The following is a 57,671-nucleotide window of genomic DNA, read 5'->3' as shown; positions in this document are numbered from 1 at the left end:
TTAACACTTGTAATCGTTAAAAGAACGCAGATTAATTGAGTAATTTTTTTCATGACAAGGAGGTATTATGTTAATTTAATTTATTTGAAATAGATTTACATAGTACTCGAAACTGTAATTTCGAATGCTGTAATTTTTTAATCGAAGATCATGCCGTTTTTAAAAAAACATTAAAAAATCTTTGATTAACAAAGAATGGCAAGAGTTGTTTTTAAATTTACTTGTTTTATATATTTTATTTTATAAAATAAAAGAGAAATTGCAAAAATCTTAATAGGTTAACAGCTCTCTAGAAAAGTTGATAGAGATGTAAATAGTTATGACGCTGAATTTGATATACAGTTGCAATACCATAAATTAAGCGGTTTTTTAAAATCTTAAATTGTACTAATTTAGTAAAATAAGGTACTCTTAAAGTGCTGTTTTCTGATGTTGTAGCACGATATTTTATTTTCTTTTTAACTATAGAAACATCCTCCTGTTTTTTATAATTGAATGCTTTGGATGAAAATACAGATTTTTCAGAAGACAAAGAGTTTTGTTGATCTTCGAAAATAAGTGGCTCAACACTATATTTACTAAATCCTGATGCACTAATAAAAGCGAGCAGGAATAATAAGATAACAGCTATGAACTTTAATTTTTTCATTTACACAATTGAGGATTATATTATCCGAAAAGAAGGAGTTACGTTTGTTATAACCCAAATATAATGATTTTAAAAAAGTAATCCATTCTTACTAGTAAATAAAAGATTGAAAAATGATGTTTAATAAAAAAAATCCCATTTGGAAGATGGGATTTAGAATTTAATTTTGGGATACTTATTACAATTTTTAAAGTTTGTTATAAAAGAAAAGGTTTATTCTATTCCTCCTCCTAAAGCCTTGTAAAGCATAATTTGTGCATTTACATTTTTTAATTGTATGTCTACGAAATCCAGTTGAGCCTGAAGTTTATTTTTTTGGGCACTAATTATTTCAAGATAATTGGCATAACCGCTTAGATATAAGTTATTAGAAACATCGACTGCTATTTCAAGATGTTCGATCTCTTTCGACTTATATTGTAAGATATCCTCAAAGGCTTCTGTTCTATTCAACAATGCACTGAGCTCATTGTAGGCAGTGGTGATCGTATTTTGATACTGCAGAAAATATATTTCCTGTCTTCTGTTAGCCGTAAAAAACTCATTTTTGATTTGTCCCTTATTAAAAACCGGCGCTGTTAGTCCGCCAAGCAATTGCCAGGCGAGTGATCCGCTATCAAAAAAAGTAGAAAAAGAAAAAGAATTAAGTCCGCCATAAGCCCCTAAATTGAGGCTTGGAAAAAAAGCGGCCCTTGCTGCCTTTGCATCCGCCTTTGATGCGTGCAATTCAAAATAAGCCTGAGCAACATCAGGTCTTTTATGAATAACAGAATCGACGCTTATTTTTTGGTTTAAAACTTCAAGATGTCCCGATATAAAATTAGTATTTCTCTCAATAGTACCTCCATACTCTCCAAGCAGGTTTAGAATTGCTTTTTCTGTCTGGTCAATTTTAAGGTTAAGCTGTGCTGCTTCTGCAAGAATGTTATTATTTTGAGCATTGAATTGCTGTACCGCCAGTTCCGTTGCTTTTCCTACTGATCTTTGTGCAGAAATAATATCGAGTGCACGATGTTGGGTATCGAGGTTTTCTTTGTAAATAACAGCCTGTTTATCCAGAGCGATTAGTTCATAATATAACTCCGCAATATCGCTGAGGAGCTTGGTCTGTAATAAACGAACGCCTTCTTTTGATGCAAAATATCTTTGAAGTGCCGCTTTTTTTCGGTTTTTCAGTTTTCCCCATATATCAGCTTCCCACGAAACTTTTGCACCCAAAAATAAATTGGGTGTTACATCAGTCGCAATTCTTTGTTTGTCGCTAATATTTTGCGAAAAATTGGTGTCAAAATTTCCAACACCGTCCATAGTGTATTTGCCATAATGCGTTCCTGAAATATCGGCTTGTAAATCAAGAGATGGCAAGAGTGCAAGCTTAGCGGCTTTTAGATGAGAGTTGGCAATCAGTATTCGCTGTTCCATAATTAAATAATCAGGATTCTGAGCCATGGCTTTATCTAATAGCTGTTGCAGCTTAGGGTCTTTAAAATAAGTTTCTACTTTTAGCGGAATGAAACTTTTAAGGCCTTCAGTTGTTTTTTTGCTTTTTAAATCAAAATTCTCAGGGAGTGCTTTCGGGGTTAAATTTTCATTAATTTTAGGAGCAGAGCAGGCCGTAAGCAGTGCAATGCTTCCGTAAATTATATATCGATTTATGATGTCTTTCATTTTAAATTTATTTTTTCAAAGATTTTTCAAGTTTTGCAAACAGGATATAAAGTCCGGGTATTATAATAAGTCCGAATACAGTCCCTATTAACATTCCTCCTGCAGCTGCAGTACCTATTGACCGGTTTCCGACAGCACCTGCTCCAGAAGCTATACACAATGGTATCAGTCCCGAAATAAAAGCAAAAGATGTCATTAGAATAGGCCTGAAGCGTAGCTTTGCGCCTTCAATGGCAGCTTGCGAAATATCACTTCCCAGTTTATTTTGAGCCATGGCAAACTCCACAATTAATATGGCATTTTTGGCTAGCAGTCCTATAAGCATGACCAGTGCGACCTGTGCATAAATGTTATTGTCCAGTCCAACCATTAACAGGGCGAGATAAGAACCAAAGACACCTACAGGCAGACTTAAAAGTACAGGGAAGGGAAGAAGTAAACTTTCATATTGCGCCGCAAGAAGTAAGTAAACAAACAAAATACATAATGCAAAGATGTATATCGTTTGGTTTCCCGAGAGAATTTCTTCACGAGTCATACCCGACCACTCAATTTCGAATCTGCCGGGCAGTTTTTCGGCAGCAATTTTTTCTACTGCGGCAATGGCTTCTCCAGAGCTGTAGCCTTCGGCAGGTTCACCATTTATCATGGCAGACATGTACATGTTATATCGGGTTAAAACTTCCGGACCGTACACTCGTTCAAGTCTAATAAAGGTAGAGAAAGGCACCATTTCTCCGGCATCATTTTTTAAATACATATCCAAAATACTCTCCGGATTTCTTCTAAATTGTGGACTCGCCTGTACCATTACTTTATACATTTGAGAAAAACGGATAAAATTTGTGGCATAAAAAGAACCTAACATGGTCTGTAATGTTGACATTGCATTATCGACAGAAATTCCTTTTTTAGCCGCAAGATCATAATCAATATGAATTAGATATTGAGGAAAAGTGGCGTCAAAACTAGTAAAAGAGTTTAGTATTTCGGGTGAAGCATTTAATTCCTTTATAAAGTTTTTGGTAACCTGATCGGTGTTGTTTATACTTCCTCCTGATTTGTCCAATAATCTCAGTTCAAATCCACTTGTATTACCAAAACCAGGAACAGTAGGCGGGGCAAAAATTTCGATCTGAGCATCAGAAATGTTCTTTGTTTTTTCGCTAAGCTGTGCTATGAATTCGGTTACCGATATATTGCGCTGCTTCCAGTCTTTCAGGTTAATCATTCCCATACCGTAAGAAGCTCCTGCTATTTCTGTCACAACACTGTATCCTGCAAGAGTAGTCACATTATCAACTCCATTAATTCCTTTTGCGAGGCGCGTAACTTCATCGAGTACTTTTTCTGTTCGTTCCACTGTTGCGCCCTGTGGCGTCGTAACGCTAACATAGATCATTCCCTGATCTTCAGAAGGTATGAATCCGGACGGAAGGAATTTGCTTGATCCCCAGGCAAAAAAGCAAAATAAAACAAGCAAACCTATCGTTACAGTAGTTCGGTCAGCAAATTTTGCCAGTATTCTGATGTATCCCGAAGTTACCTTGTCAAACCAGGCATTAAATCGACTAAAGAAACGATCCAAAAATGTTCTTTTTTCACGATCAGGATTATGTGGTTTTAATAATATGGCACATAATGCCGGGGTTAGGGTAAGGGCATTAATTCCTGAAATAACAATACTAATCGCCATAGTTAATGAAAACTGCCTGTAGAAAACCCCGACAGGACCGCTAAGGAAAGCTACGGGAATGAATACGGCACTCATTACAATTGTAATCGCAATAACGGCACCTGTAATTTCTTTCATCGCACTAATAGTTGCCGGTAAAGGAGCCATATGTTCTTCCGAGATTTTGACATGGACGGCCTCGACAACGACAATAGCATTATCGACTACAATTCCGATCGAAAGTACAAGTGCAAAAAGGGTAAGCAAATTAATGGAAAAGCCCATCATAGACATAAAAGTAAAGGAACCTATCAACGCTACAGGAACGGCAAGCACAGGTATTAAGGTTGATCGCCAGTCCTGAAGAAATATAAACACAACAAAAGCAACGAGAATAAAGGCTTCAATTAACGTTCTTAAAACTTCATCGATTGAGGCATCTAAAAAACGAGATACATCATAAGCAATATTGAACTCCATCCCCGGAGGAAAAGAACTCTTTTTCAATTCGGCCATCTTTTCTTTTACGCTGGCAATTACTTCAGATGCATTAGAGCCCGGACGCTGTTTTAGCATGATGGATGCTGATGGTTTTCCGTCTGTTTTTGAAACCATTCCGTAGCTCATCGAACCAAATTCAATTTTAGAAATATCTTTTAATCGTAAAATGGTTCCATCAGCATTGGCCCTAAGTGGAATTTCTTCATACTGTCCGGGTTCGAAGAATTTACCTCCATATTTAATTACATATTGAAGCTGATTGTCAAGCTGCCCCGATCCTTCGCCTACTTTACCGGGCGCTGCAGATATGTTTTGTTTTTGAAGTGAAGCAATAACTTCATTTGCAGAGATATTGTACGAAAGCATTTTTTGAGGATCTAGCCAGACTCTCATCGAATATTCCTTCTGTCCCATAATTTCAGCCCTTCCAACCCCGTCAATTCTTTTTAATTCCTGTAGAATATTAATGTCGGTAAAGTTGAAAATAAACTGCTCATCCTGCGATTTGTCAGTGCTGGTAATATTTAAATACATCAGCATACTGTTTACTTCTTTTTCGGTTGTAACTCCGGCGCGTATCACTTCTTCAGGAAGCTCATCAAGGATTGTAGTAACACGATTCTGTACATTTACTGCTGCCAGATCGGGATCAGTTCCCACTTCAAAAAATACCTGAATAAGCGTTAAACCGTCATTTGAAGTTACAGTTGACATATAAGTCATGCCCGGAACACCATTTATAGCACGCTCTAATGGCAACGCAACAGCATTTGCAGAAACTTCGGCATTTGCTCCTGTGTATTTTGCCGTTACGGTTACCGATGGCGGCACAATATCCGGAAATTGTGTTATAGGAAGCTGGAACAGTGCAAGTAAGCCCAACAGGACAATTATGACTGAAATGATTAAGGACAATATTTTCCTCTTGATAAATAATTCTATCATTGGTATGTTTTTTTCTAATTAATAATTTGATTGCAATCTTTACATTTTCATCTCCTTGATGTTGATTTTATCGCCATCACGCAATGATTGGGTACCTTCCTGTACAATAAGATCGTTGTTTTTTAATCCCTTGTTTAGAATATAAACATCGTCAAGAGTGCTTCCAATTGTAATATTGGTCATTTTTATTAATCCTTCTTTATTTACCAGAAATACAAATTGTTTATCCTGTATCGAAAAAACGGCTTTTTGTGGAATCAAAACCACATCTTCTTTAGGTTCAGAAATAATTAATTTGCCTGAAGTTCCGTGTTTTATAAAACCATTTGGATTATGAAACTTCGCTTTGTATTGAATAGAACCGGTTTGTCTGTTTATTTCTCCATCGGCAGTTTTAAGTTCGCCTTTTTGGTTGTAAACTATTCCATTTGGCAATATCAGTTTTATGTCTCCGCCCTGTTTGTTAAGTGTTTTATCAGTCATCATTTGAAAATAGATATTTTCCGGTATCGAGAAGTAGGCATAGACATCATCTAATTGTGAAACCGTGGTCAACAGCGATCCATTTTCTACAAGACTGCCTTCTTTATAGGGAATACGATCTACTGTTCCGTCAAATGGAGCCCTGATATTTGTAAAATTAATTTGTTGGTTTATCGCTTTTTTTTCGGCAACAGCATGGGCAACTTTAGCAGAAGCAGCTTCGTATTTGGCCTTCGATAGTTCAAGTTCCTTATCTGCTATTACTTTTTTGTCAAAAAGCGTTTGAGCCTGTTCCAATTCAACCGCAGCAATTCTTTGGTCTGCCATTGCACTTTTGTATACTGCCTGGGCTTTTAATAATTGTATTTGTAATTCAGCATCACTTATTTTAAATAGAAGCTGACCTTTTTTTACTTTTTGTCCTTCACTAACATAAACTTTATCAAGTAATCCCGGTATGCGAACATGTATTTCAACATTATTTTTTGCATGAACGTCAGCGACAAATCGATTTGTGACTATTGTATCTTTTAACTTTACCTGATAAACAGGCACTGTTTTAATAGTATTAGACTTCTTCCTTTCCTTATTTCCGCAAGAAACCAGAAACATAAAAGATAAAATTGTTGAGAAAATTTTAATGGTAGTATTCATAATTAGGTGAATATATAATTAGGGTGCCTCCTTATATTATTTACAAGGAGTGCAGTATATGTTTAGATGTATGTTTTTGAATAATATTAAGTGCTGGTGAGGCACTATCAATAAATATTTGCACGACAGTACAATGCCTTTATAAGAATTATAAAGACGTGTGCAGCATTTCGCAGCATTAAAAAAAGAAAAAAAATAATCTAGAAAAGCTGATAGAGATGTAAGTGTGTATGACGTTCGACTTGATAGAGGGTGGCTATGCCATAAATCAAACGGGTTTTGCAAATTATAAAATTTACAAGTTTAGAGTAGTAAGGTGTTTTAAGGGTACAACTTTGGGAAGTAGTAGCACGAAAACGTACTTTCTTTTTTATTTTATAATGAACATCCAGATCTTTAGACAACGATGCATCATAAAAGCTTGCTTTTGCAATTTTAAAAACAGCAAATGAATCACTTTCTTGAGTTTGATCAATTTTATGTGCAGACGGATATTTATAGGTTCCTGTGCTCGATATATAAGAAAACAGAAATAATAAAATACCAATTATGAACTTAAATTGTTTCATTTGATTCAAGATAATGGATTATATTTTTGATACAGAATCGTCTTTATTTTGCTAAAGCCCAAATATAGCACTTAGGTAGACAAGTACCAAGGTTTATTTCATGAAAGCTATCTATTGCTGCATTGCTGGTCAGAAAATTCACAAAAATAATTTTAATTGAAGTAGGAGTAACGAAGTATTTATATTGAGTTCAGAGCATTGGTTTCAGCGTCCTGCAAATCGATATGGCATGCCATGATTATTCGAATACCATAGACTTCAACCTGTTTCTGTAGGATTCCAAAACATCAGATTTGGTAATAAAACCGTAATATTTTCCATTTTTCAACACAGGCAGGAATGCTCTATTGCTTTTTTCAAATTTATTCATCACAGTTTCCATACTGTCAAATAAATGGACCGTGTGAACGGGCTGCGCCATTATATCTTTTACCAGTGTATTTTTAATTCTGGAATTGTCAAAAATTATTTCTCTGATGTCATTAAAGTAAACTATGCCATCAAGCTCATTATCATTATTTACTACGCCAAAAATAACCTGGTCGGAATGGGCCAGAAAATCAGAGACCTTCTCAAGGTCCTGATTAGCCTCCAGGGTGAGATAATCCTTTTTTACCAAATCTTCAATATTGAGCGTACACAATATATTTGTATCTTTGTTGCTGGTGAAGACATTCCCTTTTCTGGCCAGGTTCTTTACATCCAGCGAGTGTTTTTCAAAACGTTTTGAAATTGCAAAACTCACAGAAGCTACTATCATAAGGGGAATCATAAGATCATAGCCTCCCGTTATTTCAGCGATAAGGAAAATAGCGGTAAGGGGGGCATGAAACAGGCCGCTGAGGATTCCTGCCATCCCCACAAGGGTAAAATTGCTGACAGGCAGATCGGTTAATCCGGTGAGATTCAGAAATTTTGAAAAGAAATAGCCCGCATAGGAGCCCAGAAAAAGCGATGGGGCAAAGTTACCGCCATTCCCGCCGCTTCCCAGGGTAATTCCCGAAGCAAAAGCCTTAAGAAACATAGAGAAACCAACAAAGGCCAAAAGTATCCAGCTGTTACTATTGTAATCAGCAAACAGGGTGTTTTCCAAAAGCCGGCCGGGATCCTTATCGGCAAGTGTTTTTATGCTCTCGTAACCTTCCCCGAAAAGGGTTGGAAAAATAAAAATCATAAGTCCCAGGATTGAGGCTCCAATTAAGGCTTTCCTGTAAGCCCCTAATTTTAAATGGGCAAAATAATGTTCTGTCTTTAAAAAGTTTCGGGCATAAAAAACGGCTGTGAAACCTGTAAAAAGCCCCATTAAGACATAAAAAGGAATGTTGTTGTAATCAAAGGTTTGTTTTCCCTTGAATATCAGCAGTATATTTTCATTCAGTACTATTGCCGAGACCAGTGCCCCGGTTGCAGCTGCCATCATAATAGGGGTAAAGGCTGAGATTGTCACATCCACCAGCAGTACTTCAATGGCAAAAAGCACACCGGCGATCGGGGCATTAAAAGCGGCTGCTATTCCGGCGGCAACCCCGCACCCGATGAGCAAGGTACGCTCCTGGTACGTAAGACTGAACTGCTGGGCAAAATTCGAACCAAAGGCTGCCCCGGTAATCACAATAGGGCTTTCCAGTCCGGCTGACCCACCAAGCCCCACAGTAAGGGAACTGGTAATGATCTGGGCGTACATCTGTTTTTTAGGAATGATACTTGCTTTTCGCGCGACAATATACAGTATTTGAGAGGTTCCTTTCTCCAGGGTGCCGCCCAGTACTCTTTTCACTACAAAAACGGTCAATAGAATTCCAATTATGGGAAGGATACTGTTGATGAAGCTTAGTTGTAGTATGCTATTCATGGAGGTTGCAAAGTAGTATACCCAATGGGCAAAGGCCTTTAAAAAAATTACGGCAAAGGCCGAAACAATGCCGATCAGTACACTTGAAAGAAAAATAAATTGTTTTCGTGTCAGCTTTTCCTGTCCGTTGATTAGAAGTTGTTTTGCTTTAAGGAGAAATATTTTGAGCATTTTTGGAAATAATAATAGGTAGAAATGCAAAGTTACTTCTAAAGAGGCCTTATCAAAAAATAAAATGTTAATGTAATTATAATTTTAATTTTTGATAGTTGGTTTTGTATTGCTTACTGTTTCGGCTATCAGAACGAGGAGTTCTACTTTAAAACGCTTTTAATCTTTTTCATCTACCTGATTACCCTTTCCTAGGAAATAAAAGACCGCACGTGCGGTCTTTGTTTTTCTTACTCTTTATCAGCTTATCATGACGCTGCAGGCCTCGGCACACTCACGGCACGCCTTTGCACATTCCCTGCAGTGCTCCATTCCCATTGCGGCATGCTTTTCGCACTCCTGAGCACAGGCGCTACAGATCTCGGCGCACTCAGCGCATAAATGAGAGGCGTGTTCGCCCCCGATACTCATTAGGTTTGCAGCACCAAAGCACACCACAGAACATTGCCTGTCGAGCTGTATGCACTTGGCCAGCATTTTGATATCGTCTTCATTCAGACATTCCGTTGCGCAGTTGTTGCATGCTATTGCACAGGCCAAACAGGCCTCGATGCAATTTCTAAATTTCTGATCCATAATTTTTGTTTTAAGGTTTGTACAATTTATTAGGCATACTTAATGTAGAGGATGTGAATTTAATTATAAAGTTATCAGGGCTTTATGATGAAATACAACTAAGTAATTTTAAGTGAAAATCCCAGTTATAGAAGTAAAAAATAGGGCTAATACTTTATCCTTATTTATAAAATTTACTGCAGATTTTACATCCTTAAACTGTGCAAGCGTCTGAAAAACCCTTATGTATGAATATAATTCGCATGAATACTAAAAACATCATCTTGTCCTAACGTAATTGGCATTTTTTGTTTTTGTATCCAATAGAAACTTTTAGAAAGCACATTGCACTACAGTTATATTTTGCGATTTGTAAATTGAAAATCGAAAAAAAGCACTCTTAAAAAATACTATTTTCAAAATTGACAGACTAAATAAAGAATATTGTATAAATGAGCATATTTTTATTTAAAAAGGATTTTATCGAAAAATAAATTTGTATTTTGGTTAAAAAAGTAAATATTTTTTACAAAAACACCTATTGTTTAACTTATTTGATAATTTATGTATGGCGAAATTAGCACCAAGTTTAAATGATAACGGCTGGGACGAAATGTTTTCAAAAGAAGGTGTTATTCCTACAACCAGGTTTTTAAAACACTTCAAAGTTTAAGTCATAAAAAATTAACCAGCAAACAGCAGCAGGCTTCTGATTTCTTTATGAATCAAGGTATTACTTTTACTGTTTATAGCGATGACGCAAACGGAATTGAACGTATTTTTCCCTTCGATATTATTCCGAGAATCATCACACAAAAAGACTGGCAGGAAGTAGAGTCTGGAATAAAGCAGCGTTTAATGGCTTTAAATTTATTTCTTGAAGATATTTACAGGGATAACTATGTTTAAATCATTCTATAAATTGGCGGGCTAACTTTTAAATTACTTAAATTGTTATATTTGATTCTGACAGATGCGACAGAACCCCCTTTTACTTGTATAAACAAATCAAAGCGTTTGCAATGTAGCTTTTTAGATACTTACTACTTAATAAAACGTATTAAGAACCTTTTTTTTATTAGCCCGCGTTACAAACGCTACAATTATCTTTTAAATATTATGTAGGCACTCGTTGGATACGAGCACCAGAGGGAATAAAAAAATCACTAACCGAATACTCCGTTGATCTGCGATAACACCCAACTGAAACCTCCGCCTGCCAAATTCACATAACAGGTTTGTCCACTGAATGCAATAATAGTTCTACCCGCAGGAGCAGTCACCTGAAAATTTTGTGTATCAACTACATTGGGATTAATTGTGGCGGGATAACTTGTGCCGTTGATGGTGATTTGAACTACCACATTTTGTCCGTACCAGTAGCCTGTTACGTAACTGAAAGCGGTGAGGCCATTTGTGAGATTGATCGGATTATTCCCATTGCCGCCATCACCACCGTGTTGTAATAGTTGTACCACATACGAGCCGTCGCTGCTGGCATTGGTACATTGGATGGCATCCACAACATCTCCGCTACGGATAACGATACTTTGGATAATAGTAGGAGTAGTTTGTGCATTCAAGATGGCTCCATCGTCGAACACAACCACGTCTGGTTGGCCGGTCAGGTATGGCCGCATCAATAGTTGCTGACTTTGCTCGAAAGGCCAGTTGGAAGAATCAAGCCGCCAACTCATCATAGTTTGGTAGGGGTATTGCTTACTCTGGTACTGAATCCCAGCAGCGTATTGCTGAGAAGCATAAAGCGCAGTGACACCACTCTCTAAATAAGCACCGAATCCCAATAGATCGGCATTGATACCGTGTGCAATAAATACGCTAGGATCGCTAACCCAGTAACTTTGCAAATTGAACACATCCACATTGGCATTCACAGCATCCGCATTCAGGTTGTTGACATTACCGGACTGGTTGGAACTCGCCGAAATGGCCAGATAATAGGTATCCCCGAAAGCCTTACCCAATGCGTTGAGCCAGTGGCCACATTGCTTATGAGAGAGTTGGCTCGTGGGCTGTTCCCAATCAATGTCGAAACCATTCAGGTCATTGTTAGCCAGAAAGTTGGCAACATTGGTCGCAAAAGTGGTCAGCAGGGCGGGGTTGTTGATGATCGTTTGGAGATCGTTGGTGATTTCTTGGCTATAGGCCAGTAACGCAAATATGGTGATGTCCGGGTTTTGTGCACGGGCATCTAAAACCTGTTGTGCAAGATATGTGTTACTGGTTTGCAGGGTGGGACTGCTAGGGTTACTCATATCCACTCCAAACCAGCCGATGCTCAGGTAATCAAGGGTGCTGTATATCCCGTTGAGCTTAATAGAACTAAAATTGCTGTTGGGTGAGCTGTAGGTCGCGTTTGCTGGATGTAGCTCATTAGTCAGCCACGCACCGATGGCGCCGGTAAAGTTTTTTTTGCTTTTCATGTGATTAGAATTTTAGAGTTTTCTACTTAGTTTTTAATTTCTTTATTAAAAATACCAACTAATAGGTTTTATAATGCAAAAAATGTAATGAGTACGATTTTCTAATGTATGAGTAAGCATAATCTTGGAATAAGATGCAGTTAATTACTTTAAACGATTTAGAAGAAGAATTAAAGGTTAAGAATCAAAACACAAAATTAGATTATAAAATAAACACAAATTTGTCTTATGGATTTTTAAAAAACCGAATTTTAGAATTGCTTTTTAAAGAAGCTCCTTTAGAAGAAGTATTCCACTTCTGTCGCATCTAAAGCTAAGTTTTATCTTTGCCTTTTTAAATTCTTAAACTCATGAATACTAAAGGCCATTGCTATCCGAAATCTATTATACTGCAGGCCGTATATTTTAAGCTTAGGTTTACTTTAAGTTATCGGGATGTTGAAGAAATAATGAAGATTAGAGGAGTGTTTGTGGATCATGCTACGATCCAAAGGTGGGTTTATAAATTTACGCCTTTCATTGAGTCAGAGATGAAGAAGATAAAAGGTAAAGTAGGTACAGGTTGGAGATTGGATGAAACCTATATCAAAGTAAAAGGCATTTGGTGTTATTTATATCGAGCGGCAGATAAATTGGGCAATACAGTAGACTTTTCATTGACCAGAAAAAGACAGAGAATGAGTGCTTGGTCATTTCTAATTAAAGCAATTAATAATAACTAGAAGCCAAGAGTAATAAACATTGATAAAAGCGGTTCTAATACCGCAGCGATCAAAGTATATAATAAACCCTCATTCTCAAAGATTAAAATCCGGTAGTGTAAATATCTCAACAATATTGTAGAACAGGATCGTCGTTTTGTCAAGTGGCGCATACAAAACGGATTAGGTTTTAAAAGTTTTGAATTGGCCAGACGCACATTGTGCGGAATTGAAGTTGTGCATATGCTGAGAAAGAATCAAATGGTTAGGACCGGGGATAACTATGTTTAAATCATTTTGCAAATTGGCAGTTTAACTTTTAAATCATTTAAAAACTTATATTTATGCTGACAGATGCGAGAGAACCAAATATGGTAATTTAAATTTTAAGTCTTTAATTTGAATTAAAGTATAATTATAAGTTATAGATTATAATTCAATGAAGATAGTATAATTGATGCATTAAGCTAATATTGCAGTTTTCATAATGATAATAATCTATTTGTGAAATATAAGAAAGGGCGCTGTGCCAAAAAAATGATGAACCCCGGATTTACAACTAATGAGATTAATTAAACATAGAATTAATCTTTAAATTATCAGTTAAAAATGTTTTTCTATTTATAGAATTTTGACAAGAATTATTTCTTGAGTCTCACTTAATCTTTATTAAAGGGCAGGATTCTTTTAGATTTTTTTATTGGGGAATTAGAATCATAAAAACTGTAATTCCTGCTCTTAGTAAAGCAATTGTGTGCGTTTAAAAGTAAGAAAGAGAATTAAAGAGCAAGACTGCTATTATGACAAAAAAGATGTTTGTTTACGACAGCCAGCATGGCTTTTCAAGATTTATTAATAAAGAATTTGGGAAAGATTTTCAATTTGAAATATTAAAAAAAATTACTGACGACACTGTTTTGTTGAACATGAAAGAGCATTATTTATTGATATTTTTTGTTGTTTATTCTGAGAAAGACTTATTTGATTTTCTAAAGATATATAATCAGGATGTTCCAATAGCTGTCTGCAGTTTTAAGAAAGAAATCTTAGATAAATTTAATTTTAATAATGATTTTATGCTTCTGGATATCTCAGCTTTAAAATCAGAATGGATTAATAAAGTAAGAATGGTTTTGAATAATTGTAGTTAAAATTATAGAAATGCAGATTATGGTTTACTATTAACTTATGGAAAATGCAGATGTAATGTTTTGATTATAACAGGCGGTGTTTCTTTTTTTTATAGTAGCTTTTTTAAGCTAGCGATATAAGATTGTGTTGGAATAGATCTGTTTCCAATAGTTCTGCACACTTTTTCATAAAATTTGGTTGTTCGATTGAATGTTGAATTATCAACCAAGTAGCTTCGTGTGCTTCTTCACCAACTTTGTCTATTGTCGGATAACCAATTGCGTTAATTATGCTGTCCAGGATTTTAGCATTTTCATTGTGCAGCTGTTTCATTTCTAAATCATAACCTTGGCTAAGTTTTCGGTTTTGAACAAGATTGTCTCTCAACGCTAAGTCTGCATTTTTGAGTTCAATTATTTTTTCAGCAATGCTTTTATAGTCCATTTTTTGATGTCGATTTGTTCTTATACAGTTGCCAAAATAGCCACTAACTAGTTTGTACCAGCCATAAAATGGCACCTTTCCTGTTTTACTTAACAGGCTTTGTGCCATGGGTAAGATTCTTTAGCGAATATAACAATAATATAGTAAATCTCTTAGTGGTGCAGCAACAGCTGTGAATCAGTTGTTTTACTTGTCCAGGTTATGTCTTTGGGGTCGCTCTCGGGGTCCTTATAAGGGTTCTGCGGGTCATAGGGGCTGGGTGTTTTTGGCTGCGCGTTTTGGGTCTTTGGTTTGGTTTTGGGAATTACGGTGGTCCTTGTGGTAATTTTTGGTTGTATCTTTTTGGGTTTGATATTGTTTTTTTGGAGCTTTTTCCCGCTATCCGTTTCAATCTTTTGTGCCGAACACCGGCACAAAAGGATTTTCACGGCACACGAGCGAAGTGAAATGGCGAAGCAATCGGGGCTAGGGCTGCTGAGGAGCCGGCTCTTTAGACTAATAAAAATAAGTGAGATTATAAAAAAATGGCGCCAATTGTCATCAATTGGCGCCATTTGGCTTGTTTGTGACCCATAAAGGACAAATTACGCAACATTTTATGGAGGATTTGAAGAGATTGGCTTACTGGAAGTAGAGTCTGTATTTGTATGTCTTCAGTGTTTTGGTTTGGATCTCCCGTTGGGGATTGATGTAAATTTGTATAAAATTTTTAATTTAGCCTGATTACACGTTAATTTTTTTAAATCTGTTCGATTCTGCCACAAAACGAATAATGTAGACAATTGAGATAATAATTCATCTGATTGCCAAATTTTTGGAGCAAAAAGTATCAAGTACATCAAATGTCTGATATGGTATGTTCTAATTTTTAAGTATTAATTTCTTTTTCTCAGTTTTCTTTTTTGTTAGTTTTTTCTTTTGAAAAAAATCGCTTAAAGCTTTTTCTTCAGCTAATGTTAGAGAACTTAGTCCACCAATACTGTCTATATCTAAATCTAATTTTTTAGTTTTCATATTATTTATTTTGAAAATATTTATTGATTAATTTCAAAGCTGATTTTGTTTCAATTATCATAATTCTACCACCGAAATGGAATGCTCCAAGTGTTTTTTCATAATGATCAACTAATTGCGATTTTGAAAGAAAAGAAACATTTCCATCGTGACCGCGCTGAAAAGATAATTTACAAGCATAAGCAACTAGATTACCAGCTACACCAGCATAAACCTTTGTTTGTCCTTTATTGAATGGAGCACTTTCAACAAGATGCATATAGACATGATCTGACTTAACTTCTAAGCTTATAAGACCTTGAATTATTTTTGAATTTCCAAAAATTGTAAGTTTATAAACATCTCTAATTGGATTTTTAAATTCTTCATTCCAATTAAAAAGCCAGCCATTTTTCTTTGTTAAAGACTTTAAATCAGAATTTTGGAGAATAGAAATTTCAGTCTGAAAACGATCTCCGGTAATCACGTTTTCTATTGAGTTTGTTAATTTGTCAATTATAAAATCGAGTCCTAATTCTGCTTCTTTATCCATAGTGCTAATTTAATGAATATAATCTAATTTTGAAAACATTTGAATATGGAAAATAAATTCTGCCGACCCTGTCGACAGAATTGTTGGACTGTAATAGTTTCGAACCTAAACTTGTTAGATCTTGATTTTGCTGGAATTCTTATTTGTAAAAACTACATGTGCCACGATTTTGCCACAAAACCCAAAGTATCGCTTTCTGTCTTTAGTAATGATATACAAATTTGTATCTTATGTGTACTTCAAGAGCATTTTACGCTACCTATTAGTACAAAACTAATTTCTGCAAGTGTAATTAGCATTATTGAATTTTATGACCTTTAAGTCCATTTAAATGGACTTTTTTATGTCTTTTTTGCACCATTTAGTATGTTTTTTTTGTAGGTATGTACTGTTTTAATTTCCCGTAGGGTGACCTCCACGGGACAAATTACAACATCTTTTTTGGATGATTTGAATAAATCGGCTTACTATATGTAGTTTCTATCTTTCATTGGCTTTATAAATTTGGTTTGGATGTGGGATTGACGAGATATTTAAAAAACTGAATTTTGTAATTTATCTGGGTTGTTGGGAATACCTCAAGGAATAAGCTCACCATCATTATTTGAATGTCGTTCTTGCCACTAAAGTTGTCGGCTATTCCATTTTACCAGTTTTTGGCTACTTAAATTATGGTTTTGGCTAAATTTTCTTTCCTGTATCTGCGCAAATTTGCAACATAATAATACTAAAATAATCATTATGTCATCGCAAAGTAAAATTGCCTTAGTAACAGGAGGGAGCCGCGGTCTTGGAAAAGATATGGCGATCAATCTTGCAAAAAACGGATTGGATATAGTTTTAACCTATAACACTCAAAAAGAAATAGCAGAAAATGTTGTAAAACAAATTCATGATATCGGACAAAAGGCGGTTGCTATAAAACTAGACGTCTCAGATTGTTCCAGTTTTGATATGTTTAGCAAAAATCTTGGAGACCAAATAACCAATTACTTCCAATCAGATGGAATTGATTTTTTGATCAATAATGCAGGGTTTATTCACTACGCAAATTTTGGTGCTATCAATGAAGCTCAATTTACAGAAATGGAAAAAGTACATCTTAGAGGTCCATTTTTCCTCACACAAAAATTATTGCCATTACTAAGAGCTTACGGAGGAATTGTAAATGTTTCTTCAGGACTAACCCGTTTTGCCACGCCGGGATTTGCAGCTTATGCAGCACTAAAAGGAGCAATGGAGACATTGACAAAATATCAGGCAAAAGAACTTGGTGCAAGAAACATAAGAGTAAATATTATTGCTCCGGGTGCTATCGAAACAGATATTATGGGCGGTGCGGTACGTGATAATGTAGAAATGAACCAATACCTGGCTTCGCAAACTGCTCTTGGAAGAGTTGGACTACCCGAGGACATTGGCGGAGTGGTAGCCTTTTTATGCAGTGATGCCGGCGGGTGGATTAATGCTCAGCGAATAGAAATTTCAGGAGGTTCAAATCTATAATTAGATTTAAAAATATAAGCTGAATGTTACATACAAATGGAAGAATATAAAATGAAAGAATATAAAATGGAAAAAGAAGATAAAGGAGTTGTCAAAGCTCTGTCAAAACAGGAAATAGAGATCATTGAAAGGTTTTATGCAGCATGGAAACTTAAAAAGCCAGAAGTATTAGACGAAGTCTGCATGCCCGACTGGAAAGATATTCCACTCGCGCCACAACAAGAAGATAATCCAAAAGGACTGCAGGCAATTATGAAATTTTTGTTTGAATTATGTCCTGATATTGAAATCGTAATTCATGAGATATTTGGCAGCCACGAGCGTGCAGCTGTAAGAGCTTCAATGCAATTTACGCATGTAAATGAAATTATGGGAATTGCTCCAACGAATAGGAAAGTTACAATAGCGCTGCATGAATTCCATTATTTGAAAAATGGCAAACTTACCCATACGTGGCATTTAGAAGACTGGTTTGGCCTTTTGATGCAGAGCAAGGAAAAATAAAAAATCGAATAGCATATTTGTATAATAATTCTTTGAATATACTTTTAAAAGATTCATCTGAATTGAGCGTGTCAAAAAAATGTAAATTTGTATCAATGGAAGTAATTAGAATAAAAAGCATCACAGATTATCATCGGTTTAGAGGACTTCCAAAGCCGGAGCATCCTTTAATAAGCCTGGTCGATTATGCACAGGTAAAATTTCCTGATGATGAAAAAATGACAAATATCGTGATGGATTTTTATTCTATTGCTTTAAAACGGGATATAGGAGCTAAGCTTTATTATGGTCAGCAGGTTTACGATTTTGACGAAGGACTAATGTCTTTTGTAGCACCTGGACAGGTTTTACGACTGGAACCGGATCCTGATTCATTACATAAAGGATCGGGGTATTTATTACAAATTCACCCAGACTTTTTATGGAATTCACCATTAGCAAAAAATATTAAGAGCTACACTTTTTTTGATTATTCAATTAATGAAGCACTATTTCTTTCTGAAAAGGAGGAAAATATCATTGTAAATATTTTTGAAAATATAAGAGAAGAATACCACATCAACATTGATAAATTTACACAAGATTTAATAATTGCGCAAATAGAATTGCTGTTAAAATATTGCGACAGATATTACAATCGCCAATTTCTTACAAGAAAAATCAGCAGTCATCAAATACTATCAAAAGTTGAAGAATTTTTGAATAATTATTTTGATGATAAAAACCGTGAAGAAAGAAATCTTCTTTCTGTTCAGTCTGTTGCTGATAATATGAATGTTTCTTCAGATTATTTAAGCAATTTGCTGAAGCTTCATACTGGTCAGAATACGCAGCAGCATATTCACAATAAACTCATAGAAAAAGCGAAAGAAAAGCTTTCTACTACTAGTTTGTCAATTAGTGAAATTGCGTATGAGCTGGGATTCGAACACCTTCAGAGCTTTAGTAAATTGTTCAAAAACAAAACAAACGAAACACCCTTAAAGTTTAGAGCTAAGTTTAATTAATCGTTTTATTTAAGTTTTTAAAGTCTCTTTTTGCAGAGAGAAAATAAATGTAAAAAATCTAAAGTTACCTTGCCTGATAGCGTAATTGAAAAAAGGCGCCAATTGAAGACTATTGGCGCCTTTTGGCTGTGTAGTGACCTAGACTGGACAAATTTCAACATCATAATAAAGAGGATCGCTATGACTATGTTTTTTTGAAACTTAAAAGCAATAGATTCCCATACGGAATTCTATTGCTTTTAAGTTTAATTTATTACGGAGAATTATTCAATCCATTGCAAGGGATTGCTCTGTAAAATGCATCGGGTGGAACTGATCGAAAGTTGTTGATTTCATGAATCTTCAGCACACCGTTTAATTCTCCGCTGCCATTAATTGCAATGTTGCTGCATACAATTTCTCCTGACAAAATTATTGAAGTTCCAATTGTATATTTAATAACAGAAAATTTATCTGCGATATATAGTTTCAAAGCCCAGGTCCATTTCGCATTCACTATTAAGTACCGCGCCTAGAAATTTAGGATATTCTCGACCGTTTTCATCATTATCATACATGAAAAAGTCACCATAATTTTCCTTTTTTAATGCCGAAAATTTCTTTATTTTATATTCCTTACCCTCAAATGAAGCCGGATCTGATTCAAGATTATTCCAATCCTGTTCAGAAAAACTAAACGGAATGTTTTTTCTGGTTTTAACGATATACATCGTGTCGCCATTGATGCGCATTAATTTAACTAATGCGCCTTCGGACATACCGCTTTCTGCCCAGGTTGCTTTATAAATATCTCCCGGTTTTGGATGCATTAGCAATTCTTTGTATTGATTTGCTTTTGCGCTGGTTCTTTTTTTATTTATCAAAGTAATTCCCCATAATATTAAAATCAGAAATGGCATAACAAACCAAATTGACCACGGATATACCAATTGCCACAAGGTTCTTTTATGGTTGTGGCGGATATCACTAATAGCCTTAGCTACGTTGGCGGAATATTTTTTTTTGGCAAATATCGAACTATCGGGACTTTTAAGAACATGTGCACAATTAGTACAAACAACACCGGTTCGCCTTCCCATACCAAAAAGAGGTATTCCCATAGCGATATATCTCATGTATAGGGTTAAATCTATTGTGTTTTTATGACCGCAAACAGGACAGACTTCGTCAATGATTGGTTTTGTTTGTAAGGGCTTGGTTATAATTTGATATATAAAAATTAGCATGTAAGTTTTGAGTTTAATTTTGAAATTAGGTCGTCTACAGGAAAAATTTAATTCTTTAAGTCCTATAAATGTATGTTTTAGAGTGAAATATTAGTCTTTTAATTTATTTTTATTGATTAATTCATCCAAAAGTGCTGTAAAAGTATCGCCGCTAAAAACAGAATTGTATGATTTTTTGAATACTGTTTCCTGATCGCTATTGATAAGCTGTATTTGATTTGTCAAATCAGTAATAGAAAAATGGTGAATTTCTTTAAAATAAATAACCTGCGAATCAAAAACCAATTTATCGTGAAATAAGAAGATGGTTTTGGTTTTTATATTTAAATACGAATTGGTGTTTATGGCCATAAATTGTTTCATTGCCAAATCTTTAAAATCGACATAAGTAAAAGTCACGCTTTCACCTTCTTCGAGTTTTTTCAAAAGTAGGGGCACATTAACAGAGCGGTGTGTTGATCGTATAAAGGCAATTACTTTATAAATATCTGAATATCTTGCCGAAATGGGATGCCATGGAGACGTACTGTTTTTTCGAACCGCAAGATTGTTGATGTCAAATATACGTTTGCCTGAAGTGAACAAATAAACATCCTGAATATCCTTAAAATATAAAATTTCCTTACTGCCCTTATTATCTATAACAATAGCATTTTGGTATAAATAAAAAACGGATCCCTTTGATTGATAAACTGCAATACTAAATATAATTAGGCCGAGCGCCATAATAAAAACAATGCAGTAATATAAAATTCTAACATTCCCTGAAAAGTTTAGCGTTCCTTCATTTACTGGTATAATTGCTTTAAAATAAATAAAAAGATTTATTGCCGTAAATGAAACAAGTATTGCATATGAAAAATAAAGAAATGCTTTTGATACTGCGCTTTTTCGTATAAACGTACCTAACTCCGGACTTGATTTCATAATCTATAATTTTGATATTGATAAGAACCACTATTCAAATCTTTGAAAGTGTTCTTAGCGAGTAATGGTTTTAATTTTAATCAAAAGTAGTACTGGAAGCAGGGAAAATTATAGATTATATATATAAATAATATCTACAGCTGGATATGCGATATCTATTTAATATCTACAAAGCTGGATTACCGCGGTAACATGGCAATTTCAAAAAATAATAATTTAATAGAAATTACCCTAGCTTAACTAAATAATTTAAATATTTTTCCTACATTTGATATGGAATTGGATTTACATTTAATTAATAACAATGGAAAAGGGGATGAGGCTAAAAGTTAGAAAAGAACTGGATGGCAGGCAGCAGTCAAATATCATAAAATTAAAAGGAAATTTAATTTCCAAGGGCTACACAGAAATCATACACATTTCAGATCTTGATGATGAATTTCATATTAGTTCATTTGATGTTGAGCCGGGAAAATACAAAGAAGTGAAGGAATTTATTACATCATTTATTGTCAAAGAAAATTTGGGAGAAAGCATATCGATATATAAATAAAAACAACTTTCAGTGGACTTAAAATTTAACCTGCAAAAACATGACAAGAAAAGCGCCCATTTTATTAAAAAAGGCGCTTTTTGATTTCTACACCAACTTTTGATGAGAGGCGAATAACAAAAAAAAATGTTATGTCAACTCCTGTGCTTAGGTACCGTGAATCCCCAATTTTTCACTGTTTATCCGCTCGAAAGTACTTAATTTAAACAGAATTATTTTGATTTTGCTTTTCGGTTTTTTACTTCATCTGGGAATAAATTTATCATGATCTTCTGATTGAAAGTCTATCCTTGGTCAGCCGTTTGTTATGATGCTGTAAATCTTTTGGTGATAAACAGTTTTCAACCAAGAAACGACATGCAATTTTGTTTTTTGCTTTATTGACAAAGCTGATTCATCCCTATATTATTTGCAGTTATTGTAATTTGTGGACTTCCATACCGTCATTTAAAGCAAAAAACATTGTCGTTATTTTACTCCGCATAAGGTTTTTTTTTTGTTATACTGATTCTTCAACGCTCTGTAAGGGCATTGATTGACGTCTAAAACTTTTTAAAGCCTTACATTGAGCGAAAGAATTTTTATAATTTATTAATTTCACCGAATTCTTCTATTGTTATAAAGTTCAAAGTAGAATGAATTCTTTTTTTATTATACCAGTTTTCTATATATTCGAATATTTGCGCTTTCATCTGTTTTTGATTTAAGAGCCTGTTTTTATGTATTAATTCTCTTTTTAATGTACCAAAAAAGCTCTCAGCAACTGCATTGTCCCAATAATTGCCTTTACGGCTCATACTTCTTTTAATAATTTTATAAGAATCTAATAATTTTGTAAAGCTTTTATTGGCATATTGAACCCCTCGATCAGAATGGAATATTAATTCATTCTTAATGGGTCTATTATTAATTGCCATTTCCCAAGCCGGCACAGTTGTCAGTTTTGTAGACATACTGTTGCTAAGGTTCCAGCCGATTATTTTTCGGTCGAACAAATCTAAAATAACTGTAAGATATAAAAAACCTTTTGTAGTTTTTATATATGTGATATCCGATACCCAAGCTCTACATGGTTGCTTTACGTTAAATTTCCTATTTAAAATATTAGGGGCGATATAATGATTGTGATTTGAGTTTGTTGTTACCTTGAATTTTTTAGTTGTTTTTTTCTTTAAACCTAATTGGTTCATATATCTTGATACTGTGGTCCTTGTCAGTTTATAGCCTCGATTTTTAAGTTCTATAGTAATTCTTGAACTTCCATGTCGCTGTTTTGCTTCAATAAATAATGAATGCACTTCTTTCTTTAGTAAAATTATTCGCAATTGTGTCTCTGAAATAAATTGATTTTTCCATCGATAGTAACCCACTTCTCCAACTCCTAAAATTCGACACATTTTTTTAGTTGAATATAATTTTTCATTATTTTTAATAAAATTAAAAATCTGTAATCTCCCTTTTAAAAAATATTTACTTCCCTTTTTTAAAATTTCATATTGCAGCTCTGATTGTTTAGCTTTTCTTTCAAGTTCTTGAATTTTTTGCTGTGCAGGATTTAATCTTAAATATCCGTTTCCTTTCCCACAAAAACTTCCAAATTTTTCATATTGCTGTCGCCATTTATATAGTAAGGAACTAGATATTTTAAGCTCTTGCTCTACTTGTACTAATGAACCTCTTTTGTAACTTAACTGAACAGCTTTTTCTTTAAAAATCGGATCATAAGTTTTAAGTTTTTTTGTCATTTTGCAGTCAGTAATGATATTATTGTTTTCTAAATAAAATTGTATTATCTAGTTTAGATTTCTGGCTACGATTTATATTTCACCTTTAAAAATTTCAATTCGGTAGCAAGAATCATTATAAATATCCTGCATAAAAAAATTGTCCATTTAGAGTTTATATCAAATAAAAAGAGCAAATATCTCTATTTGCTCTTAAATAATACATCCTTTAAAAACAACAAAAACTGTAGCATGATGTTAGAACTTTAAAGAATATTATGTTATTTTACATAGGCTTGTAAGATTGGATTATTGATATTTTAAATTACTTAATGTAAATAACACATTATCAAAGATATATAAAAAAAATAAAGATAAAAATTAAAACACTTCTATTTTCTGTTCTTAATATTTGATCCTTTGTATTATCCTTGATAAATTTGAACCCTTTCCTATATCCATTAGGTATGTAAATAGTTTGAAACGAAGTTAGGATATTTTTAATTCGGATTTCTATCGGCATTAAATTCAAATCCCCGCAAGTATTACCGGGTTTTTAAACTCAATAGTTTAGCTGCGCGTTTAGCCAGCCGATTGCCAATAAAATTTTGTATTCAAGTTTTGGACCAAGTGCCGAGTTACCATTTGGCAGGTATAAAAAGTGATAACAATATTGTCTATTAGCAACCCGATGTAACGAGTCTGGCTTTTCGTTCTCATTTCTAGACAAGAGCTCGTGTTATCTCTTTAACTTGCATAGTACCTGCCATTTTTGCTACATTATTTTTACCCATGCCAAATGGCATTGTTAGCCCGCATCGTTAATGGCTTTCGATGGGATTTGTCCTTGGGTGTCTTAAGTTTTTGTAGACAACCACATCGGGAACTGTTTCTTCCAATTATCGCAAAAGAACATTAAGACAGACAATAATCCCGTTTATATTGTAAGTCGCTATTTTCATGTACTTCAATATTGATTAAGATTTCATAATTATTTACAATACACTCTTGCTTCACTTAATCAGGTATTTATTGAATAATTTTACTGTAGTTTTTTAACCGAATGGATTTTTATTGTAATAAGCCTAAAAATAGTATTTAATTTTTTTTTACTTTGCTGGACAAACCTAATTCTTTCATATGTTTATGTACTGTGGTAGATGAGATTTGATATCCTAAATTTTGTAATTCTACTGCAATTCGCGGGCATCCATAACGTTGTTTACATGCATAGAATATGGTGGTTATTTCTTTTTGTATTAAGATCTTTCTTTTTTTTGTTTCTGTGATAAAGCCGTTCTTCCATTTCCGATAAGTACCTCTGTTTATATCTAAAACCTCGCACATCAATCGAATAGAATATTTTTTTTCATTATCTGCCATGAAATAAAATGTCGTAAGCCTTCCTTGCTTATAATGTTTTTCAGCATTTTTTAAAATTTCAAATTTTAAATCTGATTTGTTGGTTTTTTTTTCAAGTTCTTGAATTTTTTGTCTTTCAAGATTTACTTTTAAGTAGTCATTTCCTGAAGAATCTCCTTTATTAAATTTTTCATATTCCCGACGCCATGTGCTTAATGCAGCGGTATACAAATTAAGTTCTTTTTCTAGTTTTGCTAAACTAATGTTTTTCTCGTAACTCAGCAAGACTGCTTTTTCTTTGAATGCAAAATCATATTTTTTTCTATTTCTTGTCATGTAGAGCATTTAAGTTTTATTATTTACTTTTCCAACTGCTGGTCAAAGACGTCAATTTATAGTTATTAAAACCCGTTTTTAATTTTTTTAATTAATCAAATATCGAGCTAAATTTGGTCGCGCACTCATAAATTAGTGATTTCATTAAATTGCTCTATTGTTAGATAATTCAATGCAGAATGGATTCTTTTTTTGTTATACCAATTTTCAATAAATTCATATATTTCGGCTTTCATAAGTTTTTGAGTAATTAGTTTACTTTTACGATATATTAATTCTCTTTTTAATGAATTGAAAAAACTTTCTGAAACGGCATTGTCCAAGCTATTCCCCTTACGACTCATACTTCTTATACATTGATAAGAATTCAGTTCACTTGTAAAAGCTTTATTAGCATATTGAACTCCTCTATCAGAGTGAAAAATCATTCCTTTTAAAATTGTACGGTTACTTTTAGCCATTTCCCAAGCAGCTAAAGTAGTTTTCAATGTGGTAAGCTCTGTACCTAAACTCCACCCGATTATTTTTCTGTCATATAAGTCCATAATTATTGTAAGATATAAAAAGCCTTTTTTTGTTTGAATATATGTAATGTCAGATACCCAGACTTTGGAGGAGCTATTTACTGTAAACTTCCTATTTAGAACATTAGGGGAAATATAATGAGTATGTTTGGAATCTGTTGTTATTTTAAATTTTCTTTTTGCAATCTTGCGCAATCCCAATTGGTTCATATAAAAGGATACCTGCTTTTGGGATATTTTATAACCTTGATCGTTAAGTTTTTGAGTGATTTTACCTCTTCCATAATATTTTTTAGAACGTAAAAATATTAATGATATATTCTTTTTTAATATAGCTATTTGTCGTTGTTTTTCTGAAATACCGTTGTTTTTCCATCTATTATATGTGCCACTCTTTATATTTAATACTCGACACATCTCTGATATTGAGTACTTTTTTTCGTTGTTCTTTATGAAGTTGTAAACTTCTATTCTTCCTTGATATAGATAGGGATATGCTTTTTTTAAAATCTCAAATCTAAGTTCTGATTTTTTGTAGTTTTTTTCAAGTTCAAAAGAAAATCTGTTCTCTGGATGTACTCTTAAATTGCCTGATCCCTGAAAACTTGCTTCTCCAAATTTCTGATAGTCCTTACGCCACTTTGTTAATAGGCAAGGTGCTATTCCCAATTCATTGGCAAATTCCTTAAGATTTTTTTTTTCATAACTTAACTTTACCACATTTTCCTTAAAAATTCGATTGTAAATATTGCGCTCTTTTGCCATAAGCTGTATTCTTTAGGTATTGTTAACTATTTGCGAACTGATTAATGAATTGACTGATTATAAATTATGAAACCTATATAAATCTCAGTTAAACAAGGACTTTACTTTAAAAAACAGCTATAACTAATGGCTATATTATAAAAATAAATTATTTATAAAGAAATACAAGAGCATGCACTATCCATCTGTTTTGTTTACTGCGCGTTTTATAGATAAATATAGACAGTATGGCTTACGTAAAACATTAACGCGATTTGTACCGGTATTACTTTTCTGAAGTTGTGACATTAATGTTGGGCAACAACGCTAATAGTTGCGGTCTGGTTATTTTGGTTCATGTTTCTTCGATTCTGCGGCAATACCTAAGACATCGCGAAATTATGACCCTCTTCTTGAAGACCCCGTCGGAAGAGGTACTGGTTAAAAATCAGGAAAATAAATAAAAGAGCACCGCGCCGCTTATTTCTTTTTTACAAACTTGAAAAGTTTGTTTTTTCAGATATTTTCGGCAGCCTGTTCAAGGGGAAGGGTAACTATAAATTCGGCACCATTTTCTATTTCTCCTTTAGCCATAATAGTTCCATTGTGCCTTTGAATTATCTTCTGGCATAGTGCCAGGCCAATCCCGTTTCCCTCATACTCATCCTTGGAATGAAGCCTTTCAAAAACAGCAAATATTTTTTCTGCATAAAGAGGATCAAGCCCGATGCCATTATCTTTGAAGGAAATTTCTACAGACTCAGTCGAATTGATATTTTTTATACAGCTGGTAATAATAATTCTCGGAGGCTGTCCCGCTTTTGTGAATTTCAGGGCATTTTGGGTAAGGTTATAAAAAAGCTGGTGAATAAGAATGGCAGCGCCCTGGACTTCAGGAAGATCACTTATGATTAGAATCGCGTCTTTTTCTTTTATTATAAGCTCCAGGTCTGTTTTGATGTTCTCCAGTAAATCATTTAGGGAAATCTTTTCAACCGGCTGGATGCTTTTGTCCATAGTGGAGTAGGCAAGCAGCCCTTCAATAATGGATTGCATACGGGTTGCAGAATCCCCTATTTTGTTTAAATGCATAACCGAGCGATCCGGCAGCTGGTGGGCAATCTCATTTTTTAAGAAGTCATCAAAAATTCGAATTTTCCGTACCGGTTCCTGAAGATCGTGGCTCACCACATTGGCAAAATGCAGCAAGTCAGCATTAGATCGTCGGAGTTCCAGGGTGCTTTCTTCGATCTTTCTTTTCAGTTCTACTTCAAATTCTTTTTGCTTCTGTATATCCTGCACGACACCTAAGATTGTTATTGGATTTCCCTTTTCATCCTTTATGATCTTTCCAAAAAACTTAATCCACTTCTCTGATTTGTTTTCTTGTAAAATTCGGGTCTCATAGCAGACTACTCCGTTTGCAAGGGCATCCTTGCGGGCTTTTTCCAGCAGGTGGCGATCATCGGGATGCACTTTTTCCATTAGTGCCTTTAGAGTAATTTCAGAATCAATGCACAAAAGCTTCTTAAAGTTATCAGAGGTTTTGATCCCGTTTGTTGTAACGTCGATTTCATAGGTTCCCATGCCGCAGGCATCAATGGCCATGCCCAGCATTTCACCGGAGTTTACTATCTGGTTTTTTGCCTCGTGCAATTTGGTTACTTCCGTGCAGGTATGTACCACGCCATAGACAACTCCCTTTTCATTGCGAAGGGGGCTGAAATTATAATTAAAAAAAAAAGGTGTCCAGGCCCCGTTTTTAAGGATATTAAGTTTTTGGTCATTGGCCTGAAAAGGTATTCCGGTTTTCATTACCGTTCGAATTTGCCCGCTAATGGAATCTTTTTTAAAATCAGCCGCAATATCAGCGAACTTTCTGCCGATGACCCGTTCTGCTTGATTCCATAAGCGGAGCATGGCGTTATTAGCGAAAGAAATTAGTAAATCATCGGTACAATAAACTGCAGTAGGTACTGGAGTATTCAGTAAAATATCCTGAAGAAAGGTTAAATTATGCTGCACATGTCCGGTTTTAGTGTTTAGGCCAAGGTACTGCAATGGGCGAAATTTTCTGTTATACAATTAAGAGTATTGATTATACAACTTCAATGCAATTAATCCCGGCCTGGAAATTTTATTTAGGCATATTGTAGTACTTTTGGAAATTGTAAAACTGTTTACTATGACAAGTCCTAAAAATTCAGCCCAGACTCCTAATAATGGTCTTGAGGAAAATGAGCCGGTAAAAATTATACTGGCCGAGGATGATAAGGATGATCAGGAACTATTTATGGAAGCCCTTGATGCAACCAATGTCCCTTCTGAGGTAACAACTGTAGAGAACGGGCAGCAATTGCTGGATAACCTCAAAGACCCTGACGAGCCAAATCCTGATATTGTTTTTATAGATATCAATATGCCCGTTAAGGGAGGAAAGGAAGCACTGGAGGAAATAAAGAGTGATAAGGAGCTTAAGGATATTCCGGCGGTCATGCTCTCCACGTCCAATCACCCAAAAGATATTGAAGAGACCTTTAACAAAGGGGCCAACCTATACATACAAAAGCCAAGCTCTTTTGCCGGCTTTATTCTTGTTCTGAAAAAAGTATTCGTGCTCCACGGTACTAAAGCGCTGCTGAATCCCCTTAAAAATATATTTTTTGTTTCGGAAAAGAATATTTCCAACAAGGATTAAATAAACCCTCTTAGTATCTTGGTATGGCGCATTTTATTAATGTGAAATAAAAATCTCAATTTCAGTCACTTCTCGTTTTAAAGGGCTATCTTTGGGCAATTAAATACATTAAAATGCAAGAAGGTACAGTAAAATTTTTCAATGAAGAAAAAGGGTTCGGATTTATAACTCCAAGTAATGGAGGAGCCGAAGTTTTTGTTCATGTCTCAGGTCTAACGGAAAACATCGCTCAAAACGATGCAGTACGATATGACATCCAGGAAGGCCGCAAAGGTCCAAACGCAGTAAACGTAGTTGTAGCATAATTATACTTCACAGTTAACTTTATAAAGGCATCTGCTCAGGCAGGTGCCTTTTTTGTTTTATGTAATGTAAGTTTGCTTTTAAGTTAAATGATATAGAGTAATCAGCATCGTCAATTTTATTTACTATTTTTTTCAGGAGCTTTTTCCCGCTATCCGTTCCAATCTTTTGTGCCGTATCCTGGCACCAAAGGATTTACAGTGCTATCGGGGCTAAGGGCTCTGAGAACCCTGTTTTGTATTCGAAAGGTATGTTTCCGCCCAATTAACGACTGCCTTTTAAGCCTTTTTGAGATTCCGGGCAATAGTAGTATCTTAGCCATACACAAGAAATCCCCATCAATGGAACCCCAGCCGTATATCAGACTCTCAGCGCTTAATGACATGATCCATGACACGATCAGGGCACGTTTTGAAGGGCAGCGTTTCTGGGTACTGGCCGATGTTACCAATCATTCCTATAAGTCCGACAAAAAGATCCATTATTTTGAGCTGGTGGAAAAAGCGCAGAACGGCAATGCCATCACGGCTAAAATAATGGGAAAATCATGGGGTACAGGGGCTATTCGTATTGAAGAGTTTGAAAAACACACAGGACAGGCCTTTACCAATAACCTGCATGTCCTGGTGCAGGTAAGCGTGGATTATCATCCTGTGTATGGTTTGTCTGTGAGCGTTTTGGATATCGACAGCAATTTTATGCTGGGCATACTCGAAACAGCAGCGAAATGCCACCCTGGAGCGTCTGGTCAGGGAAAATGATTATATACAAAAAGAAGGTGATAATTACTCTACCTATAACAGCAGGCTGCAGCTTCCTTTGGTAATCCAGAGAGTGGCTGTTATATCATCGAGCAGCTCGGCAGGGAATGAGGATTTCCGCCATACGATGCAGCATAATGATTTTGGGTATGGTTTCCAGATTGATGATTATTACAGGGTGGTGCAGGGAGATAATAATGCCAAACTATTTTTGAGTAAACTCATTGAGATTTATAATACCGGAATCCCTTACGATGCCCTTGTCATTAACAGGGGCGGCGGGTCACAGTCTGATTTTCTGATCTTTGACAATTACAATATCGGACGTGCAGTGGCCAAGTTCCCCATTCCGGTCATAACCGGCATTGGGCACCAAAAAAATGTCAGTATAGCGGACCTGATGGCCCATACCCATACCAAAACCCCAACCAAGGCCGCTGAGTTCATCATTGCCCATAACCGAAGTTTTGAGCTTGGGATACTCTCGCTCCAGCAAAATATTGTCATCAAATCACAGCAGCTTTTTTACGCCCATTACAAAGAATTAAGCGAGCTTAAAAACGCGATTTCCCGCAATGCAAGGGAACTTGTACAGCTGCACAGCGAGGAGCTGAGGCGAACCAATCATCAAATTGTAAGCAGCTCAAGGGCAGTTTTGTACGGACACCAGAAGAATCTAATCCTTTCGGCACATCAGCTGGCGCGGAGTCCGCGAATGCTGTTTCAGCAGCAAAAAAATGATTTAGGGAATATAAAAAATAGTATAATCAATACAGCGAGTGCGTATCTTCGCCATGAGAAACTTACTTTGGATTACCAAAAGAAGAACATCGGGATCATGTCCCCTCAGAATATCCTTCGCAAGGGGTATGCAATTGTGAAGACTGGTGGGAAAATTATCAGCAGCGCCGAGAATATAGAGGCGGGGCAAGAGATAGAAGTGATCCTGGGAGATGCAAAACTTAAAAGCATTGTTAAAGAAAAAATACAATATGATGGAAGAGAAACTGACCTATGAGGCGGCGAAGTCCGAGCTGACCGCCATTTCAAAAGAGATAGAAAGCGAAGAAATATCAGTTGACGAGCTGGCTGCAAAAGTCAAAAGGGCATCCGAGCTTATTGAGTTCTGCCAGGCCAAGCTAAAAAACACAGAAGCGGAAGTGAGTAAAATCATCAGCAGGATGGAGAATCCTGAGAAGCAATAAGGCAGGGAATATAGTATACGCAAGGTTTTTTCGTTATCACGATATATATAATCCGAATAAACTGAATACTTAAAATTAAAAATTTAATATTCCATTTATATAGGCCTCTTACTTTAAAGAAGCTGTCTCAAAAATGAGGCAGCATCTTTTTTCATATTAGAATGCAGCAGCTACATAACAACATATTAATTTTCTTTTACCTGCCGGAAGGTAAGATTGATCCTGGGCAGCACTTCCCTGGCTGTTTTGGGTACCTGATGCTCCCAATAGGTGTTGGTATGTCCGGCCATTAGCAGAAAAGTGCCGTGGTGCAGGGGAATTTCAATCTGGGGAATATGCTTTAGGGTTTTATGGCGCAGTCGGAAGATTCTTGTTTCCCCAAAAGTTACCGATGCGATGTTCATGTCCTTGTTGGTGCTGGTGGTTTTATCGCTGTGCCATCCCACACCGTCAGTGCCGTCCCTGTAGAGGTTGAGCAGCACGGCATTGAATTCAATACCGGTATGCTCCTCCACGCGCTCGCGGATTTTCAGCAGCTGGTCGGGCCAGTCAGGATTCGACTTTCTTTCGGGTCTTCTGGTCTCCCCATACCAGGAAATCATCCTGGGCGCTGTGACCACCTTGTCGTACATGGGCATTTCATATTCCCGCCACTGGGTGGTATGGTATAAAAAGTTATAGTAATAATCGGATTCCTGCTTACTGAAAAAATTATCAATCAGCAGAAGGTCCGCATCAGGGACGTCAAATACTCTTTTGCCGCCTTTGCCTGATGAAAAAATTTCGGTGTCATCAAATAGCATCATTTTGTTCAGAATTTTAATTTATACTCATTATATGGTCCTTCGGATCGATGAATGGCATGCCTTCCACGCTCATTTTTAGTCTTGGCAGGTTAATTTCATGCTCCTGGGGATAAGGCTGGCGGTCGGTCATTGAGATATCCTCGCGCAGCTGCTGGTGCGCCTTGAACTGCCGCTCATCAGAATTCGAATACCTTGGATCGGCAACAAAAGGCATCTTGGACATTTTGGTAACCGTAATGGTAGGGAAGTGGTAATCCACCTCCACATTTCCCAAAAGAAGGTAACAGCCACCGCCCTGAAAGGGATATTCTTTAAGGCTGCCGGTGAAATGGGCCGTATCAAACAGCTCGCCCTGGGCGTCAATCCAGGTCCCGAAAAACATGGCGCCCATCTTGGTGGGCACATGCTTTCTGGAGATCAGGTAGGCCAGCATGCGAACTGATTTTTTGTGATGTTTCAGAAGGTCTTTGGCCATTACATCGCCCCGGAATTTGGTTTTCAAAAGATCAAAAGGGGAGCAGGAGACCGGGAAGCTCAAAAGCTCGATCTCGTCAAAGGCATCCTCAAATTCCGAGCGGGCAAGCTCGGGCAGCTCAAATTCTTTTACAGGCTCCTGGATCAGCAATAGGCCCCTGTTTTCGGGCTTGAAATTGACAAGGATCAGTCTGGCGGTGACCAGCAGCTGGTTTTTTGTTTTTCCCGTAAAGCGGAAAGCGCCGATAAAAATCAGGATCTGCAGGGTTTCAATGCCAATAGGGATGCGGTTGATAAAATCTTCAAGCGAGCCGTACGGGCCATTTTTTTCCCGCTCGGACTGGATCAGCCGGGCGGTCTGCTCATCGAGGCTTTTCAGGTGCATAAATCCCAGATATACATCTGAGCCATAAAGCGTGGTTTCAAATTCGCTTTTGTTGACACATGGATTGTGGATCACGGCCCCTGACATCCTTGCCTCATGCACATAAACCTCGGTACGGTAAAAGCCGCCCTGGTTGTTGATGACCGCCACCATAAATTCTATAGGATAGTGCACTTTGAGGTACAGGCTCTGATAACTCTCCACGGCATAAGATGCCGAGTGTGCCTTGCAGAACGAGTATCCGGCAAAGGATTCAATCTGGCGGTAGATTTCCTCACTGAGTTTCTCGGGATGTCCCTGCGCCTGACAGCAGGCAAAGAAATTATCCTTCACTTTTTGAAGCGCTTCCTTGGAGCGTCCTTTGCCTGACATGGCACGGCGCAGGATATCCCCATCCGCGGCGGGCAGCCCGCCGTAATGCAGGGCGATTTTGATCACGTCTTCCTGATAGACCATGATTCCGTAGGTTTCCCCAAGCTGCTGCTCGAAAACAGGATGGAAATACTCGAACTTATCGGGATGGTTGTGGCGGAATATATATTCCTTCATCATACCGCTTTGGGCCACACCCGGACGTATGATAGAGGAGGCTGCTACCAGGGTTTTATAATTGTTGCACTTCAGGCGGCGCAATAATCCCCGCATGGCAGGGCTTTCAATGTAAAAGCAGCCGATAGTGCGGCCAATACCCAAAAATTCATTGCAGCTGGCCTCATTTTTTGAAATGGCCGTATCACGGATATTCAGGCGGATTCCCTTGTTTTTCTCAATAAGCTTCACGCTGTCATCAATATGCCCGATGCCGCGCTGGCTCAGGATATCGAATTTTTCAAGTCCTATATCCTCGGCTATATGCATGTCAAAAAGCGCAATAGGAAAACCCTTTGGGGGCATCTCCAGTGGGGTGTAATTGGTTATGGGCTCCTCGGAGATCAGGATCCCGCAGGAATGCATGCTTCGCTGGTTGGGATATTTCTCCAGAAGCATCCCATACTGCTGTACCTCGCGCACCACTTTGTTGGTCGGGTGCAGCTCCATCGGGTTTTTGGTCAGGATATCGAGCTCTTCCTTGGGAAGACCGAACACTTTGCCTACTTCACGAAATATGGATTTGTACTTGAATTCCACGTTGGTACCGCAAAAAGCCACATGCTCATAGCCATAGCGGGAGAAAATGTATTCCAGGATATTGTCGCGCTCCTTCCAGGACCAGTCAATGTCAAAATCCGGCGGGCTTTTGCGGTTCAGGTTCAAAAACCGCTCAAAATACAGGTCCAGCTCCAGCGGACAGATATCGGTAATGCCCAGGCAATAGGCGATGATACTGTTGGCGCCGCTGCCGCGCCCGATATGCAGAAAGCCCTGTGAGTTGCTGAACCGGATGATATCCCATGTAATTAGGAAATATCCGCTGAATTCCAGTTGGTCAATGACTTTAAGCTCCTTGAACATGCGGGATTTGGCTTGGGCATTATTTTTGCCATAACGCCACTCCAGGCCCTTTTTGGCCAGTGTGGTGAGAAGGTTGATATCGTCTTTGCGGTTGTTGGTATAAAATTTCTTGTTTTTTGGCGTTTTGAAATCAAATTCAAAATTGCACTGGCCCATGATTTTTTCCGTGTTGGCTATAATCCCCGGATAATTCGAGTAGCAGGACAGAATCCTTTGAACACCTACCATCACTTCTGAACTGTGGCAGTAATCTGAAGGGGAGAGTTTTGATAAGATAACATTCAGGTCAATGGCCCGCAGCACCTTGTGAAGCTCATATTCCTTTGTGGTGCGAAAGGTAACGGGCTGGAGTACGACCATTTTCTGCTGCCTGTTTTTCCAGTCCGACAGGACGAGTTTTGGCAGCTCTTCGGGACGAATGCCGATGTATTCAACTTCCCGTAGGATATCCGGCGCGTTCTCCAGGGGATAAATGACAAAAACATCTGAAAAGTCGGGAGCTTCAAGGGGCAGGGGTGTTTGTTCAAAATTATGACCGGTCAGAAAACGGTTCATCTGGGCAAGCCCTGCAGTATTTTTAGCCAGGCCAATGTATCGCAGCTGATGGTCACAGCGAAATTCCATTCCCACAATGGGTTTGATCCCCATGCTCTGGCAGCCCTTTATGAAATCATAGATCCCGGTTACCGTATTTATGTCGGTCAGTGCCATGGCCTTTACGCCACAGGCGGCAGCACGGCTGATCAATTCCGGTAATGGAATTGTGCCGTAACGCAGGGAGTGAAAGGAATGGCAATTGAGATACATGGGCTTGGGTTTATTTATCGTACTTGCGTTTTAAAATTTCATTTTTATTGTTGGGTTTAAACGATGCCCCGGCGCAGCGCATCACCGCATCATAGCCATACCTTGTCTTCATCCGGTCCATGGCCTGATAAAGCGAGAGCATTTCCTGGGTATCCTCGAAAAGATCGATCTGGTAGGTGCCGCGTACCAGACCGCTGAACCTGACCCCGATAAGGCGCAGGCGCATTCTTCGCTGGTAGAGTTTTTCAAACAAATCAACAGCAATCTGGGTCAGGATATGATCAGCCGAGGTATACTGCACGCGGGACTGCCTGGTTTCGGTATCAAAGTTGGCATAACGGATCTTGACGGTAACAGTGGATGTGAGCCACTGCTCGGATCTTAGCTGAAAGGCCAGTTTTTCCACCATTTCCAGTATCACCCTTCGGAGCCTTTCCATATCAATTGTATCCTGCCCAAAAGTATGCTCGGTGGATATGGATTTCCGCTCCGTGTAGGGTTCCACCGGATTGTTGTCAATGCCGTTGGCTTTTTTCCAGAGTTCGATCCCGTTTTGCCCGATCATCTTCTGCAGGGCTTCCGGGGGCATTTGGGAAAGCGTTTCTATTTTTCTGATCCCGATTCGCGAGAGCAGCTGGAAGGTTTTTTCCCCGACCATGGGTATTTTCCGAATCGACAAAGGATTTAAAAAAGACCGGACCAAATGCTCGGGTATCTCCAGGTTCTGCTTTTGCTTGCCTTCGCCTGTTCCGATTTTCGATACCGTTTTGTTTACTGATAAGGCAAAGGTGAGCGGAAGGCCCGTTTCTTTTGTGATGGTATGCGCGAGTTCGTTTGTCCATTTGTAGCTGCCATGGAACTTGTCCATCCCGGTAATGTCCAGGTAAAATTCATCAATACTGGCTTTCTCCACCACGGGCGCTTTTTCCTGAATGATCTCGGTGATGTCATGGGATAGCCTCGAGTATAATTCCATGTCGCCTTTCATGATTTTGGCCTGCGGGCAGAGTTTCATGGCCATGTGGATGGGCATGGCAGATCGCACCCCAAAACGTCTTGCTTCATACGAGCAGGATGCCACAACACCCCTTTCACCGCCCCCAATGATCAGCGGTATACCGTTTAATTCCGAATTTGTCAGTCTCTCGCAGGACACGAAAAACGTATTCATATCGATGTGCACAACTGCCCTTTGCATAGTCTTCTCATTTTATACAGGACAAAATTATTACAGATCGTAACATTATTTAAAAATTTTATGTTCTAATTTGGAACAAATTTCTGTAACCAGTTTTTTCTGATAGGGCCATAGCGTGTAAATATTGAAAAATTTAAAAAACAGCAAGAGTAACAAAATGTAAAAATTTATTTTTTTAATGTGTTTTTTCTGAATTATGATTAACTTTATATCCCCAAAATCAAATTCAGGATATCATTTTGCAGTTTTAAAATGGCATGACCTTTACTTTGGAACATTGTTTATCCAAAGCAGCTTTCTATTTTATCGTTTAATGTAAATTGTAGTAAAATGGCATTTGAAAATTACAATTCCCACAGGCTTATTTACCTGGCCGATGACGACAGTGATGACAGGGAGTTCTTTGCCGATGCGGTCACAGAAATTGATCCCGGTGTTGTTTTAAAACAGGCACCCGACGGCATGCATTTAATGGATGACCTTCTTTCCCTTTCAGGTGCTGAGCTTCCCCAGTTTATTTTCCTGGATATCAATATGCCGGGAAAAACAGGACTGGACTGCCTAAAGGAGATTAGGAGCTGCGAGGGGGAGCTGGGGGAAGTGAACATTGTTGTGCTCTCCACCAGCAGTGATCCTGAGAATATCCAAAAAGCTTCAGAATTGGGCGCTACCTTTTATGCAGTAAAGCCCAGCTGTTTTGAGAAACTGAAATCAATACTGGAAGAAGTTTTGAGCATTAATCTGGTGGGGACTATTGGGGAAAAGAGAAAGTTTCTTTTGGTTTAGTTTTTGGGATGCTTATAAGTGAGCTTGATAAAAATTTAGGCTATTGAAAATGCGATTTGGATTAGCGGGCAGCTGCGGGCAGAATCATGATAAAGCTTTTTCTCTTTTTTGTGCAGAATTTTCCACAGCCTGAATTAATTGGCTATTGGGAATTTTTATCGGAATCTAATTTGAGTGACTAGCATCGTCAATTTTATTTAATATTATTTTTTAGGAGCTAATCCCGCTATCCGTTCCAATCTTTTGTGCCGAACACCGGCACAAAAGGATTTCCACTGCTATCGGGGCTAGGCTCCTGAGGAGCCCTGTTTGTTCTGAGAACTGATATTCGCCCTCAATTGTTTAACCTCTGATTGATATATTACATCTTTCAGATTTAATCGTTTTAGGATGCGAAGATTCAGCAGGAGATTAAATTTTAAGAACTTTAATTATAAAAATTTAAATCCATAATCGCATTGACCGAGAATGAGAATGGAATACCCTATATTTTTATAAATATTGAGGTGGTTTAATGCATTGTTTGCGGTATTTTTGTCTGGTGTGATTCGAAAAAAGGAAGCAAAAACAAAAAATTACCAAATATATTAATTAGTAATTTTTTGAATAAAAAATGGCGCTCATTGTATTCAATTGGCGCCATTTGGCTTGTTGTGACCTCGACGGGACAAATTTCTATAAATTTTATGGAGGATTTGAAGAGATTAGCTTACTACTGGTAAAGGCTGTCTTTCGTTGGCTTAAAGTATTTGGTTTGGATGTCCTGTCGGGGATTGATAGAAAATTATCAAAATTAATCCTTATACGGCTTAGTATTTTTTTGTTTTTATAAGTTTAAAAAAATGGTAGCTTTTTCTTATTTGAAACTAGAATTTTCAGTTAAAGGCTTCTTTTTATCCTATTATCAAAAAAAAGACGATACCGGCTTTTAATTCACTTTTTGCTTCATATTAACAATGTCCCTCCATCAATAACCAGGCTTTGTCCTGTCCCGTGCTGCTGTTTCATCAGATATAAGAATCCGTCGGCAACATCTTCAGTTTCGCCCACTCTTTTCAGGAGGAGAGTCTCTGCATAATACTTATACATATCCTCGCGATCGGCTTCGGGCATTGTATCCCACAAATTGCTTTTTAAAACACCCGGCACTACACAATTAACCCGAATAGGAGCTAATTCAACAGCCATAGCCCTTACAAAAGCCTCCATGGCCCCGCATATAGCGGACGCTACTGACCATCCCGCTGCCGGACGTGCATTGGCAGTTCCGCTGGTCAGGGAAATAGAACCACCCGGATTTATAAAAGGCGTAGCATATTTTACCGCCGCAACAGTACTCCAGAAACGCAGATCAAAAAATGATTTTGTAGTATCAATATCGGTTTCACTAATAAGGTTTAATTGAAGATTCTCACCAGCTGTATAAATCAGATGGTCAAAATTTCCAATTTTCGTAAAGAAGCTCTCGATATTACTCTCCTTACTTAAATCTATCGCAAAGCCTTCTGAATTTTTAGGCAGCTGACTTAGAGCAGTATTGATGCGATCCAGATTACTGGACACTATAATAACTTTTGCTCCCTCTTGCGCAGCGGCGATAGCAGTAGCTAATCCAATGCCGGAACTGGCACCCAATAAAATGATCTTCTTACCCGAAAGGGTTTTTAAATTTGTATTCATAAAACTAAATTTAGATAAATGGAGATTAGTAATAATTAAAAAGAGAAATTGGCATTATCGATATTTCTCAATTCCCATTATTTAATTATGATTGCAAAGCTCCTGAAAATAAAACTTGTGACACTTAACAAATGGTAAAAATGAAGCTGGTTTTTTGTCAGGTATTATTCAAAATTAATTTATAATTTTGAATACTTACTAATTGGTAACAACATGCCTGTCATCACTAATAACCTCATTTCTTTTTTACAGCAATATCATATATTTGACGAAAAAGAGAAAGAATTAATTTCAGAATATTTTATGGAAAGCAGCCATAAGGAAGGAGATTATCTTTTTTATTGTGGGCATGTACCAGATGAATTATTCTTTATCAGTTCGGGTGTGCTCAGAATTTTAGTGCAAAATGAAAAAGGTAATAATGTTACCCACTTCTTTTTAAAAGAAAATCAATTTTGCACCATTTTAAATAATTTTAAGAATGCGACAGTTGCTACAGAAAGCATTCAGGCAGCTTGTAATACCCGGGTTTTTAGAATTTCAAAAAAACAATTGGAAGTACTATATGTAAAGATTCCTGCCATTGAATCAATTATAGCACAAACTATTCAACAAACTCTTTTAGACAAGATTCTGATCCGCAATAGTTATCTGGGACAGGATTCAACAACCAAATATCGAAAATTCATGGAGCAGCAGCCCGATATTGCATCTCGTGTATCGCTAAGTGATATTGCAGCATATCTTGAAATAACACCACAATCTCTAAGCAGGATTCGAAGGAATATGAAGTAAATAGTCACCAATTAGAAGGATGATGAAAAAAACGAAGAAATCAATTTACGGGATTAGAACGAATTAATATTAGATTGTCAATCATCAATGCCAGTTCTTTTTAAGAGCAATTGCATAAGAACCATTCTCTTAAACTCATCTTTAATATTTGGATAAGAAAAATCAAATTGTTCAATAACTACAAAGCCTAGTTTTTCGTAAAATTTTGCAGCATCGGCATCTTCCATTGCTTTTAACCATATAGCTTTTTTATTTTCATTTGTGGCTAAATGCTCAATCATTTTAATGGTAGATTTTCCTAAACCTTTTCCAGCCGCCTCTTTTAGAAAATAGATTCTCTCAATTTCTAAATAGTCTGTATTGCTTGTTTTGTCTATATCTTTATTGTTGTTAATTTTTAATACACCGACAGGTAATTCCTCATCGTAAATGAGAAAAAATTGGGTATCATCTTTATTCATTTCTGATACTATTTTTTCTTGTGTGAAATTAGTTTTCATGTAGCTTTCGCCATTATCAGTCCACAAATAGAGGTAATGTTCTATATATGATTGTTTGTATATTTTCAAAATTTGTGGAATATCGCTCTCGGAGCAAATTTTATATCTAGGTTCTTTAATCATAGTAAATATTTTTTTTAAATGTAAATTTCTATTAGTAATGAAAAGAATAAATGTAAATAAATATCAAGAAGAAATGATAAATAAAATCATATACTAACTTCGTTAAAGTTAAACTGAATCCGTGCGGCAACCGCAACAAATTAGAGCGATATTTTATTAGAAGTGAAATATTTTTTTGCTATCTATTGAGCCAGGATTTAAACTCAGCTGCTTTATTTTTGCTTATAATAACATCAATTGCTGATTTTGGGATTACTTCAATTTTTAGCTGATTATTACCGTATTTAAGTATTTTATCTATTGATTTTATAGACAGAATAAATTGTCTGTTGGCCCTAAAAAAAACAGTATTATCCAGATCGGCATAAATTTCTTCAAGACTATTGTTACTTGTCGATATTTTTCCGTTTACATCTTTGACATAAGTAATTGTATTTTCCATATAGATATAGGCAATATGCTCAATTTCAAGGGTAACAATCTCGTTTTTTAAATTGGTTAAAATCCTTTTTTTATTGGGTAAAATTGAAACATTTTGATTATTTGTATTTTCATTTACATCCAATTTTATTTTATAGCTCGTCAGATCAGAATTGAGTTTTGATAAGCCTAAAACTTCATTAAAAAGCGTTTCATTTTTCAGTTCGAGTTTTCTTTCATAGCGGCTTCCGAAAAGGCGTATCATAAAAAAAGAAAGCAGTACAATTAAAGTTCCGGTGGTAAGATATACCAGGATAAAGTAAAATTTCAGATTTTGAACCTGCTCATTAATATTTTTCAAATTAGCATGAGAGGCAACAATCCAGTCCGTATCTTTTACAGGATACAAATAGATAATTTCAGATTCTCTTTTTTGGTCATTAAAGTTTCTAAGGCCACCGCCTTCTGTTTTATTTTTCAAATAAGAATAAAAATCCTCAGGATTCACTTCGCTATGAATATTGGAAATAAAAGACTCATCAGGACCAGTCATCCGTCCGATTTTTTCCGGGTTTGGATGACATATTTCTTTTCCCGTCTGATCAAACATACAAATAAACCCTGTCTGTGTATCGGTTTTTTCGATGCTTCGCTGAACATTATTAATAATGGCCTGCTTGTCACTGTTTTGCTGCGCCTGATAAGAAATCAGATTTGCCATTTCTTTGGCTTCTCTTTTACTGGACTCAATCTGGATTTTTAAAAACTGCTGAGAACTTAAGTCCACTAAATAATTCATACTGAAGTAACCGCAGATGTAAACAACAACGAGTAATGATAAAAAGGTAAAAAGATAAAGTTTGTCTTTTCTCATGAAGTTTTTCAATTAAAAAGCCAAATTTAATTAATAATATCTTTTAAATTGATAATTGTCTGTTAGAAGAAATTTTTAATTTTAGAAAAAGAATTGTGTGTAAATTTAATAGTTCTATTGACTTTTAATTTTTCCCTTTTAAGTTCATTTTTTCCCTTTCGCGTTATTTTTTTTGAATCCAACAGGAGCTGTGGCCTTTATTTGCAGTATGAATTTTAAAAGTCAAATTTTTTATCTGATTTGAATCTTTTACGAGTTTCGATTGAATTTGACTTTAGAGCTGTTATTAAAAATTTATAAAAAACAACCCTATGAAAAAGCAAAAATGGTATAAAAGAAAAATAATTGTAATTCCTTTAGCAATCTTGTTGATCATCCTCGCCGGAATGCAGTTTGTGCGCCCGGTTATTATAAATCCTCCGGTTACCGGAGATTTAAAAGTGCCTCATGAAGTACAGGTAATTTTAAAAAACTCCTGCTATGATTGTCACTCTAATGAAACCAAGCTAAGCTGGTATGATAAAATAACCCCGGCTTACTGGCTGGTTGCCCAGCATGTTGAGGACGGTAGAAGTGGATTGAATTTTTCTACGTGGGATCAATTATCGTCGGCAGATCAAAAGGCAAAATTATGGGAATCTGTAAATCAGGTCACTCTTGGTGCCATGCCCCTGAGCAGTTACACTCTGGCGCATCCCAAAGCAAAGCTTTCCGGGCATGATATTAAAGTGTTAAAGGATTATATATGGAATCTTAGGGTAAACAATGTGCCGGAGGATACCTCAAAGATAAAAGCATTGAAGAATCAGTCTGGGGAACTAAAAAAAGCAGAACCTGCAGTTACAGTTCCAAAAACACTTAACGGAATCTCCTATATACCCGATTATAAAAACTGGGCTGTTGTGAGTACAACCCAGCGTGTTGATAATGGAACGATGCGGATTATTTATGGAAATGATATTGCTGTAAAGGCCATCAAAAATAAGCAGATAAACCCATGGCCTGATGGCTCTATTTTAGCTAAGGCCGCATACGATGAAATCGAAGATAGTGAGGGAAATATTTCTCAGGGGGCTTTTAAGCAAGTTGAGTTTATGATTAAAGATCATAAGAAATATAAGGAAACAAACGGCTGGGGATTCGCCCGGTTTAAAACTCCGCAGCTGGTACCTTATGGCAAAAGTGCCGATTTTACAATCGAATGCATGCGCTGCCATCAGCCAATGGAAAAAAACGATCATGTATTCACACTTCCAATTAGACAATAGATATGAAAACAATAATTTATTTTGCGACACTTCTTTTTTTATTTACCGTTTTTTCCTGTTCAAAAGATTCAGGTGAGAAAGGTATTAATAAAGACGCATCACTTCCAGAGGCACTAATGAATAAAGTTTCGGGCTTAAAAGTGATTAATTCTTCTATCAACACAAAAAGTCATACAACTTCTTTACTGTATGGAAATCAAAAAGCAGTTGATAGGATAAAAACAAACAGTCTAAATATGCAGAGAGGTGAAAAATTTGTGTGGATTACCTGGAGTCAACAGCCGGATCCGAATTGGTTTGGAGCTTATATTCCCGGAAAGCTGCTTTCTTTTGAAATTATCGAGTCAAAAGAAACGATTGAATATCAAAAAATTACAGGAAACGGTACGCAGGTAAAAGAAGATTCCATTGATAATAGGCGTCGTATTCAGGTTCTGCTTCAACAAAAAATGAACGTAACTCCGTAATAAAAATATTAAATTTAAGACCTTATCTGCTGTTAGTGGATGTACCAAGAAAAAGAGAGATTGATTTATTAAAAAAATAACTTTTAGTCTATTGATCTGTTGTGTATATCCGAGGTTAACGCAATTAAGCTTCTTTTAAAAATGTATTACAGCTTCCCTCGGAAATATGTGTATATCTCAAGTTGTCAGGGATAAATATGTTCCCGAGGATTTAAGTAAACTAAAAACGTCTCACGGAGTACCAAAGCACGTACGGACTGATTCATGAACAGCAGCCTATGGTATTATGTTATATGGAACTATACTAAGCTTTTTAGCTCAATTCAAAGAAGAAATATAGAAAATTATTTTTTCTTAATTCTCTCTCTGTGCTGCTTTCCCCATTTCTCCATTGATTGCAATACGTCACTTATGCTGTGGCAATATTCAGTAAGAGTATATTCTATTCTTGCCGGATAATCATCGTAAACTTTTCGAACAATCATTTCATTTTCTTCCAAATGCCTTAATTCTTTCGAGAGTACACGATTGGTTATTTTGGGAATCGATGACAAAATTTCATTGAATCTTTTGTTTCGATGATATATGGAAATGATTATAGGCAGTTTCCATTTACCTCCAATTACATATTGTGTGTCTTGTACGAATTTGATTTTATCCTCAAAATTCCATTCTTCTATTTTACTCATTTAAGTATCCTTTTGTATACAGGTATCAAATGTATATCTATTTATTGATAATTTTGACTTTCAATTTAAATTAATCAAAAATGACAAAGTGTTTTCTGCAAGTGATCAGGCGGAATTTATCACGATAGCTTCATATTTGTGTCAGGAGAATTGAAATAAAATAATTTCTGAATAATATAAATTTTTAAAAACAATAAAAAATGGAAACAAATAACAAAGTATGGTTTATCACCGGTGCCTCCAATGGTTTTGGATTAACATTGACAAAACAATTATTAGCAGGAGGATATAAAGTTGCAGCAACTTCCCGAAATAAAAGAAGTATTGAAGAGAAAACCGGCAAGAATCCAAACCTGCTGGCACTCACTGTTGATATTACCAAAGATAACGAGGTAAAGTCAGCAATCGAAGAAACAGTAAAAACATTTGGAAAAATTGATGTTGCGGTGAACAATGCTGGTTATATGCTTCTGGGAGCTCTGGAAGAAGTTTCTGCAAAAGAGTTTACGGAATCCATGGAGGTGAATGTGTTTGCGTTCCAAAATGTAATCAGAAATGTAATGCCTTATTTCCGCAAGCAGCAGAGTGGACATTTTTTTAATTTTTCATCTTCTGCTGGCTATTCTGCCGATGCAAATGCAGGAACGTATAATGCTGTTAAATCGGCTGTAATAGCATTTTCTGAAGCATTGGCGAAGGAAGCAAAACCATTCAATGTGAAAGTAACTATTGTATCGCCAGGTCTTTTTAGAACCAATTTTCTGGGTGCATTTCCGGTAGCCCAAAACAGGATTGAAGCATATGGTACACAACATCTTGTTGATGCCATGAATCAATATAACGGACATCAGCCGGGAAACCCTCAGAAACTGGTTAAGATTTTAATTGATACTGCAGAAAAGGAAAATGCGCCTCTGCATTTGGTTATGGGAGGAGATGCGTATGAAAGAGCTGTCAAATATTACAAATCCCAGCTTGAAAATCTTGAACAAAATAAAGAGTTGAGTTTTTCTACAAATTTTGATTAAAATCCTGTATCTGAATACAATCCTAAGAGACTTGGATACAAACAGGTTTCTTAAAAGCCCCAACTTTGTCTTATAATTTAAAAACAAGTCTTATGAGCAATCATCAAAAAGTACTGACTGTGGATTATCACCAGGTACAGGAAGGGAAAAATAGGGTTTATTTTATGAGCCAGGGTTATAAACTGGCAGGAGATCTGTATTTACCAAAAGGATTTGATAGCGAGAAGAAGTATCCAACTATCATGTACACACGTGTAGGTACACAAGTTAAAGAACAAACTGGCGCAGTTTATGGTGATAAACTTGCTGCCAAGGGGTATGTGTTTTTGGTCTTCGATCCGAAAAATTTTGGAGACAGTGAGGGAGAAATCAGAAACTATGAATCGATGCACAATATGATTCCCAATACGACAGATGCAATAAGTTTTTTAAGAACTTTTAAGTTTGTTGACAGGGAAAAATTTTATGGATTGGGTGCATGTGCCGGTGCCCCATACATCTGCAATGTAGCTATTGGTGATGCCCGCATAAAAGCAGTGGCAACGCTGGTGGGTAATTTTGACGCGGCTGCCAGCTTATTTGGAGCTTATCCAAAAGAACTGCTTGATAAAATGCTTCAAACAGCTGCAGAAGCCAAACAGAAATATTATGAAACAGGAGAATACGAAACTGCATCTATGTTTGGCGGAATGCCTTTGCCTCCGCCAGATAGTGCGTCAAAAGCAATGAAAGATGCATATGGCTATTATTTCCTTAGAGCCGGGCAGGATAAATATGCAAACTATACGCCTAATTATCCTACTGTAGGTCTGCCTGTTGATCCGGCAAGGGTATTTGTGAATCAGGCAAAATATTTTACTACCCCATTTTTAGTTATTGCAGGGAGTGAAGCATTTACACATGACATGGATAAAGAGGTATATGAAATGGCAGCTGGAGAAAAGCAATGGGTGGTAATTGAAGGTGCATCACACATGGATTTGTATGATATTGACAAATTTCTCGATCCTGCATTAGACAACGTTGACGAGTTTTTTAAAAAGTATTAATTAAGTACAGCAGCAGGATTGCCTGAATAAGACATTCCTGCTGTTTTCATATGGTGTCAAATCATTAACTTTTCAACCAATCTATAATCAATCAAGGATATGATTTGAATTAAGAAGGATCATTTAAATAAAAATTATGAGTAATCAAAAAATCTGGTTTGTTACAGGGGCTTCAAAGGGAATGGGGTTACTGCTGACAAAATTATTATTAAATACAGGCCATAAAGTTGCTGCAACATCAAGAAATTTAGGTTTGTTAAAATCAAATGTTGGTTTAGAAAATGATCTTTTTCTTCCAATCGAATTAGATATTACAAATAGCCGGGATGTTAAATTAGCAATTAATCAAACAGTTCAATATTTTGGCGGATTAGATGTTGCTGTTAATAATGCAGGATTTTCATTTATTGGCAGTTTGGAAGAATTGACAGATGAAGAATTCAGAAAAGCTTTAGATATAAATTTATTCGGAACGGTAAATGTCATCAGGGCTTCGATGGCACAATTCAGAAAACAGCGATCAGGACGCGTTATAAACATTGCCTCTGCCGCAGGTTATATTGCCGGTCTCAATATCGGCAGTTATGTAGCATCTAAATTTGCGATAGTTGGTCTAACTGAGGCATTGGCTCTTGAGGCCAAACATCTTAATATCAAACCCACAGTAGTATTACCTGGTTCATTCAGGACTAATTTTTTAGATGAGGGCTCTTTGAATTATGCGAAAACCCCCATTGCTGAGTATGAAAGTGCAGATACATATAGGAGTTATGCAGAAAGAGCCGGAAAACAGCCTGGAGACCCACAAAAATTGGCTTTAGAATTGGTAAATCTGGCAAACATGGAGAACCCTCCAGTTCATTTAATCTTGGGTCCGGACAGCTTTAAAATGATTATGGATAAAAGAGCACAGGACCTGGAAGAATTCGAGGCCTTCAAAAAGATATCATTATCCACAAATTTCGAGTAAATTAACAGGACTAAATTGTGTTCAATAAAAATGAGTTAACATGAAAACAGAGAAACCGTACAATATAAAATCAATATCGGAATATCATGCCTTGTTGGGGGTTGAGAAGCCTCAGCATCCTTTAATCAGTTTGATCAGCCATGAAAACATTAAGAATTATACTGACGAAAAGTTAAAAAATAAAACTTACGATTTCTATACGATAAGCAGAAAAGTAAATTATGCAGGTACGATGAAGTATGGACAGCATTACTATGATTTTCAGGAAGGGGCAATGGTGTTTCATGGACCTAATCAGGTAATTGTTTCTGAACTCGCAGATAATGTCAACCTACAGGGCTGGACAATGTTGATACATCCTGATTTTATAAGAACCTATCCGCTGGCATCAAAGATTAGTCAGTTTGGATTCTTTTCTTATGCTGTAAATGAGGCTTTGCATCTCTCTGACAAAGAAGCAAAAATTATTGAAGAGGTAATGGACACTATTCGAAAGGAATACAGTTCAAGAATAGATATCTACAGCCAGGACATCCTTATTTCACAAATTGAACTGCTGCTGAATTATTGCAACCGTTTCTACAATAGGCAGTTTATAACAAGGAGAACGGCAAATAGCGAATTATTAATCAATTTTGAAAAATTGATAACAGATTATTTTGAAGGAGGGAACCTTCCTTTAAAGGGGATACCTACTGTCCAATACTTTTCCGGCGAACTGAATATGTCTGCTAATTATTTAACAGATATGCTTAGAAGTCTCACAGCATTAAGCACACAACAGCACATTCAGAAGAAAATAATTGAGAAGGCTAAACATATTTTGACCTCTACAAATTTGAGTGTTGGCGAGATCGCCTATGAACTGGGGTTCGAGTATCAACAGTCATTTAGCAAACTATTTAAAAATAAAACAGGTTTAACACCTTTGGAATTCCGTCAATCCTTTAATTAGTTGTAATAATGAATTTACCATTTGTTAATATTGCGCGAAAAATGCAGACGATATAAATTTCTTCAATTAGGAGATGTTTATGTGCAATAAGATGCATTAATGAAAAACGAAAACAAAAAATAAGCTAATATAATGTTTAATAAGTTTTTTAATTAAAAATGGCGCCAATTATCTTCAATTGGCGCCATTTGGCTTTGTGGTGACCTCTACCGGACAAATTTCTATAAATTTTATCGAAGATTTAAAGAAATTGGCTTACTACATTTAGTAGCTGTCTTTCATTGGCATTATGAATGTGGTTTGGATGTCCTGTTGGGATTGATGGAAAAATCTTTATGATTTCACAAATCAAGCTTAAGAAAAAAGTTATTAGATCTTTTATAGACAGCCTTAAGGCTTTGTGGCAAAAGAGGCATTCATTCCATTATGCAATCAGATGTATTAATACAAAAAAGAACTGAAGATTATTTTTTTCTAAAAAGTAATTATGGTAAAAAAAGATAACTACCCAAATACAATGTCTTGTTATCAAAGACATTTAACAGCACTTCCAAACATTACGATTGACAGATTATAAATCAAAAAGTAATAAAATTTCATTACTTGTCACAAGACAAGTGCCACAGGTTTTATTCACTCTTTCTTTGCATAGTATTAAACAAATAATATTATGGAAAACGAAAAAACAAACACACAGAACGAATTAAATTCTTCATCATCAAACAGTAAAAACACAATTGTAATTGTTCATGGAGCATGGTCATCTGCTAATGACTGGCATCATGTTGCGGGTCATCTTAACTCTAGAGAAAACAATCTAATTATTGTAAATCTTCCTGGTCATGGAACTGACCAAACACCCGTATCAAATATTAGTTTACAACTTTATGTATACGAAGTTTTAAAAGCTATTGGCAGCACAACAGACGTTACGCTTGTGGGGCACAGTTTTGGTGGAATTGTGGTAAGTGAAGTAGCGGAGCTGATTGCTCCGCAGATCAAAAAACTAATTTATATTTCCGCTTTTGTTCCTCAAAATGGAGACAGTTTATTGTCACTTGCACAAACTGATTCAGAGAGTCATGTAGGTAAAAATCTTATTGTAGATGAGCAAGCGGGAGTTGCCTCTATAACTAAAGAATCAATAACAGATGTCTTTTTAGCTGATGCGCCAAAACCAGTAGCAGAATATGTAACTAATAACCTGCGACCTGAACCTTTGGCCCCCTTATCTACTCCAGTTACATTAACTGAAGCTAATTTCGGCAAAATTAATAAGGTTTATGTTCACAGTCAAAATGACCATACTATTGGTTATTCACTTCAACAAAAAATGGTTGAAGATGCAGGGATCTTAAGAACTTACTCACTTCCTTCAAGCCACACACCATTTATAGTATTTCCTCAAATACTATCAGCAATTATAACTCTGGAATCTAAGTAAAACACATTTCACAAAATAAATAACACTTTAATATTACAATCATGAAAAAATTAAAATTGATTCAACTTTTTGTTATAGCCTGTATTTTTATCTTAACATCTTGTTCAAATGATGATAATCAGCCTGAAAATCCTAAAAATTATGTCCTTGTTCATGGAGCATGGCAAGCTTCCTTTGTGTGGAAGGGAGTAAAAGCTAACCTTGAAAAAAAAGGCAATAAAGTAATCGTTGTTGAGTTACCAGGCCATGGTAATGATAATACTTCTCCAGGTACAATAACACTAGATCTTTATAAAGAAAAGGTAATAGACGCACTTTCAAAAATCGATGGGAAAGTTATTTTAGTAGGTCATAGTCTTGGCGGTATGATAATTTCTTCGGTTGCAGAAGCGATCCCTTCTAAAATTGAAAAACTGGTTTATGTCGCTGCTTATTTACCACTTTCAGGCCAAACATTAGATAATCTGGCACATATGGATCCCGATTCTCAGCTTGGGGTTACAGGCAATCTAATTTTTAATTATGATCAAGGTATTGTAGATGTAAAACCGGACCAGATTGTTAATCTATTTATTCAGGACGGCACTCCGGAAATTCAAAACCTTGTAGTAAAGAACTATAGAACAGAGCCTTTAACTCCATTTATTAATCCTGTAACGCTTACTGAGCAAAATTTTGGATCAGTTAAAAAAGTCTACATCAAAACTTTACAGGATCATGTTGTGTCGCCGTATTTACAAAACAAAATGATTGCCACAGGTAAAGTTGAATCTCTATATCAAATAAATACAGGACATAGCCCATTTCTTTCACAGCCCGACGAGTTGTCATCAATATTGACAAAAATAGGAGCCAACTAAATAATAACAATTAATAAATATATCATGAAAAATTCAATTTTATTAATAGCAATGCTATTGCTTACAACTATTACAGCTTCATCGCAAACGAACAAAGCTAAAAACGAAAACACAATTGTAATCATCCACGGTGCATGGTCATCATCAAATGATTGGCAGCATGTTTCAGAAGATTTAATTGCAGGTGGAAACTCCGTTATTTCTGTTAACTTGCCGGGCCATGGAAGCGATAATACAGCAATTTCAACTATTAGTTTAAAGCTTTATGTTGAAGAGGTTAAAAAAGCCATCGGAAACAAACAAAATGTAGTGCTTGTTGCACATAGTTTTGGCGGAATTGTGGCAAGTCAGGTTGCAGAAGACATTGCGCCACAGATAAAAAAGGTAGTTTACATTGCTGCTTACGTACCCAAAAATGGAGAAAGCTTATTGTCTCTTGCGCAAACTGATGGAGAGAGCCATGTTGGAAAAAATCTTATTGTAGATGAGAAAGCAGGAATTGCAATTATAAAAAAAGAAGGTATTGCTGATGTTTTCCTTGCCGATGCTCCTAAGCAAGTTGCTGATTATGTAAGCAACAATTTAAAACCAGAACCATTAGCTCCTTTAGCGACTCCGGTAACTTTGACTGAGAGCAGATTTGGAAAAATCAGTAAAGTATTTGTTTACACTTTAAATGACCATACAATAGGTTATTCATTGCAGCAAAAAATGACAAAAGATGCAGGGATCGAAAGATTATATGCTCTTCCGTCAAGCCACACGCCTTTTATAATGTTCCCGCATGTTTTGGCTCAAATCATTGCTGTAGAAACAAAATAAATCTAGTTTAAATTAAATAGCACAGGTAAGAATCATTGTTAGTCAATAACAAACTTGAATTAAGCTTTCAGCGACAAATAGTGGTTCTTATCTCAATTATAAATAATATCTAAAAACAAATGGAAACAAAAGAAAATATTTTAGCATTGGATGAATTTACCCATAAAACAGCGCCGACAAAATCTATCAACGTAAATGGAGCCGATTTTACTTACCGCTCTTTTGGAAAGAAAGAAGGCATACCAGTTATCTTTTTACAACACTTCACCGGAAACATGGATAATTGGGATCCTGAAGTTACAAATGCAATTGCTAATAACTATCCCGTAATATTATTTAACAACAGAGGAGTTGGAAGTTCAAACGGAGTTACTCCTGAAAATGTAACGGAGATGGCACAGGATGCTGTAGATTTTATCCGTGCTTTAGGTTACAATAAGGTTAATATTTTAGGTTTTTCTCTTGGCGGTTTTATAGGACAGGAGATAGCTGCAAATTATCCGGAATTGGTGAATAAACTTATATTGGCAGGCACAGGATCAATAGGAGGAAAAGCGATTGCACAACTAGAGTCGCATTTAGAAAAAGCTTTTGTTGATGGACCAGACAGAGTATTGATTAACCTTTTTTTTAGCAAAACACCAAGCAGTATCAAAGCGGGTGAATCTTTCTTAGAAAGATTATCTGAAAGAAAAGTAGACAGAGATTCACCAACGAGTCAGGATACAATTGCAAGTCAGGCGAAAGCTATTATAAACTATGGTTTAGCAACAGATGAAAACAACACACAGCTTAAAGCTATTAAGCAGCCTGTGCTTATTGTTAATGGAAATCAAGATAATATGGTCGATTCGATCAATTCTTATGTAATGCTTCAAAATATTCCGAATGCAAAATTAGTACTTTGGAGTGATTCAGGTCATGGCGGGATTTTTCAGTATTCTAAAGATTTTTCTCAAGAAGTAAATTCATTCTTATTGAATTAAGATCAAATTGAAATATATAATTTATAAAAGAAAACCGGTTGCTGGACTATTGTTTGAGATGATGGTAGAAGAAATAGCAGCAGTAATCGGTTTAAAAAAAAACAATAAACGATTGGTTTATGCAATTCCAAAAAGAACATAAATTTTGTTATTCAATAAATATAATATTTCTGCTCATTTTTACGCTTCTGACCTTGATACAAAGGCAAAAAAAGCTAATAGCACAAAGAAGAAACTTAGAACTGGAAAGGCAAATTAGTGAAATGAATAGTGAACGGAAACTGCTTCACGAAGAAATTGAATTAAGAAACAGGAAACTTTCTGCCAGAGCATTATATCTTTCGGGTAGAAATCAGCTTATCAATAATTTGATTATGTCTATAGAAAATATACCAAAACTTTCGAAAGTCTCTACTTTGGATATACATATTCAACATTTAAAAGATTATTTAAAAAGCGATAATGAATGGGAAACATTTGTTTTTCATTTTGAAGAAGTAAATCCCGGTTTTCTGGCAAGACTTCGAAAATTACATCCTTCATTAACCTCAAATGATATGCGTTACATTGCCTATATCTATATGAATTTAACGACTAAAGAGATTTCAAATCTGTTGAGTATAACAATATATGCAAGTAAAAAGAGAAAAGAGAGAATTATTTCCAAGATAAAACTTCCTAATGATATAACTTTATACTATTATCTATCAAATATTTAGGAAAAATGTCTCTCATTTGTCCTTTAATAGTGTCTTTTTTTTCAGGTGATTTGAGATTGTGTTTTAACTAATTATTACGTAATTGATTATTTTTGACCTGCAACGGTCTTGAAAAGAAGCTGTTGCGTATAATATTAACAAATAAACCAATGGACAAACAAGGACTAAAAAATTACATCATAAAAAATTTACCATTTCCAGACCGTACTTTAGATGAAGTGGTAGAATTCTTTGAAGAGATTACTATTGAAAAAAACGAATTTTTTCTTAGAGAAGGAAAAATAAACGAGCATTATTTCTTTTTGCAGAGCGGTTTTATGAGAGCGTTTACACATGATATTGATGGAAATGAAATCACTACAAATTTCTATCAAAAGGATAGTGTGGTATTTGAAGTGTCGTCTTTTTATTTAAAAACCAAATCATCTGAGAATATACAAGCAGTTACAGATTGCCGAGGTTTTGTTATCAGTTATGATCAATTAAACGCATTGCTGCATACAGTTCCGGAGTTTAGGGCTTATGGGGTAAAAATGCTGGCTAAAGAATATATGATGTTTAAAAAACGTGCTTTGGAATTAATTAATCTTAGTGGTGAAGCCAGATACGAGAATCTTATTACGACCAATAAAGAAGTATTTCAATTTGCTCAGCTTAAACAAATAGCTTCTTATCTAAATGTTACCGATACATCATTAAGTAGAATTAGACGCGAATTTTCAAAAAAATAAATCAAATTTCCCTCATCATACACAATAATATAACTAATGAAAAAAATCATTTTTGTCCTTTTGCTATGCTGCCTGCACTTTTACGCTGCAGCGCAACAATCTTCAAATCAGGTATTTGAAAACATTCCAATATTGCATGGAGACACTATTGTCTTTCCTATTACTTTGGTTGACGCATTTCCTTTTGTATCTGTTGAAGTAAATGGCGTAAAAGGAAAGTTTATGTTCGATACTGGCCTTAATGGATCGATTAAGATTAATGACAATGCTGTGAACTTGCCAAATAAGAAAAAAAAAGGTACAGGGATTGTTGGCAGCGGGCAGACTTTTACGGATAATATCAATGACACCATTGTAGAAGTTAAATTTAAGAACGGCTTAACGTATCATAATTTACTTAATATTTCCAGCGCCAATTATGATTTTCTGCAAAATAATATCACTCCTGACTGTATAGGCTATATAGGATATGAGTTTTTTAAGGGATACACCTTCAAACTAGATTATGTAAAAAGGAAAATCACTTTTTATAAAAATACGGAGCAGCATAAATCCTCAAATGATTTTTTGAAAGACGAGAAGGTGCTGGGTATCATTAATTTTGAAACAAGGAGACTTCCTAATCATCCTTTGGTAAAAGTTAAAATAGGAAACATTGAACTCTTGGGATCATTTGATACCGGACAGTATGGATTAATACAATTAGAAGACAGCGCTAAAAAGATTCTAATAGCAAAATCTCTTGTCAGATATATGGGATTAGACGGTCACGGCGATGAGCAGGTTAACGTCAGCGATGTAAAAATTGACGGTACTTTTAAAACTGCAATAAAGGGAATTTATCCAATTACTATGGAACAAACAACACCGTTTAGAAAAGGTATACAGATTACAGAAGATAGTTACATATGTTTTGGATATAGGTTCTTTGAACAGTATAAAACAGTATGGGATTACGAGCAAAAGAAAATATACATATTGGAAAAATAATAATGTTTTTTTATTTTGGCAGGATGAGCTTAAATGTGCTCATAGAACCCTTTTCTCTTTTTAAGACCAGGTTTATTGATACAACAGCAGATGCGAATAAACCAATTTTTTGCCTCAGTTGGGCAACAACGAATAATTGATGTCTAACAGTAGAAAGTTCAAGTACTGGTGAAATGATAAAGTATTTTTAAATGATATTTCATTATTTGCCATTAAACATCAATTAAGAATAGTTTAGGATATTATATAGTCATAATTTCTCTTCCATTCTGAGTGTTCAAATCCTGTGAAGTTATCGCACTTTAAATTTATAATGTCTTTTATTTCTTAGAAAAAAGGAACGAAAAAAAAATCCACTAAGATATTGATTAATAGTTTTTTAAATAAAAAAATGGCGTCAATTGTCTTCAATTGACGCCATTTGGCTGTGGTGACCCCGACGGGACAAATTTCAACAAAATTTATGGAAGATTTAAAGAGATTGGCTTACTGGAAGTAGGGGCTGTCTTTGAATGGCATAATGATTTTGGTTTGGATGTCTCGTTGGGGATTGACGAGATTTTTTTAAAACTGAATTTTGTAAATTATCTGGGTTGTTGGGAATGCTTCAAGGAATAAGCTTACCATCATTATTTGAATGTCGTTCTTGCCACTAAAGTTGTTGGCTATTCCATTTTACCAGTTTTGGCTACTTAAATTATGGTTTTGGCTAAATTTTCTTTCCTGTATCTGCGCAAATTTGCAAACATAATAATACTAAAATAATCATTATGTCATCGCAAAGTAAAATTGCAGTAGTAACAGGAGGGAGCCGCGGTCTTGGAAAAGATATGGCGATCAATCTTGCCAAAAACGGATTGGATATAGTTTTAACCTATAACACTCAAAAAGAAACAGCAGAAAATGTTGTAAAACAAATTCATGATATCGGACAAAAGGCGGCCGCCATAAAACTAGACGTCTCAGATTCTTCTAGTTTTGATATGTTTAGAAAAGATCTTGGAGATGAAATAACCAATTACTTCCACTCAGATGGAATTGATTTTTTGGTCAATAATGCAGGGTTTATTCACTATGCAAATTTTGATGCTATCAATGAAGCTCAATTTACAGAAATGGAAAATGTACATCTTAGAGGTCCATTTTTCCTTACACAAAAATTATTGCCATTATTAAGAGCTTACGGAGGAATTGTAAATGTTTCTTCAGGACTAACCCGTTTTGCCACGCCGGGATTTGCAGCTTATGCAGCACTAAAAGGAGCAATGGAGACATTGACAAAATATCAGGCAAAAGAACTCGGTGCAAGAAACATAAGAGTAAATGTTATTGCTCCGGGTGCTATCGAAACCGATATTATGGGCGGTGCGGTACGTGACAATGTAGAAATGAACCAATACCTGGCTTCGCAAACTGCTCTTGGAAGAGTTGGACTACCCGAGGACATTGGGGGAGTGGTAGCCTTTCTATGCAGTGATGCCGGCGGGTGGATTAATGCTCAGCGAATAGAAATTTCAGGAGGTTCAAATCTATAATTAGACTTAAAAATAGTTGATCATAGTTGATAAGCTGAATGTTACATACAATTAAAAGAATATAAAATGGAAAAAGAAGATAAAGGAGTAGTCAAAGCTCTTTCCAAACAGGAAATAGATACCATTGAAAGGTTTTATGCAGCATGGAAACTTAAAAAGCCAGAAGTATTAGACGAAATTTGCATGCCTGACTGGAAAGATATTCCACTCGCACCACATCAAGAAGATAACCCAAAAGGACTGCAGGCAATTATGAAATTTTTGTTCGAATTATGTCCTGATATAGAAATCGTAATTCATGAGATATTTGGCAGCCACGAGCGTGCAGCTGTAAGAGCCTCACTGCAATTTACGCATATAAAGGAAATTATGGGAATCCCTCCAACGAATAAGAAAGTAACAATTGCACTGCATGAATTTCATTATTTGAAAAATGGCAAACTTACCCATACATGGCATTTAGAAGACTGGTTTGGTCTTTTGATGCAGAGCAAACAGGAATAAAAAATCAAATAGCATATGCGTATAATAATTTTTGAATATACTTTTAAAAGAATTCATCTGAATTTCTAGTGTCAAAAAAATGTAATTTTGTAACTATGGAAGTTATTAGAATAAAAAACATCACAGATTATCATCGTTTTAGAGGGCTTCCTAAGCCGGAACATCCTTTAATAAGCCTGGTCGATTATTCACAGGTAAAATTCCCTGATGATGAAAAAACGACAAACATTGTGATGGATTTTTACTCTATTGCTTTAAAAAGGGATATTGGAGCCAAGCTTTATTATGGCCAGCAGGTTTACGATTTTGACGAAGGTATAATGTCATTTATAGCACCGGGGCAGGTTTTGCGGCTGGAGCAGGATCCTGATTCATTACATAAAGGCGCAGGGTATTTATTGCAAATTCACCCAGACTTTTTATGGAATTCAGCATTAGCGAAAAACATAAAAAGCTACACGTTTTTTGATTATTCAATTAATGAAGCACTATTTCTTTCTGAAAAAGAGGAAAATATCATTGTAAATATTTTTGAAAATATAAGAGAAGAATACCACATCAACATTGATAGATTTACGCAGGATTTAATAATTGCGCAGATAGAATTGCTGCTCAAATATTGCGACAGATATTACAGTCGCCAATTTCTTACAAGAAAAATCAGCAGTCATCAAATACTATCAAAAGTTGAAGAGTTTTTGAATAATTATTTTGATGATAAAAACCGTGACCAAAGAAATCTTCTTTCTGTCCAGACTGTTGCTGATAATATGAATGTTTCTTCAGATTATTTAAGCAATTTACTGAAGCTTCATACTGGTCAGAATACGCAGCAGCATATTCACAATAAACTCATAGAAAAAGCGAAAGAAAAACTTTCTACTACTAGTTTGTCAATTAGTGAAATTGCGTATGAGCTGGGATTCGAACACCTTCAGAGCTTTAGTAAATTGTTCAAAAACAAAACAAACGAAACACCCTTAAAG

The 57,671-nt window shown here is 35.9% G+C and carries 56 protein-coding genes and 1 pseudogene (1 of these 57 running past the window's edge); 31 read left to right on the top strand and 26 right to left on the bottom strand.

Going from position 1 to position 57,671, the window contains the following annotated elements; translation table 11 throughout:
• From SD960_RS11425 to SD960_RS23710, 8 genes are all read right to left on the bottom strand, one after another.
• Positions 1-53, bottom strand: the 5' end (the start) of a protein-coding gene (locus SD960_RS11425) for a hypothetical protein (RefSeq protein WP_318803168.1). Its footprint begins 1,240 nt before the window's first position; the window shows 53 of its 1,293 coding nt (coding positions 1-53); its start codon is at positions 51-53; the stop codon falls past the left edge of the window.
• 236 nt (positions 54-289) lie between these two features.
• Entirely contained in the window at positions 290-649 is a 360-nt protein-coding gene (locus tag SD960_RS11420; RefSeq protein ID WP_318803166.1) for a hypothetical protein, read from the bottom strand.
• A 213-nt stretch (positions 650-862) separates the two neighbouring features.
• Complete coding sequence (locus tag SD960_RS11415) at positions 863-2,317, bottom strand: TolC family protein (RefSeq protein ID WP_318803164.1); 1,455 nt, start codon at positions 2,315-2,317, stop codon at positions 863-865.
• A 7-nt stretch (positions 2,318-2,324) separates the two neighbouring features.
• Positions 2,325-5,438: an efflux RND transporter permease subunit gene (locus SD960_RS11410; RefSeq protein ID WP_318803163.1), complete on the bottom strand. Its 3,114-nt coding sequence runs from the start codon at positions 5,436-5,438 to the stop codon at positions 2,325-2,327.
• Positions 5,439-5,477: 39 nt separating this feature from the next.
• A complete protein-coding gene (locus SD960_RS11405) occupies positions 5,478-6,575 on the bottom strand; it encodes an efflux RND transporter periplasmic adaptor subunit (protein WP_318803160.1) in 1,098 nt (365 codons plus the stop codon).
• 200 nt (positions 6,576-6,775) lie between these two features.
• Positions 6,776-7,144, bottom strand: a complete 369-nt coding sequence (locus SD960_RS11400; RefSeq protein WP_318803158.1) for a hypothetical protein — start codon at positions 7,142-7,144, stop codon at positions 6,776-6,778.
• Positions 7,145-7,382: 238 nt separating this feature from the next.
• Positions 7,383-9,167 (bottom strand): chloride channel protein, encoded by a 1,785-nt coding sequence (locus tag SD960_RS11395; RefSeq protein WP_318803155.1) that lies wholly within the window; start codon positions 9,165-9,167, stop codon positions 7,383-7,385.
• A 240-nt stretch (positions 9,168-9,407) separates the two neighbouring features.
• The gene (locus SD960_RS23710) at positions 9,408-9,479 is read right to left on the bottom strand and encodes a four-helix bundle copper-binding protein (protein WP_413230381.1); all 72 of its coding nucleotides are present in this window, start codon (positions 9,477-9,479) and stop codon (positions 9,408-9,410) included.
• Positions 9,480-10,442: 963 nt separating this feature from the next.
• Here SD960_RS23710 and SD960_RS11390 point away from each other — a divergent pair.
• The gene (locus SD960_RS11390) at positions 10,443-10,631 is read left to right on the top strand and encodes a circularly permuted type 2 ATP-grasp protein (protein ID WP_318803152.1); all 189 of its coding nucleotides are present in this window, start codon (positions 10,443-10,445) and stop codon (positions 10,629-10,631) included.
• Between the two features lie 257 nt (positions 10,632-10,888).
• Here SD960_RS11390 and SD960_RS11385 read toward each other — a convergent pair whose 3' ends face one another.
• The gene (locus tag SD960_RS11385) at positions 10,889-12,166 is read right to left on the bottom strand and encodes a glycosyl hydrolase family 18 protein (RefSeq protein WP_318803150.1); all 1,278 of its coding nucleotides are present in this window, start codon (positions 12,164-12,166) and stop codon (positions 10,889-10,891) included.
• 134 nt (positions 12,167-12,300) lie between these two features.
• Here SD960_RS11385 and SD960_RS11380 point away from each other — a divergent pair, with 134 nt between their 5' ends.
• The 3 genes and pseudogenes from SD960_RS11380 (at position 12,301) to SD960_RS11370 (ending at position 14,018) form a co-directional block, all read left to right on the top strand.
• On the top strand, positions 12,301-12,477 hold the full coding sequence (locus tag SD960_RS11380; protein ID WP_318803148.1) for a hypothetical protein: 177 nt from the start codon (positions 12,301-12,303) through the stop codon (positions 12,475-12,477).
• A 39-nt stretch (positions 12,478-12,516) separates the two neighbouring features.
• A pseudogene (locus SD960_RS11375) lies at positions 12,517-13,158 on the top strand (IS6 family transposase).
• Positions 13,159-13,667: 509 nt separating this feature from the next.
• Positions 13,668-14,018, top strand: coding sequence for a hypothetical protein (locus SD960_RS11370; RefSeq protein ID WP_318803146.1), 351 nt, complete (start codon positions 13,668-13,670; stop codon positions 14,016-14,018).
• Between the two features lie 103 nt (positions 14,019-14,121).
• On the opposite strand, the gene SD960_RS11365 is transcribed toward SD960_RS11370, so the two are convergent.
• From SD960_RS11365 to SD960_RS11355, 3 genes are all read right to left on the bottom strand, one after another.
• The gene (locus SD960_RS11365; RefSeq protein WP_318803145.1) at positions 14,122-14,550 is read right to left on the bottom strand and encodes a hypothetical protein; all 429 of its coding nucleotides are present in this window, start codon (positions 14,548-14,550) and stop codon (positions 14,122-14,124) included.
• 753 nt (positions 14,551-15,303) lie between these two features.
• The gene (locus SD960_RS11360) at positions 15,304-15,456 is read right to left on the bottom strand and encodes a hypothetical protein (RefSeq protein WP_165571361.1); all 153 of its coding nucleotides are present in this window, start codon (positions 15,454-15,456) and stop codon (positions 15,304-15,306) included.
• A gap of 1 nt (position 15,457) precedes the next feature.
• Positions 15,458-15,988, bottom strand: a complete 531-nt coding sequence (locus SD960_RS11355) for a hypothetical protein (protein WP_271336669.1) — start codon at positions 15,986-15,988, stop codon at positions 15,458-15,460.
• Between the two features lie 741 nt (positions 15,989-16,729).
• Between SD960_RS11355 and SD960_RS11350 the strand changes: the two genes are divergently transcribed.
• From SD960_RS11350 to SD960_RS11340, 3 genes are all read left to right on the top strand, one after another.
• Entirely contained in the window at positions 16,730-17,494 is a 765-nt protein-coding gene (locus SD960_RS11350) for an SDR family NAD(P)-dependent oxidoreductase (protein WP_318803139.1), read from the top strand.
• A gap of 36 nt (positions 17,495-17,530) precedes the next feature.
• A complete protein-coding gene (locus tag SD960_RS11345) occupies positions 17,531-17,998 on the top strand; it encodes an ester cyclase (protein WP_318803138.1) in 468 nt (155 codons plus the stop codon).
• A gap of 95 nt (positions 17,999-18,093) precedes the next feature.
• Positions 18,094-19,005, top strand: a complete 912-nt coding sequence (locus tag SD960_RS11340; RefSeq protein WP_318803136.1) for a helix-turn-helix transcriptional regulator — start codon at positions 18,094-18,096, stop codon at positions 19,003-19,005.
• 253 nt (positions 19,006-19,258) lie between these two features.
• Here the strand turns inward: SD960_RS11340 and SD960_RS11335 are convergent, their stop codons facing one another.
• The 3 genes from SD960_RS11335 to SD960_RS11325 form a co-directional block, all read right to left on the bottom strand.
• Entirely contained in the window at positions 19,259-19,477 is a 219-nt protein-coding gene (locus tag SD960_RS11335; protein ID WP_318803134.1) for a hypothetical protein, read from the bottom strand.
• A complete protein-coding gene (locus tag SD960_RS11330) occupies positions 19,455-20,231 on the bottom strand; it encodes a hypothetical protein (RefSeq protein WP_318803133.1) in 777 nt (258 codons plus the stop codon). The genes SD960_RS11335 and SD960_RS11330 overlap by 23 nt, the downstream gene beginning before the upstream one ends.
• Before the next feature lie 90 nt (positions 20,232-20,321).
• Positions 20,322-21,158, bottom strand: a complete 837-nt coding sequence (locus SD960_RS11325; protein WP_318803131.1) for a DUF6585 family protein — start codon at positions 21,156-21,158, stop codon at positions 20,322-20,324.
• Between the two features lie 304 nt (positions 21,159-21,462).
• Here SD960_RS11325 and SD960_RS11320 point away from each other — a divergent pair, with 304 nt between their 5' ends.
• Positions 21,463-21,711, top strand: coding sequence for a hypothetical protein (locus tag SD960_RS11320; RefSeq protein WP_318803128.1), 249 nt, complete (start codon positions 21,463-21,465; stop codon positions 21,709-21,711).
• 581 nt (positions 21,712-22,292) lie between these two features.
• On the opposite strand, the gene SD960_RS11315 is transcribed toward SD960_RS11320, so the two are convergent.
• The 4 genes from SD960_RS11315 to SD960_RS11300 all read right to left on the bottom strand — a co-directional run bounded on the left by SD960_RS11315 (position 22,293) and on the right by SD960_RS11300 (position 28,426).
• Positions 22,293-23,456 carry an IS3 family transposase gene (locus SD960_RS11315; RefSeq protein WP_318803126.1) on the bottom strand — a complete coding sequence of 388 codons (1,164 nt, stop codon included), beginning with the start codon at positions 23,454-23,456 and terminating at the stop codon, positions 22,293-22,295.
• A gap of 1,077 nt (positions 23,457-24,533) precedes the next feature.
• The gene (locus tag SD960_RS11310) at positions 24,534-25,133 is read right to left on the bottom strand and encodes a transposase (RefSeq protein WP_318803125.1); all 600 of its coding nucleotides are present in this window, start codon (positions 25,131-25,133) and stop codon (positions 24,534-24,536) included.
• Between the two features lie 125 nt (positions 25,134-25,258).
• A complete protein-coding gene (locus SD960_RS11305) occupies positions 25,259-26,422 on the bottom strand; it encodes an IS3 family transposase (protein ID WP_318803124.1) in 1,164 nt (387 codons plus the stop codon).
• A 495-nt stretch (positions 26,423-26,917) separates the two neighbouring features.
• A complete protein-coding gene (locus tag SD960_RS11300; RefSeq protein ID WP_318803123.1) occupies positions 26,918-28,426 on the bottom strand; it encodes an ATP-binding protein in 1,509 nt (502 codons plus the stop codon).
• A gap of 160 nt (positions 28,427-28,586) precedes the next feature.
• On the opposite strand from SD960_RS11300, the gene SD960_RS11295 reads away from it, so the two are divergent.
• The 5 genes from SD960_RS11295 (at position 28,587) to xseB (ending at position 31,368) form a co-directional block, all read left to right on the top strand.
• Positions 28,587-29,099: a response regulator gene (locus SD960_RS11295; protein WP_318803121.1), complete on the top strand. Its 513-nt coding sequence runs from the start codon at positions 28,587-28,589 to the stop codon at positions 29,097-29,099.
• 113 nt (positions 29,100-29,212) lie between these two features.
• Positions 29,213-29,404 (top strand): cold-shock protein, encoded by a 192-nt coding sequence (locus SD960_RS11290; RefSeq protein WP_318803119.1) that lies wholly within the window; start codon positions 29,213-29,215, stop codon positions 29,402-29,404.
• Positions 29,405-29,743: 339 nt separating this feature from the next.
• Positions 29,744-30,163 (top strand): exodeoxyribonuclease VII large subunit, encoded by a 420-nt coding sequence (locus tag SD960_RS11285; protein ID WP_318803118.1) that lies wholly within the window; start codon positions 29,744-29,746, stop codon positions 30,161-30,163.
• Positions 30,164-30,236: 73 nt separating this feature from the next.
• Positions 30,237-31,181 carry an exodeoxyribonuclease VII large subunit gene (locus tag SD960_RS11280; RefSeq protein WP_318803116.1) on the top strand — a complete coding sequence of 315 codons (945 nt, stop codon included), beginning with the start codon at positions 30,237-30,239 and terminating at the stop codon, positions 31,179-31,181.
• Complete coding sequence (gene xseB / locus SD960_RS11275; RefSeq protein WP_413230380.1) at positions 31,156-31,368, top strand: exodeoxyribonuclease VII small subunit; 213 nt, start codon at positions 31,156-31,158, stop codon at positions 31,366-31,368. Before SD960_RS11280 ends, xseB begins: the two co-directional genes overlap by 26 nt.
• A gap of 185 nt (positions 31,369-31,553) precedes the next feature.
• On the opposite strand, the gene SD960_RS11270 is transcribed toward xseB, so the two are convergent.
• From SD960_RS11270 to dinB, 3 genes are read right to left on the bottom strand one after another with little or no spacing between them, the layout of a single operon-like run.
• On the bottom strand, positions 31,554-32,174 hold the full coding sequence (locus SD960_RS11270; protein WP_318803114.1) for an alpha-ketoglutarate-dependent dioxygenase AlkB family protein: 621 nt from the start codon (positions 32,172-32,174) through the stop codon (positions 31,554-31,556).
• 13 nt (positions 32,175-32,187) lie between these two features.
• Entirely contained in the window at positions 32,188-35,292 is a 3,105-nt protein-coding gene (locus SD960_RS11265; RefSeq protein ID WP_318803112.1) for a DNA polymerase III subunit alpha, read from the bottom strand.
• 10 nt (positions 35,293-35,302) lie between these two features.
• The gene (gene dinB / locus SD960_RS11260; RefSeq protein ID WP_318803109.1) at positions 35,303-36,490 is read right to left on the bottom strand and encodes a DNA polymerase IV; all 1,188 of its coding nucleotides are present in this window, start codon (positions 36,488-36,490) and stop codon (positions 35,303-35,305) included.
• A 330-nt stretch (positions 36,491-36,820) separates the two neighbouring features.
• Here dinB and SD960_RS11255 point away from each other — a divergent pair, with 330 nt between their 5' ends.
• Positions 36,821-37,276: a response regulator gene (locus tag SD960_RS11255; RefSeq protein WP_318803106.1), complete on the top strand. Its 456-nt coding sequence runs from the start codon at positions 36,821-36,823 to the stop codon at positions 37,274-37,276.
• Positions 37,277-38,221: 945 nt separating this feature from the next.
• Here the strand turns inward: SD960_RS11255 and SD960_RS11250 are convergent.
• Positions 38,222-38,956, bottom strand: a complete 735-nt coding sequence (locus tag SD960_RS11250; protein WP_318803105.1) for an SDR family oxidoreductase — start codon at positions 38,954-38,956, stop codon at positions 38,222-38,224.
• A 213-nt stretch (positions 38,957-39,169) separates the two neighbouring features.
• Between SD960_RS11250 and SD960_RS11245 the strand changes: the two genes are divergently transcribed.
• Positions 39,170-39,751 (top strand): Crp/Fnr family transcriptional regulator, encoded by a 582-nt coding sequence (locus SD960_RS11245; protein ID WP_318803104.1) that lies wholly within the window; start codon positions 39,170-39,172, stop codon positions 39,749-39,751.
• Between the two features lie 77 nt (positions 39,752-39,828).
• On the opposite strand, the gene SD960_RS11240 is transcribed toward SD960_RS11245, so the two are convergent.
• Positions 39,829-40,374: a GNAT family N-acetyltransferase gene (locus SD960_RS11240; protein ID WP_318803103.1), complete on the bottom strand. Its 546-nt coding sequence runs from the start codon at positions 40,372-40,374 to the stop codon at positions 39,829-39,831.
• 178 nt (positions 40,375-40,552) lie between these two features.
• Entirely contained in the window at positions 40,553-41,668 is a 1,116-nt protein-coding gene (locus SD960_RS11235; RefSeq protein ID WP_318803102.1) for a LytTR family transcriptional regulator DNA-binding domain-containing protein, read from the bottom strand.
• Positions 41,669-41,979: 311 nt separating this feature from the next.
• Between SD960_RS11235 and SD960_RS11230 the strand changes: the two genes are divergently transcribed.
• Both SD960_RS11230 and SD960_RS11225 read left to right on the top strand, forming a co-directional pair.
• Positions 41,980-42,936 (top strand): heme-binding domain-containing protein, encoded by a 957-nt coding sequence (locus tag SD960_RS11230; protein WP_318803101.1) that lies wholly within the window; start codon positions 41,980-41,982, stop codon positions 42,934-42,936.
• A gap of 2 nt (positions 42,937-42,938) precedes the next feature.
• Complete coding sequence (locus SD960_RS11225; protein ID WP_318803100.1) at positions 42,939-43,403, top strand: hypothetical protein; 465 nt, start codon at positions 42,939-42,941, stop codon at positions 43,401-43,403.
• Positions 43,404-43,747: 344 nt separating this feature from the next.
• Here SD960_RS11225 and SD960_RS11220 read toward each other — a convergent pair whose 3' ends face one another.
• Positions 43,748-44,092: a helix-turn-helix domain-containing protein gene (locus SD960_RS11220; RefSeq protein WP_318803099.1), complete on the bottom strand. Its 345-nt coding sequence runs from the start codon at positions 44,090-44,092 to the stop codon at positions 43,748-43,750.
• A gap of 200 nt (positions 44,093-44,292) precedes the next feature.
• Here SD960_RS11220 and SD960_RS11215 point away from each other — a divergent pair, with 200 nt between their 5' ends.
• From SD960_RS11215 to SD960_RS11150, 14 genes are all read left to right on the top strand, one after another.
• Positions 44,293-45,120 carry an SDR family oxidoreductase gene (locus SD960_RS11215; RefSeq protein WP_318803098.1) on the top strand — a complete coding sequence of 276 codons (828 nt, stop codon included), beginning with the start codon at positions 44,293-44,295 and terminating at the stop codon, positions 45,118-45,120.
• A 92-nt stretch (positions 45,121-45,212) separates the two neighbouring features.
• Positions 45,213-46,169: an alpha/beta hydrolase gene (locus SD960_RS11210; protein WP_318803097.1), complete on the top strand. Its 957-nt coding sequence runs from the start codon at positions 45,213-45,215 to the stop codon at positions 46,167-46,169.
• A gap of 136 nt (positions 46,170-46,305) precedes the next feature.
• On the top strand, positions 46,306-47,139 hold the full coding sequence (locus SD960_RS11205) for an SDR family NAD(P)-dependent oxidoreductase (protein ID WP_318803096.1): 834 nt from the start codon (positions 46,306-46,308) through the stop codon (positions 47,137-47,139).
• A gap of 40 nt (positions 47,140-47,179) precedes the next feature.
• On the top strand, positions 47,180-48,094 hold the full coding sequence (locus SD960_RS11200) for a helix-turn-helix domain-containing protein (RefSeq protein ID WP_318803094.1): 915 nt from the start codon (positions 47,180-47,182) through the stop codon (positions 48,092-48,094).
• A gap of 670 nt (positions 48,095-48,764) precedes the next feature.
• Entirely contained in the window at positions 48,765-49,538 is a 774-nt protein-coding gene (locus SD960_RS11195) for an alpha/beta hydrolase (RefSeq protein ID WP_318803092.1), read from the top strand.
• 41 nt (positions 49,539-49,579) lie between these two features.
• Complete coding sequence (locus SD960_RS11190) at positions 49,580-50,398, top strand: alpha/beta fold hydrolase (RefSeq protein WP_318803090.1); 819 nt, start codon at positions 49,580-49,582, stop codon at positions 50,396-50,398.
• 24 nt (positions 50,399-50,422) lie between these two features.
• Entirely contained in the window at positions 50,423-51,220 is a 798-nt protein-coding gene (locus tag SD960_RS11185) for an alpha/beta fold hydrolase (RefSeq protein WP_318803089.1), read from the top strand.
• Positions 51,221-51,339: 119 nt separating this feature from the next.
• Positions 51,340-52,206 (top strand): alpha/beta hydrolase, encoded by an 867-nt coding sequence (locus SD960_RS11180; RefSeq protein ID WP_318803087.1) that lies wholly within the window; start codon positions 51,340-51,342, stop codon positions 52,204-52,206.
• A 263-nt stretch (positions 52,207-52,469) separates the two neighbouring features.
• The gene (locus tag SD960_RS11175; RefSeq protein WP_318803085.1) at positions 52,470-52,925 is read left to right on the top strand and encodes a hypothetical protein; all 456 of its coding nucleotides are present in this window, start codon (positions 52,470-52,472) and stop codon (positions 52,923-52,925) included.
• Between the two features lie 149 nt (positions 52,926-53,074).
• Positions 53,075-53,656 carry a Crp/Fnr family transcriptional regulator gene (locus tag SD960_RS11170; protein WP_318803084.1) on the top strand — a complete coding sequence of 194 codons (582 nt, stop codon included), beginning with the start codon at positions 53,075-53,077 and terminating at the stop codon, positions 53,654-53,656.
• A gap of 36 nt (positions 53,657-53,692) precedes the next feature.
• The gene (locus SD960_RS11165; RefSeq protein ID WP_318803081.1) at positions 53,693-54,646 is read left to right on the top strand and encodes a hypothetical protein; all 954 of its coding nucleotides are present in this window, start codon (positions 53,693-53,695) and stop codon (positions 54,644-54,646) included.
• Positions 54,647-55,416: 770 nt separating this feature from the next.
• A complete protein-coding gene (locus SD960_RS11160; protein WP_071637750.1) occupies positions 55,417-56,181 on the top strand; it encodes an SDR family NAD(P)-dependent oxidoreductase in 765 nt (254 codons plus the stop codon).
• Between the two features lie 66 nt (positions 56,182-56,247).
• Positions 56,248-56,685, top strand: coding sequence for an ester cyclase (locus SD960_RS11155; RefSeq protein WP_071637751.1), 438 nt, complete (start codon positions 56,248-56,250; stop codon positions 56,683-56,685).
• Between the two features lie 95 nt (positions 56,686-56,780).
• On the top strand, positions 56,781-57,671 hold an 891-nt coding region (locus tag SD960_RS11150), incomplete at its 3' end, for a helix-turn-helix transcriptional regulator (protein ID WP_318803078.1).

Origin of the sequence: Flavobacterium sp. MMLR14_040 (assembly GCF_033657265.1) — a bacterium.
Lineage (GTDB): Bacteria > Bacteroidota > Bacteroidia > Flavobacteriales > Flavobacteriaceae > Flavobacterium.
This window is presented reverse-complemented; position numbering and strand designations above follow the sequence as displayed.

Bases quoted from the DNA above. Each gene is read 5' to 3' on its own strand.
- SD960_RS11370 (WP_318803146.1), top strand. From the start codon at position 13,668: ATGACAAAAAAGATGTTTGTTTACGACAGCCAGCATGGCTTTTCAAGA.
- SD960_RS11240 (WP_318803103.1), bottom strand. From the start codon at position 40,374: ATGATTAAAGAACCTAGATATAAAATTTGCTCCGAGAGCGATATTCCA.
- SD960_RS11265 (WP_318803112.1), bottom strand. From the start codon at position 35,292: ATGTATCTCAATTGCCATTCCTTTCACTCCCTGCGTTACGGCACAATT.
- SD960_RS11315 (WP_318803126.1), bottom strand. From the start codon at position 23,456: ATGACAAAAAAACTTAAAACTTATGATCCGATTTTTAAAGAAAAAGCT.
- SD960_RS11290 (WP_318803119.1), top strand. From the start codon at position 29,213: ATGCAAGAAGGTACAGTAAAATTTTTCAATGAAGAAAAAGGGTTCGGA.
- SD960_RS11195 (WP_318803092.1), top strand. From the start codon at position 48,765: ATGGAAAACGAAAAAACAAACACACAGAACGAATTAAATTCTTCATCA.
- SD960_RS11385 (WP_318803150.1), bottom strand. From the start codon at position 12,166: ATGAAAAGCAAAAAAAACTTTACCGGCGCCATCGGTGCGTGGCTGACT.
- SD960_RS11205 (WP_318803096.1), top strand. From the start codon at position 46,306: ATGAGTAATCAAAAAATCTGGTTTGTTACAGGGGCTTCAAAGGGAATG.
- SD960_RS11165 (WP_318803081.1), top strand. From the start codon at position 53,693: ATGAAAAAAATCATTTTTGTCCTTTTGCTATGCTGCCTGCACTTTTAC.
- dinB (WP_318803109.1), bottom strand. From the start codon at position 36,490: ATGCAAAGGGCAGTTGTGCACATCGATATGAATACGTTTTTCGTGTCC.
- SD960_RS11160 (WP_071637750.1), top strand. From the start codon at position 55,417: ATGTCATCGCAAAGTAAAATTGCAGTAGTAACAGGAGGGAGCCGCGGT.
- SD960_RS11355 (WP_271336669.1), bottom strand. From the start codon at position 15,988: ATGGATAAAGAAGCAGAATTAGGACTCGATTTTATAATTGACAAATTA.
- SD960_RS11255 (WP_318803106.1), top strand. From the start codon at position 36,821: ATGGCATTTGAAAATTACAATTCCCACAGGCTTATTTACCTGGCCGAT.
- SD960_RS11410 (WP_318803163.1), bottom strand. From the start codon at position 5,438: ATGATAGAATTATTTATCAAGAGGAAAATATTGTCCTTAATCATTTCA.
- SD960_RS11365 (WP_318803145.1), bottom strand. From the start codon at position 14,550: ATGGCACAAAGCCTGTTAAGTAAAACAGGAAAGGTGCCATTTTATGGC.
- xseB (WP_413230380.1), top strand. From the start codon at position 31,156: ATGATGGAAGAGAAACTGACCTATGAGGCGGCGAAGTCCGAGCTGACC.
- SD960_RS11245 (WP_318803104.1), top strand. From the start codon at position 39,170: ATGCCTGTCATCACTAATAACCTCATTTCTTTTTTACAGCAATATCAT.
- SD960_RS11400 (WP_318803158.1), bottom strand. From the start codon at position 7,144: ATGAAACAATTTAAGTTCATAATTGGTATTTTATTATTTCTGTTTTCT.
- SD960_RS11420 (WP_318803166.1), bottom strand. From the start codon at position 649: ATGAAAAAATTAAAGTTCATAGCTGTTATCTTATTATTCCTGCTCGCT.
- SD960_RS11295 (WP_318803121.1), top strand. From the start codon at position 28,587: ATGACAAGTCCTAAAAATTCAGCCCAGACTCCTAATAATGGTCTTGAG.
- SD960_RS11180 (WP_318803087.1), top strand. From the start codon at position 51,340: ATGGAAACAAAAGAAAATATTTTAGCATTGGATGAATTTACCCATAAA.
- SD960_RS11310 (WP_318803125.1), bottom strand. From the start codon at position 25,133: ATGACAAGAAATAGAAAAAAATATGATTTTGCATTCAAAGAAAAAGCA.
- SD960_RS11175 (WP_318803085.1), top strand. From the start codon at position 52,470: ATGAATAGTGAACGGAAACTGCTTCACGAAGAAATTGAATTAAGAAAC.
- SD960_RS11170 (WP_318803084.1), top strand. From the start codon at position 53,075: ATGGACAAACAAGGACTAAAAAATTACATCATAAAAAATTTACCATTT.
- SD960_RS11405 (WP_318803160.1), bottom strand. From the start codon at position 6,575: ATGAATACTACCATTAAAATTTTCTCAACAATTTTATCTTTTATGTTT.
- SD960_RS11330 (WP_318803133.1), bottom strand. From the start codon at position 20,231: ATGCTAATTTTTATATATCAAATTATAACCAAGCCCTTACAAACAAAA.
- SD960_RS11230 (WP_318803101.1), top strand. From the start codon at position 41,980: ATGAAAAAGCAAAAATGGTATAAAAGAAAAATAATTGTAATTCCTTTA.
- SD960_RS11350 (WP_318803139.1), top strand. From the start codon at position 16,730: ATGTCATCGCAAAGTAAAATTGCCTTAGTAACAGGAGGGAGCCGCGGT.
- SD960_RS11155 (WP_071637751.1), top strand. From the start codon at position 56,248: ATGGAAAAAGAAGATAAAGGAGTAGTCAAAGCTCTTTCCAAACAGGAA.
- SD960_RS11395 (WP_318803155.1), bottom strand. From the start codon at position 9,167: ATGCTCAAAATATTTCTCCTTAAAGCAAAACAACTTCTAATCAACGGA.
- SD960_RS11215 (WP_318803098.1), top strand. From the start codon at position 44,293: ATGGAAACAAATAACAAAGTATGGTTTATCACCGGTGCCTCCAATGGT.
- SD960_RS11225 (WP_318803100.1), top strand. From the start codon at position 42,939: ATGAAAACAATAATTTATTTTGCGACACTTCTTTTTTTATTTACCGTT.
- SD960_RS11220 (WP_318803099.1), bottom strand. From the start codon at position 44,092: ATGAGTAAAATAGAAGAATGGAATTTTGAGGATAAAATCAAATTCGTA.
- SD960_RS11305 (WP_318803124.1), bottom strand. From the start codon at position 26,422: ATGGCAAAAGAGCGCAATATTTACAATCGAATTTTTAAGGAAAATGTG.
- SD960_RS11380 (WP_318803148.1), top strand. From the start codon at position 12,301: ATGCAGTTAATTACTTTAAACGATTTAGAAGAAGAATTAAAGGTTAAG.
- SD960_RS11320 (WP_318803128.1), top strand. From the start codon at position 21,463: ATGGAAAAGGGGATGAGGCTAAAAGTTAGAAAAGAACTGGATGGCAGG.
- SD960_RS11190 (WP_318803090.1), top strand. From the start codon at position 49,580: ATGAAAAAATTAAAATTGATTCAACTTTTTGTTATAGCCTGTATTTTT.
- SD960_RS11250 (WP_318803105.1), bottom strand. From the start codon at position 38,956: ATGAATACAAATTTAAAAACCCTTTCGGGTAAGAAGATCATTTTATTG.
- SD960_RS11185 (WP_318803089.1), top strand. From the start codon at position 50,423: ATGAAAAATTCAATTTTATTAATAGCAATGCTATTGCTTACAACTATT.
- SD960_RS11200 (WP_318803094.1), top strand. From the start codon at position 47,180: ATGAAAACAGAGAAACCGTACAATATAAAATCAATATCGGAATATCAT.
- SD960_RS11235 (WP_318803102.1), bottom strand. From the start codon at position 41,668: ATGAGAAAAGACAAACTTTATCTTTTTACCTTTTTATCATTACTCGTT.
- SD960_RS11270 (WP_318803114.1), bottom strand. From the start codon at position 32,174: ATGATGCTATTTGATGACACCGAAATTTTTTCATCAGGCAAAGGCGGC.
- SD960_RS11390 (WP_318803152.1), top strand. From the start codon at position 10,443: ATGAATCAAGGTATTACTTTTACTGTTTATAGCGATGACGCAAACGGA.
- SD960_RS11345 (WP_318803138.1), top strand. From the start codon at position 17,531: ATGGAAGAATATAAAATGAAAGAATATAAAATGGAAAAAGAAGATAAA.
- SD960_RS11415 (WP_318803164.1), bottom strand. From the start codon at position 2,317: ATGAAAGACATCATAAATCGATATATAATTTACGGAAGCATTGCACTG.
- SD960_RS11210 (WP_318803097.1), top strand. From the start codon at position 45,213: ATGAGCAATCATCAAAAAGTACTGACTGTGGATTATCACCAGGTACAG.
- SD960_RS11325 (WP_318803131.1), bottom strand. From the start codon at position 21,158: ATGAAATCAAGTCCGGAGTTAGGTACGTTTATACGAAAAAGCGCAGTA.
- SD960_RS11360 (WP_165571361.1), bottom strand. From the start codon at position 15,456: ATGAAAACTAAAAAATTAGATTTAGATATAGACAGTATTGGTGGACTA.
- SD960_RS11340 (WP_318803136.1), top strand. From the start codon at position 18,094: ATGGAAGTAATTAGAATAAAAAGCATCACAGATTATCATCGGTTTAGA.
- SD960_RS11285 (WP_318803118.1), top strand. From the start codon at position 29,744: ATGGAACCCCAGCCGTATATCAGACTCTCAGCGCTTAATGACATGATC.